The organism is Desulfuromonas soudanensis, assembly GCF_001278055.1.
Classification (GTDB): Bacteria; Desulfobacterota; Desulfuromonadia; order Desulfuromonadales; family WTL; genus Deferrimonas; species Deferrimonas soudanensis.
This window is the reverse complement of record NZ_CP010802.1, coordinates 2,854,143-2,911,813: the sequence shown is the minus strand read 5'-3', so window position 1 is coordinate 2,911,813 and position 57,671 is coordinate 2,854,143. Positions and strand designations below refer to the sequence as shown.

At 60.1% G+C, this 57,671-nt stretch carries 44 protein-coding genes and 1 tRNA gene (2 of these 45 cut by a window edge); 33 read left to right on the top strand and 12 right to left on the bottom strand.

Annotated features, from left to right (window positions below; genetic code table 11):
• From DSOUD_RS13045 to DSOUD_RS13025, 5 genes are all read left to right on the top strand, one after another.
• Positions 1 to 617, top strand: the 3' portion of a protein-coding gene (locus DSOUD_RS13045; protein ID WP_096335441.1) for an NAD(P)H-dependent flavin oxidoreductase. Its footprint begins 481 nt before the window's first position; 617 of the gene's 1,098 nt are visible here — the last part of the coding sequence; the start codon falls outside the window, past its left edge; its stop codon occupies positions 615 to 617.
• A 199-nt stretch (positions 618 to 816) separates the two neighbouring features.
• A complete protein-coding gene (locus DSOUD_RS13040; protein WP_053551423.1) occupies positions 817 to 1,929 on the top strand; it encodes a radical SAM/SPASM domain-containing protein in 1,113 nt (370 codons plus the stop codon).
• A gap of 167 nt (positions 1,930 to 2,096) precedes the next feature.
• On the top strand, positions 2,097 to 3,134 hold the full coding sequence (gene hemE / locus DSOUD_RS13035; RefSeq protein WP_053551422.1) for a uroporphyrinogen decarboxylase: 1,038 nt from the start codon (positions 2,097 to 2,099) through the stop codon (positions 3,132 to 3,134).
• A gap of 151 nt (positions 3,135 to 3,285) precedes the next feature.
• Entirely contained in the window at positions 3,286 to 4,272 is a 987-nt protein-coding gene (gene hemH / locus DSOUD_RS13030; RefSeq protein WP_053551421.1) for a ferrochelatase, read from the top strand.
• On the top strand, positions 4,259 to 4,441 hold the full coding sequence (locus DSOUD_RS13025; protein WP_053551420.1) for a hypothetical protein: 183 nt from the start codon (positions 4,259 to 4,261) through the stop codon (positions 4,439 to 4,441). The genes hemH and DSOUD_RS13025 overlap by 14 nt, the downstream gene beginning before the upstream one ends.
• A gap of 184 nt (positions 4,442 to 4,625) precedes the next feature.
• Here DSOUD_RS13025 and DSOUD_RS13020 read toward each other — a convergent pair whose 3' ends face one another.
• Positions 4,626 to 7,436, bottom strand: coding sequence for a sensor domain-containing diguanylate cyclase (locus tag DSOUD_RS13020; protein WP_053551419.1), 2,811 nt, complete (start codon positions 7,434 to 7,436; stop codon positions 4,626 to 4,628).
• Between the two features lie 131 nt (positions 7,437 to 7,567).
• Positions 7,568 to 8,455 (bottom strand): DnaJ C-terminal domain-containing protein, encoded by an 888-nt coding sequence (locus DSOUD_RS13015; protein WP_053551418.1) that lies wholly within the window; start codon positions 8,453 to 8,455, stop codon positions 7,568 to 7,570.
• Between the two features lie 154 nt (positions 8,456 to 8,609).
• Here DSOUD_RS13015 and DSOUD_RS13010 point away from each other — a divergent pair, with 154 nt between their 5' ends.
• Positions 8,610 to 9,038, top strand: a complete 429-nt coding sequence (locus tag DSOUD_RS13010; protein ID WP_053551417.1) for a MarR family winged helix-turn-helix transcriptional regulator — start codon at positions 8,610 to 8,612, stop codon at positions 9,036 to 9,038.
• A 59-nt stretch (positions 9,039 to 9,097) separates the two neighbouring features.
• On the top strand, positions 9,098 to 10,507 hold the full coding sequence (gene hemG / locus DSOUD_RS13005; RefSeq protein ID WP_053551416.1) for a protoporphyrinogen oxidase: 1,410 nt from the start codon (positions 9,098 to 9,100) through the stop codon (positions 10,505 to 10,507).
• Positions 10,508 to 10,599: 92 nt separating this feature from the next.
• On the opposite strand, the gene def is transcribed toward hemG, so the two are convergent.
• Both def and DSOUD_RS12995 read right to left on the bottom strand, forming a co-directional pair.
• On the bottom strand, positions 10,600 to 11,097 hold the full coding sequence (gene def / locus DSOUD_RS13000) for a peptide deformylase (protein ID WP_053551415.1): 498 nt from the start codon (positions 11,095 to 11,097) through the stop codon (positions 10,600 to 10,602).
• Between the two features lie 4 nt (positions 11,098 to 11,101).
• Positions 11,102 to 11,641: a glycine cleavage system transcriptional repressor gene (locus DSOUD_RS12995; protein WP_053551414.1), complete on the bottom strand. Its 540-nt coding sequence runs from the start codon at positions 11,639 to 11,641 to the stop codon at positions 11,102 to 11,104.
• Between the two features lie 127 nt (positions 11,642 to 11,768).
• On the opposite strand from DSOUD_RS12995, the gene DSOUD_RS12990 reads away from it, so the two are divergent.
• Together DSOUD_RS12990 and DSOUD_RS12985 are read left to right on the top strand one after the other, a co-directional pair.
• Positions 11,769 to 12,089 carry a peptide chain release factor family protein gene (locus DSOUD_RS12990; RefSeq protein ID WP_053551413.1) on the top strand — a complete coding sequence of 107 codons (321 nt, stop codon included), beginning with the start codon at positions 11,769 to 11,771 and terminating at the stop codon, positions 12,087 to 12,089.
• 74 nt (positions 12,090 to 12,163) lie between these two features.
• Positions 12,164 to 12,640 (top strand): hypothetical protein, encoded by a 477-nt coding sequence (locus tag DSOUD_RS12985; protein ID WP_053551412.1) that lies wholly within the window; start codon positions 12,164 to 12,166, stop codon positions 12,638 to 12,640.
• A gap of 118 nt (positions 12,641 to 12,758) precedes the next feature.
• On the opposite strand, the gene DSOUD_RS12980 is transcribed toward DSOUD_RS12985, so the two are convergent.
• Both DSOUD_RS12980 and DSOUD_RS12975 read right to left on the bottom strand, forming a co-directional pair.
• Positions 12,759 to 13,661 (bottom strand): sensor domain-containing diguanylate cyclase, encoded by a 903-nt coding sequence (locus DSOUD_RS12980; protein WP_053551411.1) that lies wholly within the window; start codon positions 13,659 to 13,661, stop codon positions 12,759 to 12,761.
• Positions 13,662 to 13,810: 149 nt separating this feature from the next.
• Positions 13,811 to 13,886, bottom strand: a tRNA-Thr gene (locus tag DSOUD_RS12975).
• Between the two features lie 582 nt (positions 13,887 to 14,468).
• On the opposite strand from DSOUD_RS12975, the gene DSOUD_RS12970 reads away from it, so the two are divergent.
• The 12 genes from DSOUD_RS12970 (at position 14,469) to DSOUD_RS17995 (ending at position 40,984) form a co-directional block, all read left to right on the top strand.
• Positions 14,469 to 15,896: a PfaD family polyunsaturated fatty acid/polyketide biosynthesis protein gene (locus DSOUD_RS12970; RefSeq protein ID WP_232426545.1), complete on the top strand. Its 1,428-nt coding sequence runs from the start codon at positions 14,469 to 14,471 to the stop codon at positions 15,894 to 15,896.
• Positions 15,893 to 22,984, top strand: a complete 7,092-nt coding sequence (locus tag DSOUD_RS12965; protein WP_053551409.1) for a type I polyketide synthase — start codon at positions 15,893 to 15,895, stop codon at positions 22,982 to 22,984. Before DSOUD_RS12970 ends, DSOUD_RS12965 begins: the two co-directional genes overlap by 4 nt.
• 2 nt (positions 22,985 to 22,986) lie before the next feature.
• Positions 22,987 to 30,126 carry a type I polyketide synthase gene (locus DSOUD_RS12960; RefSeq protein WP_053551408.1) on the top strand — a complete coding sequence of 2,380 codons (7,140 nt, stop codon included), beginning with the start codon at positions 22,987 to 22,989 and terminating at the stop codon, positions 30,124 to 30,126.
• A 656-nt stretch (positions 30,127 to 30,782) separates the two neighbouring features.
• On the top strand, positions 30,783 to 31,481 hold the full coding sequence (locus tag DSOUD_RS12955; protein WP_053551407.1) for a Bax inhibitor-1/YccA family protein: 699 nt from the start codon (positions 30,783 to 30,785) through the stop codon (positions 31,479 to 31,481).
• 212 nt (positions 31,482 to 31,693) lie between these two features.
• A complete protein-coding gene (locus DSOUD_RS12950; protein ID WP_053551406.1) occupies positions 31,694 to 32,737 on the top strand; it encodes a 3-oxoacyl-ACP synthase III in 1,044 nt (347 codons plus the stop codon).
• Entirely contained in the window at positions 32,737 to 33,627 is an 891-nt protein-coding gene (locus DSOUD_RS12945; protein ID WP_053551405.1) for an alpha/beta fold hydrolase, read from the top strand. The genes DSOUD_RS12950 and DSOUD_RS12945 overlap by 1 nt, the downstream gene beginning before the upstream one ends.
• A complete protein-coding gene (locus DSOUD_RS12940) occupies positions 33,624 to 35,288 on the top strand; it encodes a fatty acid CoA ligase family protein (RefSeq protein ID WP_053551404.1) in 1,665 nt (554 codons plus the stop codon). The genes DSOUD_RS12945 and DSOUD_RS12940 overlap by 4 nt, the downstream gene beginning before the upstream one ends.
• The gene (locus DSOUD_RS12935; RefSeq protein ID WP_053551403.1) at positions 35,285 to 36,274 is read left to right on the top strand and encodes an NAD-dependent epimerase/dehydratase family protein; all 990 of its coding nucleotides are present in this window, start codon (positions 35,285 to 35,287) and stop codon (positions 36,272 to 36,274) included. Before DSOUD_RS12940 ends, DSOUD_RS12935 begins: the two co-directional genes overlap by 4 nt.
• A 3-nt stretch (positions 36,275 to 36,277) precedes the next feature.
• A complete protein-coding gene (locus DSOUD_RS12930; RefSeq protein ID WP_053551402.1) occupies positions 36,278 to 36,988 on the top strand; it encodes a 4'-phosphopantetheinyl transferase family protein in 711 nt (236 codons plus the stop codon).
• A 141-nt stretch (positions 36,989 to 37,129) separates the two neighbouring features.
• Positions 37,130 to 37,471 (top strand): hypothetical protein, encoded by a 342-nt coding sequence (locus tag DSOUD_RS12925; RefSeq protein ID WP_082351274.1) that lies wholly within the window; start codon positions 37,130 to 37,132, stop codon positions 37,469 to 37,471.
• 562 nt (positions 37,472 to 38,033) lie between these two features.
• The gene (locus tag DSOUD_RS18000; RefSeq protein ID WP_082351273.1) at positions 38,034 to 39,101 is read left to right on the top strand and encodes a DNA cytosine methyltransferase; all 1,068 of its coding nucleotides are present in this window, start codon (positions 38,034 to 38,036) and stop codon (positions 39,099 to 39,101) included.
• Positions 39,098 to 40,984 (top strand): ATP-binding protein, encoded by a 1,887-nt coding sequence (locus tag DSOUD_RS17995; protein ID WP_082351272.1) that lies wholly within the window; start codon positions 39,098 to 39,100, stop codon positions 40,982 to 40,984. Before DSOUD_RS18000 ends, DSOUD_RS17995 begins: the two co-directional genes overlap by 4 nt.
• 455 nt (positions 40,985 to 41,439) lie before the next feature.
• Here the strand turns inward: DSOUD_RS17995 and DSOUD_RS12920 are convergent, their stop codons facing one another.
• Positions 41,440 to 42,435: an IS30 family transposase gene (locus DSOUD_RS12920; protein ID WP_053550906.1), complete on the bottom strand. Its 996-nt coding sequence runs from the start codon at positions 42,433 to 42,435 to the stop codon at positions 41,440 to 41,442.
• Positions 42,436 to 42,782: 347 nt separating this feature from the next.
• On the opposite strand from DSOUD_RS12920, the gene DSOUD_RS18540 reads away from it, so the two are divergent.
• On the top strand, positions 42,783 to 43,073 hold the full coding sequence (locus tag DSOUD_RS18540) for a hypothetical protein (protein WP_157671871.1): 291 nt from the start codon (positions 42,783 to 42,785) through the stop codon (positions 43,071 to 43,073).
• Between the two features lie 219 nt (positions 43,074 to 43,292).
• On the opposite strand, the gene msrA is transcribed toward DSOUD_RS18540, so the two are convergent.
• The gene (msrA, locus tag DSOUD_RS12915) at positions 43,293 to 43,883 is read right to left on the bottom strand and encodes a peptide-methionine (S)-S-oxide reductase MsrA (RefSeq protein WP_053551401.1); all 591 of its coding nucleotides are present in this window, start codon (positions 43,881 to 43,883) and stop codon (positions 43,293 to 43,295) included.
• A 254-nt stretch (positions 43,884 to 44,137) separates the two neighbouring features.
• On the opposite strand from msrA, the gene DSOUD_RS12910 reads away from it, so the two are divergent.
• The 8 genes from DSOUD_RS12910 (at position 44,138) to DSOUD_RS12875 (ending at position 51,795) form a co-directional block, all read left to right on the top strand.
• Positions 44,138 to 44,413 carry a type II toxin-antitoxin system Phd/YefM family antitoxin gene (locus tag DSOUD_RS12910; protein WP_053551400.1) on the top strand — a complete coding sequence of 92 codons (276 nt, stop codon included), beginning with the start codon at positions 44,138 to 44,140 and terminating at the stop codon, positions 44,411 to 44,413.
• Positions 44,413 to 44,739 carry a type II toxin-antitoxin system RelE/ParE family toxin gene (locus tag DSOUD_RS12905; protein ID WP_053551399.1) on the top strand — a complete coding sequence of 109 codons (327 nt, stop codon included), beginning with the start codon at positions 44,413 to 44,415 and terminating at the stop codon, positions 44,737 to 44,739. Before DSOUD_RS12910 ends, DSOUD_RS12905 begins: the two co-directional genes overlap by 1 nt.
• Positions 44,740 to 44,879: 140 nt before the next feature.
• The gene (locus DSOUD_RS12900; protein WP_053551398.1) at positions 44,880 to 45,101 is read left to right on the top strand and encodes a hypothetical protein; all 222 of its coding nucleotides are present in this window, start codon (positions 44,880 to 44,882) and stop codon (positions 45,099 to 45,101) included.
• 199 nt (positions 45,102 to 45,300) lie between these two features.
• On the top strand, positions 45,301 to 45,732 hold the full coding sequence (locus DSOUD_RS12895; RefSeq protein ID WP_232426446.1) for a pyridoxamine 5'-phosphate oxidase family protein: 432 nt from the start codon (positions 45,301 to 45,303) through the stop codon (positions 45,730 to 45,732).
• Positions 45,733 to 45,738: 6 nt separating this feature from the next.
• Positions 45,739 to 46,401, top strand: coding sequence for a flavodoxin family protein (locus DSOUD_RS12890; protein WP_232426445.1), 663 nt, complete (start codon positions 45,739 to 45,741; stop codon positions 46,399 to 46,401).
• A 1,136-nt stretch (positions 46,402 to 47,537) separates the two neighbouring features.
• Entirely contained in the window at positions 47,538 to 48,473 is a 936-nt protein-coding gene (secF, locus tag DSOUD_RS12885; protein ID WP_053551395.1) for a protein translocase subunit SecF, read from the top strand.
• A 54-nt stretch (positions 48,474 to 48,527) separates the two neighbouring features.
• Positions 48,528 to 49,253: a twin-arginine translocase subunit TatC gene (gene tatC / locus DSOUD_RS12880; RefSeq protein ID WP_053551394.1), complete on the top strand. Its 726-nt coding sequence runs from the start codon at positions 48,528 to 48,530 to the stop codon at positions 49,251 to 49,253.
• 703 nt (positions 49,254 to 49,956) lie between these two features.
• The gene (locus tag DSOUD_RS12875) at positions 49,957 to 51,795 is read left to right on the top strand and encodes a MopE-related protein (protein WP_053551393.1); all 1,839 of its coding nucleotides are present in this window, start codon (positions 49,957 to 49,959) and stop codon (positions 51,793 to 51,795) included.
• Positions 51,796 to 52,140: 345 nt separating this feature from the next.
• On the opposite strand, the gene DSOUD_RS12870 is transcribed toward DSOUD_RS12875, so the two are convergent.
• Positions 52,141 to 52,467 (bottom strand): LysM peptidoglycan-binding domain-containing protein, encoded by a 327-nt coding sequence (locus DSOUD_RS12870; RefSeq protein ID WP_053551392.1) that lies wholly within the window; start codon positions 52,465 to 52,467, stop codon positions 52,141 to 52,143.
• A 553-nt stretch (positions 52,468 to 53,020) separates the two neighbouring features.
• Here DSOUD_RS12870 and DSOUD_RS12865 point away from each other — a divergent pair.
• Positions 53,021 to 54,592, top strand: a complete 1,572-nt coding sequence (locus tag DSOUD_RS12865) for a NosD domain-containing protein (protein ID WP_053551391.1) — start codon at positions 53,021 to 53,023, stop codon at positions 54,590 to 54,592.
• Positions 54,593 to 55,055: 463 nt separating this feature from the next.
• On the opposite strand, the gene DSOUD_RS12860 is transcribed toward DSOUD_RS12865, so the two are convergent.
• Together DSOUD_RS12860 and DSOUD_RS12855 are read right to left on the bottom strand one after the other, a co-directional pair.
• On the bottom strand, positions 55,056 to 55,979 hold the full coding sequence (locus DSOUD_RS12860) for an HU family DNA-binding protein (protein ID WP_053551390.1): 924 nt from the start codon (positions 55,977 to 55,979) through the stop codon (positions 55,056 to 55,058).
• A complete protein-coding gene (locus DSOUD_RS12855; RefSeq protein WP_053551389.1) occupies positions 55,976 to 56,281 on the bottom strand; it encodes an HU family DNA-binding protein in 306 nt (101 codons plus the stop codon). The genes DSOUD_RS12860 and DSOUD_RS12855 overlap by 4 nt, the downstream gene beginning before the upstream one ends.
• A gap of 615 nt (positions 56,282 to 56,896) precedes the next feature.
• Between DSOUD_RS12855 and DSOUD_RS18725 the strand changes: the two genes are divergently transcribed.
• On the top strand, positions 56,897 to 57,259 hold the full coding sequence (locus DSOUD_RS18725; RefSeq protein WP_198300316.1) for a hypothetical protein: 363 nt from the start codon (positions 56,897 to 56,899) through the stop codon (positions 57,257 to 57,259).
• A 19-nt stretch (positions 57,260 to 57,278) separates the two neighbouring features.
• A complete protein-coding gene (locus tag DSOUD_RS17990; RefSeq protein ID WP_082351271.1) occupies positions 57,279 to 57,407 on the top strand; it encodes a DUF3096 domain-containing protein in 129 nt (42 codons plus the stop codon).
• Positions 57,408 to 57,535: 128 nt separating this feature from the next.
• On the opposite strand, the gene DSOUD_RS12840 is transcribed toward DSOUD_RS17990, so the two are convergent.
• Positions 57,536 to 57,671 carry the final stretch of a DUF4382 domain-containing protein gene (locus DSOUD_RS12840; RefSeq protein ID WP_053551387.1) on the bottom strand. Its footprint extends 1,022 nt past the window's final position, so only the last 136 of its 1,158 coding nucleotides appear in the window; its start codon lies beyond the right edge, outside the window — the gene reads right to left on this strand; its stop codon occupies positions 57,536 to 57,538.

Sequence of the window (57,671 nt, the reverse complement as noted above, 5' to 3'; positions counted from 1 at the left end):
TGGTGGAGGATCCCGACACCGCCGGCGGCCATCTCGGCGAGAAGCTCGAAAATATCGGTTCCGGAGAGTACGACCAGTACGCCACGGTGCGCGAAGTCAAAGCGTACTTCCGCGAAGAGTGGCAGGTGGAGATGCCGGTGATTGCCGCCGGCGGCATCTGGGACCGCGCCGACGTGCTGCACGCCCTTTCCGAGGGCGCCGACGGGGTGCAGATGGCCAGCCGCTTCGTCTGCACCGTCGAGTGCGACGCCTCCGACGCCTTCAAGAAGGCCTATCTCGACTGCAAGCCCGAGGACATCGGCCTGATCATGAGCCCTGCCGGGCTCCCCGGCCGCGCCCTGAAGGGGAACGTCGAGCGGATCCGCCAGCGCGACCTCGCACTCGGTCTCCGCTGTCCCTCCGGGTGCCTCAAGAAGTGCTCCTACAAGACGGGACAGGAACGCTTCTGCGTCGTCCACGCCCTCGACCGCGCCCAGCGGGGGGACGTCGAGACCGGCCTTGTCTTCTGCGGCACCAACGCCTGGAAGGCGAACAAGATCACCACCGTGCAGGCGATCTTCGACGAGCTCTTCGACCTGGTCGACGGCGTTCCGCGGCAGGAAACGGCCGGCGCCTGACCCTGGCCGCAAATGTTCCAGAGAAAAGGCGGACCCCGGAGGTTCGCCTTTTCTTTTTGCTCCGTCAACCTCGCCGCCGCCAAACAGCCGGGGGCGCCGACCGCCGGGCGCGGGAATTCTTGTCTTTTGGGGGCGTTTGATTTAAAGTGCGTCGGTAAGTTTTTTGCAACAAGGGGAGACCGTCCCCCAAGGAGTCGAAATGACAGCAAACAACGAAGATTTCATCCCCAAGTGGATCGCCTGGGAGAGCACCCAGCGCTGCAACCTCAACTGCGTTCACTGCCGCTGCTCATCGGACATGGACGCGGCGGCGGGCGATTTCAATACCGCCGAAGCCAAAAAGCTCATCGACGACATCTGCGAGGTCTCCAAGCCGGTGATGGTCCTCTCCGGCGGCGAACCGCTGCTGCGCGAGGACATCTTCGAGATCGCCCGCTACGGCACCGCCAAGGGGCTGCGCATGTGCATGGCGACCAACGGCACGCTGGTGACCGACCAAGTCTGCGCGCAGATGAAAGAGGCCGACATCAAGATGGTCTCCCTGTCGCTGGACGGCTCGACGGCGGCGATTCACGACGATTTCCGCTCCTGCGAGGGCGCCTTCGCCGGGGTGGTCCGCGCCGCCGAGACCCTCAAGCGCAACGGAATCAAATTCCTCATCAACTCCTCCTTCACCAAGCGCAACCAGCACGACATCGGCGCCACCTTCAAGGTCGCCAAGGAGCTCGGGGCCACCGCCTGGTACATGTTCATGATCGTTCCCACCGGCCGCGGCGAAGAGATCATGAACGAGCTGATCAGCGCCGAAGATTACGAGGAAATCCTCTCCTGGCACTACGAGCAGGAGAAGAACGAGAGCGACATCCTCATGCGCCCCACCTGCGCTCCCCACTACTACCGCATCGTCCCGCAGATGGCCAAGGCCGAAGGGGTCGATTTCCAGCGCCGCTCCCTGACCTTCTCCACCGGCGGCGGCAAGGGGTGCATCGCCGCGCAGACGATCTGCCTCATCGACTGCTTCGGCAATCTCAAGCCCTGCTCCTACTTCCACTCTTCGGTCGGCAACGTCAAGCAGATCCCCTTCAAGGAGCTGTGGTACAACTCCAAGGTCTTCAACGACCTGCGGGATTTCAAGAAGTACACCGGCAAGTGCGGCGAGTGCGAGTTCATCAACGTCTGCGGCGGCTGCCGCGCCCGCGCCGACGCCGTCTACGGCGATTACCTGGCCGAGGAGCCTTTCTGCAACTACATCCCCAACCGCACCCGCAAGCGGATGGAGAAGGAAGCGGCGGAGAACGCACCGAAAGCGTAAGTTCAATTCTGAATTCTGAATTCTGGATTTTGAATGGAGAATGAAATTCAAAATTCAAAATTCACCATTCAAAATTGTCAGTCTGAATTCTGGATTTTGAATGGAGAATGAAATTCAAAATTCAAAATTCGCAATTCAAAATTTGTCATACAGGAGGTTCCATCCCCATGTCCAAAGAATACCCCTTCATCAAGGCCTGTTGGGGCCAGCCGACCGATTACGTCCCCGTCTGGCTGATGCGTCAGGCCGGCCGTTACCTGCAGCAGTACAAGGATGTTCGCGCCCAGGGGGGCGGCACCTTTCTCGACCTGTGCAAGGATCCGGCCCGGGCCGCTGAGGTGACCATCCAGCCGATCGACCTCCTCAATGTCGACGCGGCAATCCTCTTCTCCGACATCCTCACACCCATCGAGCCGATGGGGATGGCTCTCGACTTCGTCCCCGGTCCGGTCTTCGAAAAACCGATCCGCACCGCCGCCGATGTCGATGCCCTCATCGTCCCCGACGATATGGCCCAGGCGGTTCCCTACGTTCCGGAAATCCTCAAACGACTGCGCGTCGCCTTCGAGGGACGCGTCCCCCTCATCGGCTTCGGCGGAGCACCCTTCACCCTCGCCTGCTACATGGTCGAAGGGCACGGCAGCAAGGACTTTGCCGCCCTCAAGCAGATGATGTACGCCGACTTCCCCCTCTACGACGCGCTGATGAAGAAGATCACCGAGATGGACCGGCGTTACCTGAACATGCAGATCGAGGCCGGCGCCCAGGCGATCCAGATCTTCGACACCTGGGGCGGGCTCCTGGCCCCCCACGACTTCGAGCGCTATATCCTCCCCTACGTCAAGGAGCTGATCAACGGCCTCAACCGCGACGGCATCCCGGTGATCTATTTCGTCAAGAACGGCGGCACCATGCTCGAGCTGGTCAAGGAAGCGGGCGCCGACGTCGTCGGGCTCGACTGGCATGTCAATCTCGGCAAGGCCCGGGACATCCTCGGCCCGGAGGTGGCGGTGCAGGGGAACCTCGACCCGACCGTTCTCTATGCGCCGAAGCCCTACATCGAAAAAGAGGTCCAGCGCATTCTCGACGAAAACGCCGGGCGTCCCGGTTTCATCTTCAACCTCGGCCACGGCATCCTGCCGACGGTGCCGCCGGAAAACGCCATTCATATGGTCGAGTGCGTGCACCGACTCAGCCGGAAATAGTCCCTGTAAACTCATTCAATGAACCACCGAGGCACCGAGAACACAGAGAGACAAATAAGAAGACCTGCCCAAAGGGTTTTTAACCCGGTAACAGGTTGTGAAATTCAAGTTTTTCTCTGTGCCTCAGTGTCTCTGTGGTGGACTATCCCTCATGCCTGAACCGATACCGATAGGCCTAGTCCTCCTCAATATGGGGGGCCCCGATTCCCTCGAGGCCGTCGAGCCCTTTCTCTACAACCTCTTCTCCGACCGTCAACTGATCCAGCTCCCCCTGGGGAGCGTTCTCCAGCGCCCCTTCGCCAGGATTCTCAGCCATTTCCGGGCCCGGAAAGTGAGGGAGAACTACCGCGCCATCGGCGGCAAATCGCCGCAGCTGCGCTGGACGACCCTCCAGGCCGAGGGGATTGCCGCCGCTCTCGGTTCGCCCTTCAGGCCCTATGTCGCCATGCGCTACTGGGCGCCGCGGGCCGAAGAAACCCTGGAGCGGATGCGGGCCGACGGCGTGTCGCGGGCGGTCGTCCTCTCCATGTACCCGCACTACACGGGCGCGACCACCGGCAGCAGCATCGACGACTTTCGCCGCACCGCCGCCCGGGTCCACCCCGAGCTGCAGTTTTCCGTCATCGAGCAGTGGTTCGACTGGCCGGGCTATCTCGATGCCCTGGCCGGCCGCATCCGCGCCGCCCTCGAAGAGTACCACGAGCTGATGCGCGACGAGGTGCAGATCCTCTTTTCCGCCCACGCCCTGCCGCAGCGCTTCATCGACCGCGGCGATCCCTACCTCGAACAGGTCCTGGCGACGGTCAAGGGGACGATGCAGCGCCTCGGCGAGCGCCCCTGGCGCCTCGGTTTTCAAAGCCGCAGCGGTCCGGTTGCCTGGATGGAGCCGGACACCCTGACCGTCCTCGACGGGCTGGCCGACGAAGGGTACCAGGCGGTGCTCATGGTGCCGATCTCCTTCGTCTCCGACCATATCGAGACCCTCCACGAGATCGATATCGAGTACAGCGAGCACGCCCGAAAGCAAGGGATCCGCCGCTTTAGCCGAACCCCGTCCCTCAACGACCACCCCGATTTCATTGCCGCCATGGCGGATCTGGTTAAATTCCACCTGGAGGGGACAGATGCGCCCCTGTAGGCTCTGCGGCAGGACCTTCGACCCGGCAGCGCCACCGTCCACCCCCGCCGAGGAGGCCGGCTCGATCCTCGCCCGGGAACTCTACGACGACGCCGGAGAACTCTGCCCCCTCTGCCTGGACAACCGCGGCCGCCTAGCCATGATGTACGGCACGGAATTTCACGGCTGACGCCGTCCCGTGAATTTTTCTCAACGCCCAGAAAAAAAGAGGTCCCCCGTCGAGGGGACCTCTTTTTTTATAGGAGAACAAAACTCAAAAGTAAGGTCGTTGCCACCAAGGCACGGAGACACCAAGGAAATCCAGGGTGCAGGATATGCAATTCTTGGTGCCTTGGTGCTTTGGTGGCAAATATTCAAAGATTGGGATATTCCCGTTCCTCCTCCTGGTAGAAGGCAAAGCCATTGCGCCCCTGTTTTTTGGCCCGGTACATGGCGATATCGGCTTTTTTCATCAGCTCGGAGGTGTCCCCCCCGTCGTCGGGAGAGAGGGCGATGCCGATGCTGGCCGAGATCCTCCCTTGACCGGCGGGGAGGTCGAAGGGTTGCTCCAGTTTCTGCAGGATCTGCTGCGCCACGCCCTCGAGGTCTTCCCGCGAGTGGAAATCCCCCAGGATCACGGTGAACTCGTCTCCTCCCATCCGGGCGACGGTGTCGCTTTTGCGCAGTGTTCCGGCAAGGCGATGGGCGACCTGCTGCAGGAGGACGTCGCCGGCTCCGTGGCCCAGGGAGTCGTTGATCTCCTTGAAACGGTCGAGGTCGATGAACATCAGCGCCAGCGGCTTCCCATCCCGTTTCGAGCGGTTGATCGCCTGCTGCAGGCGATCCTGAAAGAGGGAGCGGTTGGGGAGACCGGTCAGGGGGTCGAAGTTCGCCTGGTGCCAGATCCGCTCCTGGAGCTGCTTGCGTTCGGTAATGTCCCGCAGCACCGTCTGCACGGCCCATTGGCTGCCGTAAAAGACCGGGGAGGAACCGGCCTCGACATCGACCGCCGTCCCGTCGAGGCGCAGGATCTTTTCTTCGATGTAGGATGCTTCGCTGTGGTCAATTTCGGTGGCGGTGATGCGTTTTTGCACGGCCTCACGGTTGTCCGGGTGGACGAGGTCGACGATCTTTTGGCCGCGGAGCTGTTCGGCCTTTTCGGCACCGAAGAGACGGGTCGCCACCGGATTGCCGAAGATGACTTCCCCCTTGCGGTGCACGAGGATGGCATCGGGAGAGCGTTCGATGAGTGAGCGGTTGCTCGCCTCGCTCTCCGTCAGGGCAATCTCGGCGTGCTTGCTGGCGGTGAGATCATGCAGGGTTTCGATGGCGGCGACGAGTCGCCCTTTCCGGTCGCGAATCGGCGCCGCCTCGAAGAAGAGGTAGCGGGACCGGCCGCAGATATCCGGAAACCAGTCCTCGGCCTGCAGTCCTTCGGGGATCAGCAGCGAATTGGCGAAACGGCTATAGAGATCGAGGGTCCCTTCGAGATTTCCGTCGATGATCAGATCGGCCAGACAGGGGCGGCGGTGGTCGTAAAAGGCCTGCCAGTGGCGGTCGGTGCCGACCACATCCTCGGCCCGGATTCCCGTCAGCTCTTCGCAGGCGCGGGTCCAGAGGATCACCCGGTGGTCGGTGTCGAGGACGAAGCAGGGGACAGCCGAGTTCTCCAGGAGATTTTCGGAAAAGTCCTTGGCGTCGGCGAGGGCGGTTTCCGCCGCCTTGCGCGGCGTGATATCGATCATCGACCCCACGAGGCCGGCGGGAGCGCCGTTTTCATCGTGGAAAACGGCCTTGTAGAAGAGGACCTCGTGCCGGCGGCCGTCGGCGAAGGTCATCGGCTGTTCGTAAATCTGGAACTCCCCGACCTCCTGGGCGTAGAGCTGCCGGTCGGCAGCGGCGATGAGTTCGGCCGCCTCGGGAGGGGCGATCTCCTCGACCGTCTTTCCGAAGAGCTCCCGGCGGGAGCGGCCGTAGACTTCCTCGAAGGCGAGGTTGCAGCCGAGGTAGCGCCCTTGCAGATCCTTATAATAGACGGGGTTGGGAATGGTGTCGATCACGGTCTGCAAGAATTGCAGGCGTTGGCGGCTCTGCTTCTTTTCTTTTTCGATCTCTTCCATCAGCCGGTTGTAGAGGACGGTGAGTTGGCCGACCTCGTCGTTGTTGCGCACCGGCAGCGGATCTCGCTTTCCGCTCTCTTCAATGTTGTGCTTGAGGTCGGCGCAGAGATGCTGCAGCGGTCCGGTCAGGTAGCGCATGAAGAGCCAGACGCACAGAGTGCAGGCCGCCAGCACCAGAATCAGCCCGATGATCATGAACTTTTTTATGCGCAGGATCGGCGCCATCGCCTCGGCTGCCGGGTAATTGGCCGCCAGGATCCAGTCGGTCTCGCGCAGGTGTTTGAAGGTTGCGATGACCTTCAATCCCCGGGAATTGACCGTATCCCCAGTCCCTTCGAAGCCGTCAATGGCCCGGTCGAAGAGGAGATTGGCCCCCACCGGGACGTCGTGCTGCATGATCCGGGTTGGATCGGGGTGCAGGATCATCAGCCGCCCGGGATTGTAGAGGAAAAAATAGCCTTTCTCGCCGATGCGGGTTCGTGTCAGGCGCCCGAGAAAGTTGTCGCCCAGCAGGTCGATGCTACCGCTGAGGACGGCGACGATCTCTCCGGACCGATTTTTGACCGGTGCCGTAAAGTTGACCGCCGGATGGCCGTGCTTCTTGCTGGAAATATAGGGATCGGAAATCGTCGGCGCCTTTGCGGCGAGGGTTTTTCGGAAATAGTCCCGCCAGGAATAGTCCTTGCCGCGGCGTCCCTCGATGTAGGGGGACTCGGCGAGCAGAATCCCCTCTGCGGAAAAGACAAAGACGCCGTTGTCGAAGATATGGCGGGTGCCGAGCCCGAGGCGGGTGTCGAGAAAGCGTTGCAGGGCCTCCGTGTCCCCGAGTATTTCAAGGGGGACGGTGGCGGCGGTCTGAACCATGATTTCCCGGGCCCGGGTCAGGTCGCCGTCGACTTTTTCGCTGATCTCCCTGATCAGGGTCATCTGCTGCCGGGCGATCCCCTCCCTGTGCCCCTTCTCCAGGTGATGCAGCGCCAGGAGCCCGAAGACCGACAGGGTGCCGAGGATCAGCACGAAGACCGTCAGGGCCATTTTGATTTTCAGGCTGATATAGCGTTTCAAGGAGGTTCTCCGGAAATGGGTCAGAAAATCGTCGCGAAGGCCGACCCTCCGGATTAATGCAAGAATCCAGCCTGCCTTGAGGGAGGCTGGATTTGTAGGAATTCATCTGGATAGAAGGAGGGGGGGGGCTCCTAGAGGCCGGAGTCGCGAAGTTTTTCGAGGAGTTTGCGCTGTTCGTCGCTGAGTTGCTGGGGAACGGTCACTTCGATGACGGCGTAGAGATCGCCGTGGGATTTGCCGCCGCGAACCGGGGCGCCGAACCCCTTGAGACGGATGCGTCCGCCGCTGCTCATGCCGGCGGGAACCTTGACCCGCTTGCCTTCTCCGAGGGTCGGAACGTCGACGGTTGTGCCGAGGCAGGCGCCGGAAAAGGGGATCTGCACCTTGACGAAGAGGTCCTCTCCTTCGCGGGTGAAGAGGGGGTCGGGTTCGATGCGGATCTCGAGAAAGAGGTCGCCGGGAGGACCCCCCATGGGACTGGGACCCCCCTTGCCGGCGACCCGCAGCTTCTGCCCCGACTCGATCCCCGGGGGGATCCGCACCTGGAGGTGCTCCGCCTGTCCCTGGGCCCGGAAATCGACGCGCCGCTCGCCGCCGAGGAGCGCCTGGCGCAGGGGGATGGCGATCTGCATCGAGTAGTCCTGTCCCTTGATCACCTGGCGACTGCCGCCACCCTGGGGGCGCCCCCGGCCGCCGCCGAAGAGGTGGCCGAAGATATCGTCGGTGCCGAAGCCGAACTCGCGGAAGATGTCGCCGACGTCGAAGTTGCGGTAGATGTCTTCCTGTGAATAGCGCTGGTGAAAGCCGCTCTCGCCGAACTGATCGTACTGGCGACGTTTTTCGGCGTCGGAGAGGACCGCGTAGGCCTCGGTGATCTCCTTGAATTTTTCCTCGGCCTTTTTGTCGCCGGGGTTCTTGTCGGGATGGAATTTGAGAGCCAGCTTGCGATAGGCTTTTTTGATCTCGTCGGCGGGGGCGGTCTTCTGAACGCCGAGAACGGCGTAATAGTCTTTTGCCATGGGAACTCCTGGAGGGCGGGGTGCCCTGACAATATAATGAGGCGGCGCCCTATCGTCAAGGGAAGATGGGAAAACCGCTCCGTCTCTTTCCCCCTTGACCTCGATTGTTTTGTCGTCTAATATTTAGCTATCCGAAATGTTAGGAAGGCAACGAATGGAACGGATCGAAAGAATGGCCCGGATCTACCCCCAGCTCATGGGACGGATGGGGCGGATGCGCACCCTGGTTCATGACGGGATGGACCTGACCTACAACCAGTACAAGACGCTGCTGACCATTGCCGACCGGGAGGACTGTTCCCTCGGGGATCTGGCCCGGGAACTGGGTGTGGCGATGAGCAGCGCCAGCCAGATGGTCGAGCGCCTGGTGGGGCAGGGGGTGGTGCACCGCGAACAGGACGCCGGCAACCGTCGTCAGCTGGTCATTCGTCTCACCCCGGCCGGGGAGGCGCTGGTGGCGGAGCTGCAGCGCGGAATTCTTGCCGGCTATGCGCGCATCCTCGAGCGCCTCGGTGACGAAGAGCAGGAACTGCTGGTGCAGTCCTTCGAGAACATCGCCCGGATTCTCGGCAAACTGACCTGAAAAACGATCCCGGGTGGGTTTTTCGCACCCGGCCAACTCACAGCAGCGGAGAGCTATCCATGATCAGAATTGCAGTCATTGGCGCCGGGATTTCCGGCCTGTCCACCGCCCATGCCGTACAGCGCCTGGCCGCAGAGGCCGGACTGGAGGTGGAAACGACGGTCCTGGAAAAAAAGGAGCGGCTGGGGGGGAAGATCCTCAGCGTCAAGGAGGAGGGGTATCTCTGCGAATGGGGACCCAACGGCTTTCTCGACAACAAGCCGATGACCCTTGAGCTCTGCGACCGCCTCGGCATCAGGGAGCGTCTGCTGCGCTCCAACGACAACGCCCGCAAGCGCTTCATCTACTCGGAAAAGAAGCTGCACCGTCTGCCGGAGAACGGCCCCTCCTTTCTCAAGTCGGACCTGATCTCCTGGCCCGGCAAGCTGCGCCTCGCCTGTGAGATGCTGGTGCCCCCCTACCGCGGCAGCGCCGACGAAACCCTGGCCGACTTCGGAAGGCGCCGTCTCGGGGCCGAGGCCCTCGACAAGCTGATTGCGCCGATGGTCGCCGGGATCTTCGCCGGCGATCCGGAAACGATGAGTCTCAAGAGCTGCTTTCCCCGCATCTACCAGCTGGAGCGGGAGTACGGCGGGCTGATCAAGGCGATGGCGCGCCTGGCGAAAAAGAAGCGCTCCGAGGTCAAGGCCGGCAAGGTGGTGGCCAGCGCCGCCGGTCCCGGTGGGACCCTCACCTCCTTTTCCGCCGGGATCCAGGAGCTCTCCGACGCCACCGCCGCGGCGATATCGGGGACCCTCCGCACCGGATGCGCCGTGGTGGCGATCCTCCCCAGGAAGGAGGGGTTCGAACTGCACCTGGAAAACGGCGGGGTTCTCGATGCCGAACTGGTGATCAGCGCCGCCCCGGCCCACGCCCTGGCGGGGATGCTCGAGGAAACCAGCGCCGCCATGGCCGACATCCTTAAAGAGATCCCCTACGCGCCGATGAACGTCGTCTGCTTCGGCTACCAGCGGCAGAAGATCGCCCGCGACCTGGACGGTTTCGGCTACCTGATTCCGAAAAAAGAAGGGAAGAACATCCTCGGCACCCTCTGGGACTCGAGCATCTTCCCTCACCGCGCCCCCGAGGGGCACGTCCTGCTGCGCTCGATGATGGGGGGAGCGACCAACCCCGGAGCGATTGCTCTCGGCGAGGAGGAGGTCAGGTCCCGGGTCAAGGCCGATCTCAAGGAAATCATGGGGATCGACGCCGAGCCCGATTTCGTCCGCGTCTTCCGCCATGACAAGGCGATCCCCCAGTATGTCTCCGGCCACGGCAAAAAGCTGCTGGCTCTCGACGAGCAGCTGGAAAAGACCCCCGGACTCTTCCTCACCGGAAACGCCTTTTTCGGCGTCGGTCTCAACGACTGCGTCAACGCCTCGAACCAGATCGCCGAGCGTGTCGTCGCCTTTCTCCGCCAGCGGCAATAGCCGCCGCGGTGCGCTGAAAAATCCGCTCAAAAAAAGGCCGGGCAGACTGCCCGGCCTTTTGCCGTCTGTGACGGTGCCGATGGAGGTCGAGGTTACTTGCGCCGGAAGACGTCGGTCTTGAGGCTCGAAACCCGGTCGAGAAAGAGGATGCCGTCGAGGTGGTCGATCTCGTGCTGGATCGCCACCGCCTCGAAGCCGGAGGCCTTGATGACCCGCTCGGTCCCGGCGCGGTCGAGAAACTGGAGGACGATCTCCGTGGCCCGGATGACGTTGCCGGTGTAGTCCGGCACGCTCATGCACCCCTCGCGCATCGTTTCGCTCCCCTGCCGCTCGAGGATTTCGGGATTGATGAGCACCAGCTGGCCATGGTTGTTGTTGCGGCCGAGTTTGCTGCCGGAGACGTCGACCACCACCACCCGGGAGGAGACGCCGATCTGCGGCGCCGCCACCCCCACCGAATGGCCGGAGTCGATCATGGTGTCGAGGAGGTCCTGCACCAGGGCGTCGGAGGCGGCGTCGATGTGCGGGACCGCGGCGCAGACCGTCTTGAGGATCGGGTCGGGATAGAGAATGATATCGCGGACGGCCATGGGGCTAGAGCTCCACCGGCGTGATGGAGCGCACGGAGATGTCGACCTGCAGCTCCTCCCTGAGAGCGCCGATCATCCCGTCGATCTCCTCCACCGTGGTTCCCTCGGGGAGGACCGCCTCGATCATCATCACGTAGACCGGCCGCGCCGCGCTCCCCACCAGCTTGGTGTTGAGGTCGGTGATGTTCACCCGGCGGTCGCCGAGTTCTTTGGCGACGCGGTAGACGATCCCCGGCTTGTCGGCGCCGTAGACGGAGATCATGCAGATTTCCCCCCGATCGATGCAGTGGATCTCCCCGCCGGGCTTGAGGGTGCGGAGAAAGACCGAAAGACCCGTCTCCTCGAGGGGGGCAAACGCCTCGCCGAAACCCTCCCGGTCGTGGTACTCGGGGTGGGAGAGGATGAGGATCATGGCGAACTGGCCGCCGAGGATGGTGCAGGTCGAGTCGGCGATGTTGCAGCCGATGCGGTAGAGGATTTCGGTCACCTGGGAAACGATGCCGGGGCGGTCCCGGCCGATGATGGTCAGGGCAAAATGGGTCATGGCGGCGGCACTCCGTGGGAAAGAATTGAAGGGTTGGGGGATCGGGGACCTTGCCCCGACGCCCTTTTCCTTCTAACATGGATGAAGAGAAAATTCCAGCAGTTAGCCGGCAGAGAGAGGAAAGACCTTGGAGATCAGCGACAAAGACCTGGTGGTGACCTTTTACCGGGCCTCCGGGCCGGGGGGGCAGAAAAAGAACAAGACCGAGTCGGCGGTGCGCATCAAGCACCTGCCGACGGGGATTCTCGTCACCGCCACCGAATCCCGTTCCCAGCATGAAAACCGCGAACGGGCACTGGAGCGGCTGCGCGAGCGCCTCGCCGCCCTGAACCGCCGGCAGAAAAAGCGGGTCCCCACCAAGCCGGGACGGGGTGCAAGGGAGCGGCGCCTCGGCGAGAAGAAGCAGCGTTCCGAGGTGAAGCGGGGACGGGGGAAGGTGGAGGACTAGGCTCCCAGAGGTTCGTTGACACCCTCGTCCCCTCTGCTAATGTTGAAGGGAATGGCCGGAGGAGGGAGGGTTTCATGAAGCTCGACCCGCGACACAAGACCGAACGGCTCGGCGAACATATCCCCGGCTTCCAGGGATATCGGTCGGTTCGCCGCGGCCAAACCGATCTCCTGCTGCGCCGGTACCTGGCGGCCGAACTCGAGAAGGTGCGGGATCGTCTGGCCGACTTCATCTTCGGCCGTGAAACCGGCGGGGAACTGCACGGCAAGCTGGCGGCCACCCTGAAGACCCTCGCTTTTCTCAAGGCGGAGATATCCACCGGCGACGACGATACGGGGAGCAGTGCCGAACTCTCGCCCGAAGGAGAAGAGCGCATTCTGGATTTCGATCTGGTCCTTCTGGAAAAGATCGCCGGCCTTCATACCCCCCTCGAGGAGATGGAATGGGCCAGGGCCCCTGCGGCGATCGAGCGGAACCTCGATCTCCTCGATGAAGGGGTGGCGGAGATCGATGAACTCTATCGCCAGCGGCGCTCCCTTCTCAGGGGGTAGGGGCCGGCGGGACAGGGGCGACTTTTGCGGCTGCTGGCCTGGCGCGAAAAAAAGCGGCTTCCGGAGGGATCTCCGGAAGCCGCTTCTGCTCATTTGTCTCTCTCCGGGCGCCGGGGGGCTAACCGAAGGTGACGCGGTTGCGTCCCCCCTCCTTGCTCAGGTACATGAGGCGGTCGACGCGTTGCAGGCCCGAGGAGGGGGTGTCCTCGTCGGTGAGGAGGGTGGCGCCGAAGGAGGCGGTGACCGACAGCGCCTCCCCCTGCCAGGGGACGCTCGAGGTGGCGATCAGGGTACGGAACTTCTCGGCCGCATGCCGCAGGGCGTCGCCGTCGATATTGCGCAGCACGCCGATGAATTCCTCCCCCCCCCAGCGGCCGAAGACGTCGAAGGCACGACCGTTGCCGCTCAGGGTGCGGGCCACGGTTTTCAGGACCAGGTCGCCGCAGTCGTGTCCGTAGCGGTCGTTGAACTGCTTGAAGTGGTCGATGTCGAGAAAGACCAGGCCGATCGAGAGTTTGTACCGGTCGATTTCCTTGATCTGCTGTTCCAGGTGATCTTCAAGAAAACGGCGATTGGCGAGGCGGGTGAGGGGGTCGAGAAGGGCCAGGTCTTCGAGCTCGCGGATCCGTTCGTTGTACGAATGCCGGAAGGAGTTGTCGTTAAAAAGTTCCACCGCCCCGGTGATCACCCCGGCGGCGTTGCGCACCGGCGTCACGCGCACATGAACGGGGACCCGGTGACCATCCTTGTGATGGAGAAAGACCTCAGCCTCCCGGGACTGGCCGTCCTCGATGGTTTTCTGCAGGGGGCACCCGTCCTGGCAAAGAAAAGTGCCGTTGCCGTCCACGTGCCTGAGGAGGTTGTCATGGCAGAAGTGATTCATCACTTCGTTTCGCCCGAACCCGGTGAGCCGCTCCACGCCGCGGTTCCAGAAGAGGATGCGCCGTTCGGTGTCGACGAAGTAGACCCCGTCGTGAATCTGTTCGAGAAGCTCCCTGTAGAGGTCGTGGGAATTTATCACCGGCCGGGTCCCCTTTCCTGTGCAATGTTCACTATGTCAAAGTATATTAAAACACAGAATGCGCAGGATTGCACCTCTCCCGCAGGGGAGGGGGAGGGGGGGAACGCAACAGGGGTTCATGTCCTGCGACATGAACCCCTGCGGTTGTCTGGAGCCGCTAATCCGATTTGAACGGACGACCTGCTCATTACGAGTGAGCTGCTCTACCAGCTGAGCTATAGCGGCATTTTTGCTTTGAGGCCCATGTATTTAACTGAATTGGCTGGGGTTGTCAATCCCTTTTCCCGGTCGGCACCCCCTGCCGTTCCTCCGTAAAGGTTTCGGGTGCAGGGTGTAAGTGCTTGTGGCGGCGGGAACCCAATGATCCCGGAAGGGTAGGAGGGTGTGCATAAACCCTTTGCCATTGCCGGTGCAAAATGAAATAATACACGATTTGTAGCCGAGGAGTTGGTGGCTGCCGTCGCTTCGCAGGCTTCGGGGTCCCTCGGGGAGGAACCGTCCTTCCTGCCGCCTGTCGGGCCCCAGCTCTTCTTTGGCCGACCCGCCTCTTGCCGGGTCAAAAGAGTGACACCTGCCCAAGGAGTTTTGTTCTTGGATCGTCAACCGTTGAACCATCGCCAACCCCTGGGGCTCTTTTACCCTCTGCTGTCATCCGGGTCCGCCGTCGGCGCCGCCTTGCTGGAGGCCCTGCGCCGTCTGGATTCTCCGCTCTTTCTCACCGCGGCCGCCTCGGGAGTCGAGCTCCGCTCCGGGTTCGTATCCCCCCAGGCCACCGCGGGAGACGCCGAACTCCTCCCCTTTGTGGGGATGATCCCGGCCTGTCCCCTCGAGAGCCTCGGCGATCCCGGTTTCTGCCGGGACCACGGCCTGCGCTACCCCTACATCGGCGGTTCCATGGCCAAGGGGATCAGCTCCGTCGCCATGGTCCGCGCCCTTGGGGATGCGGGGATGCTCGGCTTTTTCGGCGCCGCCGGCCTCCCCCTCGAGGAAGTCGAGGACGCCCTTGCCGAGCTGCAGTCGGGTCCGGAGGCGATCCCCTTCGGGGTCAACCTGATTCACAGCCCCAACGAGCCGCAGCTCGAGGAGGCCCTGGTCGATCTCTACCTGCGCCGCGGCATTGCTCTCATCGAGGCCTCCGCCTTTCTCGACCTCACCCTGCCGGTGGTGCGTTTTCGCACCCACGGCATCTACCGCGATCCGTCGGGGGAGATCGTCACCCCCAACCGGGTCATCGCCAAGATCTCCCGGGAAGAGGTCGCCGCCAAGTTCTTCGCTCCGCCGCCGGAGCGCTTTTTGCAGGCACTCGTTGCTGCGGGGGATTTGTCGAAAGAGCAGGCCGAGCTGGCCGCCTCCATCCCCATGGCCCAGGACGTGACGGTGGAAGCGGATTCCGGCGGTCACACCGACAACCGCCCGGCCATCTCCCTCTTTCCGTCGATTCGCGCTCTCCGGCAGGAGTTCCAGGACCGCCACGGCTATCGGCAGCGGCTGCGAATCGGCCTCGGCGGCGGGATTTCCACCCCGGCCTCGGCGGCCGCCGCCTTCGTCATGGGGGCCGCCTACCTGGTCACCGGTTCGGTCAACCAGGCCTGTGTCGAGTCGGGAACCTGTGACGAAGTGCGGCAGCTTCTGGCAGAAACCCGTCAGGCCGACATCACCATGGCGCCCTCGGGAGACATGTTCGAGATGGGGGTCAACGTTCAGGTGCTCAAGCGCGGCACCATGTTCTCCATGCGCGCCGCCCGGCTCTACGAACTCTACCGGCTCCATGGCAGCATCGACGAGCTCCCGGCCCTCGAGCGGCAGAAGCTGGAGAAGACCGTCTTTCGCCTGCCGCTGGAGACCGTCTGGGACCAGACGCGCACTTTTTTTTCCCGGCGCGACCCGCGCCAGCTGGAGAAGGCCGAGCGCGACCCCAAATACCGCATGGCCCTGGTCTTTCGCTGGTATCTCGGCCAGTCGCCGGTCTGGGCCAACCGCGGCGAGTCGTCGCGGCGCATCGACTATCAGATCTGGTGCGGTCCGGCCATGGGTGCCTTTAACGAATGGGCCCGGGGCTCCTTTCTTGAGGAACCGTCCCGGCGCCAGGTCGTCACCGTGGCCCTGAATCTTCTCTTCGGCGCCGCGGTGATTTTTCGCGCCAATCAGCTTTCCCTTCAGGGGATGGAACTCCCCTCCGATTCCGAATTGCTTGCCCCCCTGGAAACGGCAAGGATCAAGGAGTATCTGAGTTGAAAAAAAACCACGAAAAATACAGCGGCGACAGCGCCGGATCCATCCCCCTGGCGATCGTCGGTCTCGGCTGCCTCTTTCCGAAAGCCAACGACCCCCAGGCCTACTGGGCCAACATCAAAAACGGCGTCGACGCCATCACCGAGGTGCCGCCGAGCCACTGGAAGACCGAGGACTATTTCAATCCCGACCCCAAGTCCCCCGACCGGGTCTACGCCAGGCACGGCGGCTTCCTCTCCCCCGTCGATTTCAATCCGATGGAGTACGGAGTCCTCCCCAACGCCCTGGAGGCGATCGACACCTCCCAGCTCCTCGGCCTGCTCATCGTCGATCAGGCCTTAAAGGACGCCGGATACGGTGCCGAGCGGGACTTTGACCGCGAAAAGGTCAGCGTCATTCTCGGGGTCACCGGCACCCTGGAACTCGTCATCCCCCTGGCCTCCCGCCTCGGCCATCCCCAGTGGCGCCAGGCCCTCAAGGACGCCGGGGTCGAGGAGGGTGTCGCCGCCGACGTCATGGCGCGCATCTCCGACGCCTACGTCCCCTGGCAGGAAAACTCCTTTCCCGGACTCCTCGGCAACGTGGTCGCCGGACGGATCAGCAAGCACTTCAATTTCGGCGGCACCAACTGCGTCTGCGACGCCGCCTGCGGCAGCTCCCTCTCCGCCCTCAACCTCGCCGCCCTCGAGCTGGCCACCGGCAAGGCCGACATGGTGGTCACCGGCGGGATCGACACCTTCAACGACATCTTCATGTACACCTGCTTCAGCAAGACCCCGGCCCTCTCCCCCTCGGGACACGCCCGTCCCTTCGATGCCGACGGCGACGGCACCACCCTCGGCGAAGGGCTGGGGATCCTGGTCCTCAAGCGCCTCGCCGACGCCGAGCGCGACGGCGACCGGATCTATGCCGTCCTCAAGGGGCTCGGTTCCTCCAGCGACGGCCGGGGCTCGGCCATTTACGAGCCGAGCGCCGCCGGGCAGACCAAGGCCCTCAAGCGCGCCTATGCGCAGGGGGACGTCGATCCTGCGACCATCGAGCTGATCGAAGCCCACGGCACCGGCACCCGGGTCGGCGACGCCGTGGAAGTCAACGCCCTGCGGGAGGTCTTCGGCGAGGGGGATTCCCCCTGGTGCGCCCTCGGGTCCGTCAAGAGCCAGATCGGCCATACCAAGGCCGCCTCCGGTGCGGCGGGGCTCATCAAGGCCGCCCTCTCCCTTTATCACAAAACCCTCCCCCCCACCATCAAGGTCAAAACGCCCCAGGAGGCGGTGACCAGGGGGAGGACCCCCTTCTACGTCAATGCCGAGGCGCGCCCCTGGATCCCCCGGGGCAACCATCCGCGCCGGGCCGGAGTCAGCGCCCTCGGTTTCGGCGGCGCCAACTTCCACTGCCTCCTCGAGGAATACAGCCCCGTCAAAGCCGGCTCGGACTGGAAGGGGGATGTGCAGCTCGTCCCCTTTTCCGCCGCCGACCGCACCGCTCTGAAGGCGGCCCTGCTGGCCTTTCCCGCCGCGGGGACGTGGCATGAGGTGCGCCTGGCCGCCGCCCGTTGCCGCAGCGCCTTCGATCCGGCCCTGTCCTGCCGCCTCTCTTTGGTTCTCGAAGAAGGACTGAGCGATCCGGCGCTCCAGATCGCCAGCGCCCTGACCCTGCTGGAGAAGAATGCCGGAAACGAAGGGTGGAGCGCTCCCGACGGCACCGTCTTTTTTGCCGGAGACGCCGCCGGTCCGCTGGGGATCCTCTTCCCCGGCCAGGGAGCCCAGTACCCGGGGATGCTCAAGGATCTGGCAATCCAGTTCCCCCCCTTTCTCGAAACCCTCCGCGAGGCCGACGAAGCCTTTGCCGTTTCCGGCGGCGCTGCGTCCCTCTCCGGGAGGATCTATCCCCACCCGGCCTTCGATGCGGCGACCCGCACCGCCGACGAGGTCGCCCTGCGCGCCACCGAGATCGCCCAGCCGGCTCTCGGCGCCGTCAGCCTCGGTGCCCTGCGCGTCCTCGGTTCCTTCGGCGTCGCCGCCGAGGCTTTTGCCGGCCACAGCTACGGCGAACTCACCGCTCTGGCCGCCGCCGGCTCTTTCGACAGCGCCTCTCTGCACGCCCTCTCCCGCCTCCGCGGCGAGCTGATGGCGGCCGGGGAGGGGGACCGCGGCTCGATGCTGGCGGTCTCCGCCCCCCTCGGGGAGATCGAGGCGTTCCTCGGCGAGACCGCCCTCAATCTGGTCCTCGCCAACCGCAACACCCCCGACCAGGGGGTCCTCTCCGGGGCCAGCAGCGAAATCGCCCGGGCGGCCGCTCTCCTGTCCGAGCGGGGTCTGCGCTGCACGCCGCTCTCCGTCGCCGCAGCCTTTCACAGCGCCCTGGTCGCCGAGGCCTCCGGCCCCTTCGCCGCACGCCTGCAGGAGATCCCCTTCCAGAAATCCGCTGCCGCCGTCTATTCCAACACCAGCGGCCACCCCTATCCCGCCTCGGCGAAAAAGGCCCGGGACCTTCTGGCGTCCCAGCTTGCCAGCCCCGTCGATTTCGTCGCCGAGATCGAAAACATGTATCAATCCGGCATCCGCACCTTCCTCGAAGTCGGTCCCGGCGCCCGTCTCACCGGCATGGTCAAGGCGATCCTCGGCAAGCGTCCCCATCGGGCGATCGCCATCGACGCCTCCGGCGGCAAGCGCTCGGGGATCAACGACCTGGCCCGCGTTCTCGGGGAGCTCTCCGTCCTCGGCTACCCCCTCGACCTCTCCCTCTGGGATGAAGGGTATGCCGCGGCCTGCGATTCGGCCCCGGCGAAAAAGAAGGGGATGACCGTCCCCCTCTGCGGCGCCAACTATTTCAAGGCGCCCCCCCGCCGTCCGGCGGTGGCCCCCAGGGTCCTGAGGGCCGACTCGCCGGCGCCGGCAGCGCCGCCTTCACCCGCCGTACCCGCTGCGCCCGCGGCTCCGGTCCGCTCCGCCGCCGCAGCGCCCCCGGCCGCTCTGCAGGAGGCGCTGAGCCTCACCCGGCAGAGCCTGCAGGCGTTACAGAGCCTGCAGGAACAGACCTCCCGCCTCCACCGGCAGTTCCTCGAAGGGCAGGAGTCGGCCACCCGCACCTTCCAGGCCCTGGTCGAGCAGCAGCGCCAGCTCTTCTCCGGGGCCCCCGTCCCGGCGCCCACCTTCCGCGGGGCGGCCGTGGAACCGGTCCCCGCACCGGTCGCCGCACCGGCTCCCGCCAGGGGGACCGCGCCAGTAGCCGTCGCTCCGCCGGTCGTTTTGGCTCCTGCCGCGCCGGTTGCCGCCGTTCCCCCGGCCCCGGCCGTCGACGGCGGCCGGGTCGCCGCAGTCCTCCTCTCGGTCATCGCCGAGAAGACCGGCTATCCGGCGGAGATGCTCGAGCTGGAGATGAGTCTCGACGCCGATCTCGGCATCGACTCCATCAAGCGGGTGGAGATCCTCTCGGCCCTGCAGGAGCGCCTCCCCGGCGCCCCGGCGGTGCGTCCCGAGGATCTCGGCACCCTGCAGACCCTGGGGCAGATCGTCGCCCACCTCGGCGCCGGGATGGCGCCTGGTGCATCGGCGCCCGTCGCTCCTGCCGTCGATAACGGCCGGGTCGCCGAGGTTCTGCTGGCGGTCATCGCCGAGAAGACCGGGTACCCGGCAGAGATGCTCGAGCTGGAGATGAGTCTCGACGCCGATCTCGGCATCGACTCCATCAAGCGGGTGGAGATCCTCTCGGCCCTGCAGGAGCGCCTCCCCGGCGCTCCCGCGGTGCGTCCCGAGGATCTCGGTACCCTGCAGACCCTGGGGCAGATCGTCGCCCACCTCGGCGCCGGGATGGCGCCTGGTGCATCGGCTCCCGTCGCTCCTGCCGTCGACGGCGGCCGGGTCGCCGCAGTCCTCCTCTCGGTCATCGCCGAGAAGACCGGCTATCCGGCGGAGATGCTCGAGCTGGAGATGAGTCTCGACGCCGATCTCGGCATCGACTCCATCAAGCGGGTGGAGATCCTCTCGGCCCTGCAGGAGCGCCTCCCCGGCGCCCCGGCGGTGCGTCCCGAGGATCTCGGCACCCTGCAGACCCTGGGGCAGATCGTCGCCCACCTCGGCGCCGGGATGGCGCCTGCCGCATCGGCTCCCAGCGCTTCTGCCGCCCCGGCTCCCGTCGCTCCTGCCGTCGATAACGGCCGGGTCGCCGAAGTCCTCCTTGCGGTCATCGCCGAGAAGACCGGCTATCCGGCGGAGATGCTCGAGCTGGAGATGAGTCTCGACGCCGATCTCGGCATCGACTCCATCAAGCGGGTGGAGATCCTCTCGGCCCTGCAGGAGCGCCTCCCCGACGCTCCGGCGGTGCGTCCCGAAGATCTCGGCACCCTTCAGACCCTGGGGCAGATCGTCGATCATCTCAGTGCCGCACCCCGTCCCGCCGCCGCGCCTCCCTCCCCCCGGGAAGAGGGTCTCGACCGGGAGCGGGTCTCGGCGACCCTGTTGGGTGTCATCGCCGAGAAGACCGGCTACCCGGTGGAGATGCTCGAGCTGGAGATGGCTCTCGACAGCGATCTCGGCATTGACTCCATCAAGCGGGTGGAAATCCTCTCGACCCTGCAGGAGCGTCTTCCCGGCGCTCCGGCCATTCGCCCCGAGCATCTCGGGACGCTGCAGACCGTGGGGCAGATCGTCGATTTTCTCGCCAGTGTCTCCGGTGCTCCCAGCGCTCCGGCGACTCCTCCCCCTTCGTCGATCCTCGGCGAAGCCGGTTTCGGGATTGAGCGCAAGGTGCTCAAGGTCGTCCCCCTCAAGCCGAAGGCCGGCCGCGCCGCGGTCCCCCTGGCTCCGGGAGCCCGGATCTGGGTCAGCGACGACGGTTCCCAACTCTGCCGGCGCCTCTGCCAGAATCTCTCCGCGCTGCACTTCCACCCCGAGGCGATCGATCTGAGAGCTCTGGAAACCCTGACGCCTCCGGCCAGACTGGGCGCTTTGATCCTGCTCGCCCCGAGCGGCGGCACCGACGACCGTTTCCTCGCCGATGCCTTCGGCCTGGTGCAACTCTGCGGCCCGGCCCTGTTCGCCGCCGCCGCGGAGGGGGGGGCTCTTCTCTCCACCGTCTCGCGCCTCAACGGCTCCTTCGGCCTTCCTCCCGGCGGCCCGTCGGTCGACCCCCTCTCCGGAGGACTGGCCGGTCTGGCCAAGACCGCCGCTCACGAGTGGCCGCAGGTCGCCTGCAAGGCCATCGATCTTGCCGTCGATCTATCCGATCCCGCGGCGATGCTCGTCGAGGAAATCCTCGCCGTCGGCCCCGAGGAAGTGGGGATTACCGCCAAGGGGCTGCAAACCCTCAAACTCACCGACCTCTCCCTCCCCCCCGTATCCTCCCCTTCGCCCCTCTCCCCGGGGGATGTGGTGGTGATCAGCGGCGGCGCCCGCGGGGTGACCGCCGAGATTGCCGTCGCCCTGGCCGCCTCCTCCCAGGCGACTCTCCTTCTCCTCGGACGCAGCGCCCTCCCGACGTCCGAACCGGCCTGGCTTGCCGGACTCTCGGCGGAAGCTGAGATCAAGAAGGCGCTGATCGGCAACGCCGCCACCCCGCTCAAGCCGAAGGACGTCGAGGCCCAGTACCAGACTGTTCTTTGCAACCGGGAGATCCGGTCCACCCTCAGCCGCATCGCCGGCGCGGGGGGGGTGCCCCTCTACCGGTCCGTCGATCTGCGGGACGCCGCGGCCGTCGGCGCCGCGATCGCCGAGGTCCGCGCCGAATACGGCCCGATCCGCGGCATGATCCACGGCGCCGGGGTCCTGGCCGACCGGCTGATCGCCGACAAGACCGCCGAGCAGTTCGCCTCCGTCTACTCGACCAAGGTCGGCGGCCTGCGCTCCCTACTCGGCGCTCTGGACGACGACGATCTCTCCTTCATGGTGATGTTTTCCTCCTCCACCGGCCGCTTCGGCCGCACCGGGCAGATCGACTACGCCGTCGCCAACGAGGTTCTCAACAAGATCGCCCAGCAGCAGGCCCTCCTCCGCCCCTCCTGCCGGGTCCTCTCCCTCAACTGGGGCCCCTGGGACGGCGGCATGGTCACACCGGCGCTGAAGAAGGTCTTTGCCGAAGAGGGGATTGCCGTCATCGACCTCCGGGCCGGGGCCGAATATCTCCTCGAGGAGATCTCCACCCCCCCCGGCGGCCCGGTGGAACTGGTGATTCTCGGCGGCCGGGGCGAGTCCGCCGGGAGCGCCCCGTCGGCGGTCCATCAGAATATTTACGTCTCCAAGGCCTTCGATCTCGACCTCTCCATCGAGCAATTCCCCTTCCTGCGCTCCCATGTCATGGACCGGAGGGCGGTCCTCCCCATGGCGATGATCATCGAGTGGATGGCCCACGGCGCCATCCACAACAATCCCGGCTTGCGTTTTCACGGCTTCAACGACCTGCGGGTCCTCAAAGGGGTGACCCTGGAACCGGGAACGAGCCATACACTGCAGGTGATGACCGGCAAGGCGATCAAGAGCGGCGGCTTTCACATGGTCCCCGTCGAGCTCTCCGGCACCGATGTCACGGGGCAGCAGTTTGTTCACAGCCGGGCGCGCATGGTTCTGGCCGCCCGCCTGCCGGAAGGGAAGGCGCCGGTCGAGAGGCTCGAGCTCCCCCCCTACGCCCACCCCATGGCGGAGGTCTACCGTCCGGAGCGCCTCTTTCACGGCATCGATTTCCAGGGGATTCGCGAGATGATCGGCTGCTCCGCCGACGGCATCGGCTCCCTGGTACGCCCGGCGCCGCTCCCCTCCAAGTGGATCAACCAGCCGCTGCGCAACGCCTGGCTCGCCGACCCGCTGGCCCTCGACTGCAGCTTCCAGATGATGATCCTCTGGAGCTTCGAGCGCTACCGGGCCGCGTCGCTGCCGGTCTTCGCCGGGCGATACCGCCAGTACTGCGAGACGTTCCCGGAGAGCGGCGCCGAGATCCGCATCCGCATCACCAGCCAGAGCGCCCGCAAGGCGGTGGCGGAGATCGAATTCGTCGACCCGACCAGCGGCATACTCCTCGCCCGGATGGAGGATTACGAGTGCGTCATCGACGCCTCGCTCAACGCCAGCTTTTTGCGCAATAAACTGCAGGGAGCCGCCTGAGGATGAAGCACGGTAAGTCTGTGGCGATCGTCGGCATCGGCGGGGTCTTCCCCTCCTCGCCGACCCTGGAGCGTTTCTGGGAAAATATCAGCTCCGGCGTCGACACCTCCCGGTGCCCCCCCGAGGGGCGCTGGCTTCTCAAACCGCAGGACGTTTATGACCCGGCGGTCGGAGCACCGGACAAGGTCTCTTCAAAAAAAGGGTGCTTCATCGACGAGGAGGGGATGGGGGCGCTCCCTGCGGGAATGGCCATCTCCCCGGCGCTTCTGGCGTCCCTCGATCCGATGGTGCGCCTGCTCCTCGTCGCCGGCGGACGGGCCTGGGACGACGGCGCCACCGCCGCCGTCGACAGGGCCCGGGTCGGCGTCATTCTCGGCAATCTCGCTCTTCCCAGCGAGAAGTCGTCGGATCTGGCCCGGGAGCTTCTCGGTTTCTCCTTCGAAGAGGCCCTCCTCGGCAAGGCTCTGGAGCCGGAACGGCCGGCCACCGATCCCCTCAACCGCTACGTCGCCGGTCTGCCGGCGGGGATTCTCGCCAAGGCCCTCGGTCTCGGCGGCACCTGCTTCACCCTCGACGCCGCCTGCGCCTCCTCCCTCTACGCCATCAAGCTCGCCGTCGACGAACTCGCCGCTGGGCGGGCCGACGCCATGCTCGCCGGCGGCCTCTCCCGCCCCGATCCCCTCTACACCCAGATGGGTTTTTCCCAGCTCCACGCCGTCTCTCCCTCCGGGACCTGTTCCCCCTTCGACGAGAAGGGGGACGGGCTGGTGGTCGGCGAGGGGTGCGGGATGTTCCTCCTCAAGCGCACCGAAGACGCGGTGCGCGACGGCGATTCCATCTACGGCGTCATCCGCGGCATCGGCCTCTCCAACGACCTCGGCGGCTCCCTGCTCGCCCCGGCCTCGGAAGGGCAGCTGCGGGCCATGCGCTCGGCCTACCAGCAGGCCGGATGGTCGCCGACGGATGTCGATCTGATCGAATGCCACGCCACCGGAACCCCGGTGGGGGATGCCGTCGAATTCGCCAGCATGAAGACGCTGTGGGGGGAGACGGGGTGGCGCCGCGGCCAGGCCGTTCTCGGCTCGGTGAAGTCGAACATTGGCCACCTCCTCACCGCCGCCGGCTCGGCGGCCCTGATGAAAACCCTCCTCGCTCTGAGGGAGGAGACGTTGCCGCCGACGGCCAATTTTTCCGTCCCGGCCCGGGGGGTCGCTCTCGAGGGGAGCCCCTTTAAGGTTCTCGGCGCGCCGACCCCCTGGCAACCCCGGAAAAAAGGGGAGCCGCGGCGGGCGGCGGTGAGCGCCTTCGGTTTCGGCGGCATCAACGCCCACCTCCTGGTGGAAGAGTGGATCCCGAAAAAACCGTCCCGCAGCACCGTCGCCTTTCCCCCCTCCTTCCGCCGCAAGAGCCAGGCGGTGGCTATCGTCGGCCTCGGCGCCCACTTCGGCCCCTGGGATTCGCTGCAGGCCTTCGAAGAGCGGGTCCTCGGCGGGTCCCGCGGGGTGGCACCGACCCCGGCCGAGGGGTGGTGGGGCGCCCCGGAGAGCCGCTGGTTTCAGGAGGCGGGGCTTTCGGCGACCCCCTTTGCCGGGCATTTCGTCCCCGAGGTCACCTCCACCCCCGGCGAATTCCGCATCCCGCCGAAGGAGATCGGCGAGATGCTCCCCCGGCAGCTCCTCATGCTCCAGGTCGCCGACCGGGCGCTGCAGGATGCCGGTCTCAAGAACGAGGATCTCCTCTTCACCGGCGTCTATGTCGGCACCGGACTCGATCTCGCCGCCACCGGCTTCAGCTTCCGCTGGTCGATCCAGAAACGGGCCCGCGCCTGGGCGGCCGCCCTCGGTCTCGATCTCACGGAGGAGGCCTATGACGCCTGGGTCGCCTCTCTTCGGGAGGCCGCCGGGCCGCCGCTGACCGCCAACCGGGTGATGGGGGCTCTGGGGAGTATCGTCGCCAGCCGCATCGCCAAGGAATTCCGCATCGGCGGGCCGAGTTTCACCCTCTCCAGCGAGGAGAACTCGGGGCTGCGCGCCCTCGAGGTGGCGGTGCACGCCCTGCAGGAAGGATCGATCAACCGGGCCCTGGTCGGCGCCGCCGACATGAACGGCGACCTGCGCTCGGTCCTCGCCCAGCACGCTCTCCGTCCCTTCTCGGCCTCGGGAGTCGCCCGTCCCTTCGACAGCGCCGCCGACGGCACGGTCATCGGCGAGGGGGCCGCGGCCCTGGTCCTCAAGCGTCTCGAGGATGCCCAGCGCGACGGCGACCGGATCTACGCCGTCATCAAGGGGATCGGCACCGCCGTCGGCGGCGCCGCCGACAACCCCCTGCCGGAGAAGGGCGTCTATTCCCTGGCCCTCGAGCGTCTCTGCCGGGAAGCCAACGTCTCTCCCGAAAGCGTCTCCTATCTCGAAACCCACGGCAGCGGCCTCCCCGCCGAAGACGCCCTCGAGGCCGAGGCCCTCGGCGCCTGTTTCTCGGCGGTCGCGACGGAGAACCCCTGCTACGTGGGAAGCGTCAAGGCCGACATCGGCCATGCCGGCGCCGCCGCGGGGCTGGCGTCCGTCATCAAGGCGACCCTCTGCCTCTATCGCCAGATCATTCCGCCGCTGCGCAATCTGCGCCAGGCGCGCTACGAATGGATTCGCGGCAAGCGCTCCTTCATCCTGCCGACGGCTCCCCAGTACTGGCTCCGCAACCGCGCCGAAGGGAACCGCCGGGCCCTGGTCAGCGCCTTCGGCGTCGACGGCACCTGCTCCCACGCCCTCCTCGAAGGGGTCGAGGAGAAGGTACGCCCCGGGCGCCCCCTCGTCTCCTCCCGCCCCCTGGGTCCCCTTCCCGAGGGGCTCTTCGCTCTTGAGGGGAACACCCCGGCGGAACTCCTGGAGAAGCTCTCCGACCTCGAATCCTTCGTCGGCTCGGCGCCGCAGAGGGAAGCGGACGGGATGGACGAGCTCGCCGCGGCCTGGCTGCAGCGCTCCCCCCTCGAGGCCGCCCGCTCCCGCTGCGTCGCCCTCGTCGCCGCCTGTTCCGGCGATCTTCTCGCCCAGCTTGCGGAAGCCCGCGCCGCCCTGCAGCAGCGCCCCGAGCAGGGGATCGGCGCCGGCTCCGGTTCTTTCTCCGCGTCCCTGCGCGACCGCCTCTTCTACGCCCCGGCCCCCCTGGCACCGAAAGGGAAGGTCGCCTTCATCTTCCCCGGCTCCGGCAACCACTTCGCCGGCATGGGGCGCGAACTCTCCGCCCGCTGGCCCGAGATCTACCGCCACCAGGACGGCGAAAGCCGCTATCTCGCCCGCCAGTACCTCCCCCAGCATTTCTGGCGGGAGACCCTCGCCGAGACGATCCACGACGACCACAACGCCCTGGTGATCGCCCAGGTCGCCCTCGGGACGGCGGTGAGCGATCTGGTGCGCTCCTTCGGCATCGAGCCCCAGGCGGTCTCCGGCTACAGCCTCGGCGAATCGGCCGGGCTCTTCTCCTTCGGCGCCTGGAAGGACCGCGACGGCATGGCGCGGCGCCTCGGCGAATCGACCCTCTTCACCCAGGAACTCGCCGGTCCCTGCACCTCGGCCCGCAAGGTCTGGGGGCTCAAGGGGAACCGCCCCGTCGACTGGGTGCTGGGGATCGTCGCCGCCCCGGCCTCTCAGGTACAGGAGGCGATTGGCGCCTCCTCCCGGGTCTATCTCCTGATCATCAACACCTTTCAGGAGTGCGTCATCGGCGGCGACCGCCGGCAGGTCGAGGAGGTCGTTGCCCGCCTCGGCGCTCACTTCTTCTTGCTGCGGGGAGTCACCACCGTCCACTGCGAAGTCGCCGTACCCTCGCAGGAGGCCTACCGGGAGCTCCACCGCTTCGAGACCACCCCCCCTGCCGATGTCGCCTTCTACAGCTGCGCCCTCGGCCGCACCTATCCCCTCGAGAAGGAGGCGATCGCCGACGTCATCCTCGGGCAGGCCCTGGGGACGATCGATTACACGAAGGTCATCGAGCAGGCCTACGCCGACGGCGTTCGCATCTTTTTTGAAATGGGACCGGGGAACTCCTGCACCCGGATGATCGGGAGGATTCTCGGCGACCGTCCCCATCTCGCCCGCGCCGCCTGTTTCCCCGGGCAGGAGCCGACCTCGCTCATTCTCCGCCTCCTCGCCAACGCCCTCGCCGAGCGGGTTCCCGTCGATCTCGCGGCTCTCTATCCGGCTCCCGCCTTCGGAAACGCCGCTTCCGGAGCCGCCAGGGGAGGGCTCATCCGCCTCCCCATCGGCAGCGGTCCCTTCGCCCCGGGGCGACCCGAACCCGCCCCGGCGTCCCCGGCGACCGTCGCTCCCCTCTCCCCTCCGCGACCCTCACCCCTTCCCGCTCCGCCCCCTGCCGCGCCTTCTTCTGTTCCTACGGCCGCCGGCGAAGACAATCCCCTGGTGCGGCAGATGCAGGAGGCCGCGGCCTGCGCCGCCGAGTCCCACGGCGCTTATTTGCGTTTTTCCGCCACCCTCGGCGAGGCCCTCTCCGGCAATCTCGCCCTGCAGCTGAGCCTCCTCGAGCAGCTGGCGGCGCAGGGGATCTTGCCGGAGGCAGGGGATCGCCCCTCCCCTCCGACCTCGGCAGGGGCGACCCCTTCCGCCGTTCCTCCGGCCTTCGACCGGGGGATGTGCCTGGAGTTCGCCGTCGGCTCCATCGCCGCCATGCTCGGGCCGGAGTTTGCCGAGGTCGATTCCTTCCCGACCCGGGTGCGCCTCCCCGACGAGCCGCTGATGCTCGTCGACCGCATCCTTTCCGTGGAGGGGGAGCCGCGCTCCATGACAAGCGGCCGGGTGATCACCGAGCACGACGTCACTCCTGATCGCTGGTACCTCGACGGCGGACGGATTCCCACCTGCGTCGCCGTCGAGGCCGGGCAGGCCGACCTCTTTCTCTCCGGCTACCTCGGGATCGACTTCATCACCCGCGGCAAGGCGGTCTACCGCCTCCTCGACGCCGTGGTGACCTTCCACCGCGGGCTCCCCGTCGTCGGCGAGACGATCCGCTACGACATCAAAATCGAGCGCTTCTTCCGCCAGGACCAGACCTACCTCTTCCGCTTCAACTTCGAGGGGACGGTGAACGGCGAGCCCCTCCTCTCCATGAAAGACGGCTGCGCCGGCTTCTTCTCCGAGGGCGAGCTCGCCGCCGGCAAGGGGATCGTCCACACCAAACTCGATCTCCTTCCGGTGCCGGGGAAACGTCCGGCCGACTGGCGGGATCTGGCGCCGATGGCGGTGGAATCCTACGACGACGCGCAGATTGCCGCCCTCTATGCCGGCGACCTTGCCGCCTGCTTCGGGCCCCGCTTTGCCCCCCTCGGTTTCAAGCGCCCCTACACCCTCCCCGGCGGCAAGCTCAAGCTCGTCGACCGGGTGGTCGAACTCGATCCTGCCGGGGGGCGCTACGGCCTCGGGATGATCCGCGCCGAGATGGACATCCAGCCCGACGCCTGGTTCCTCACCTGCCACTTCGTCGACGACAGGGTCATGCCGGGGACGCTCATGTACGAGTGCTGCATGCACACCCTGCGCATCTACCTGCTGCGCCTGGGATGGGTCGGCGAAGAGGGGACGACCTGGTGCGAGCCGATCCCCGGCATCGATTCCGGCCTCAAGTGCCGCGGCCAGGTCACCGAGACGACGCGTACCGTCACCTACCGGGTGAGCATCAAGGAGCTCGGCTACGGACCCGAGCCCTTCGCCATCGTCGACGCCCTGATGTACGCCGACGGCAAGGCGATCGTCGAGATCCCCGACATGTCCGTGCGCCTCTGCGGCCTCGACCGCCCCCGGGTCGAGCGGCTCTGGCAGGGACTGTCCCCAGCCCTATCGGGGACTGTCCCCGGTTTTAAGGGTTCTAAGGGACTGTCCCCAGCCCTACCGGGGACTGTCCCCGGTTTTACGGCGATCTCTGACGACCAAGGGGGACAGTCCCCGGTGAAGCTGGGGACAGTCCCTGACGACCAAAGGGGACAGTCCCCGGTGAAGCTGGGGACAGTCCCTGACGACCAAAGGGGACAGTCCCCGGTGAAGCTGGGGACAGTCCCTCTCTACGACTACGAGAAGATCCTTGCTTTTTCCGTCGGCAACCCCTCCGATGCCTTCGGCGAGCCTTACAGGGTTTTCGACAGCGAGCGCAGGATCGCCCGCCTCCCCGGCCCTCCGTTTCAGTTTCTCGACCGCATCGTCGCCATCGACGGCGCTCCGTGGAAACTCGTGGCCGGGGTGACCATCGAGGCCGAGTACGACGTCCCTCCCGACGCCTGGTACTTCGAGGCCGGCGGGCAGAAGGAGATGCCCTTCGCCATTCTGCTGGAAACGGGGCTGCAGCCCTGCGGCTGGCTCGCCGCCTATCTTGGGAGCGCCCTGACCAGTCCCGTCGACCTGCGCTTCCGCAACCTCGACGGCAACGCCGTTCAGCACCGTCCGGTCACTCCCGAATCCGGAACCCTGACGACAAAGGTGAAGATTACCCGCGTCTCGGCAAGCGGCGGCATGATCATCCAGGGGTACGATTTCGAGATCCGCGATTGCGCAGGTCCCGTCTACACGGGCGACACGGTCTTCGGCTTCTTCTCCGCCGAGTCCCTGGCCCAGCAGGTCGGGGTGCGGGGAGCCACCCCCTGGCAGATGAGCGCCGAAGAGGCCGGGCGCGCCCTCTCCTTCCCCTATCCCGAAGGGGCCCCCTATCCGAAGAAAAAGCTGCGCATGGTCGATGCCATCGACGCCTTCGTCAAGGATGGCGGCGCTTTCGGCCTCGGCTTCATCCGCGGCACCAAGGGGGTCGACCCCGACGAGTGGTTCTTCAAGGCCCACTTCTACCAGGACCCGGTGATCCCCGGCTCCCTCGGTCTCGAGTCGCTGCTGCAGCTTCTCAAGGTCCTCGCCGTCGAGCGCTGGGGGGGGGATGCAGACACCGTTCTCGAGGCGATCGCTCACGGCGAGCGCCACAGCTGGAACTATCGCGGTCAGGTCATCCCGGCAAATCGTGAGGTGACCGTCGAGGCCACCGTCACCGCCATTGATGATGAGGGGAAACTTCTCAAGGCCAACGGTTTTCTCTCCGCTGATGGGCGGGTGATCTATCAGATGACCGATTTTACGGTGCGGTTGCGTCAGCTTGGCTGAGAAGAAGCCTAAACAAGTTCAGGAACAGAACCCGGGGGTCTCGGCCCCCGACGCCGACCTACTCTTTTGTAAAGCGACTAAAGAGTAGGCAGAAAAGCGCTTGACCTGCGGTCGGCATGGGTCGTAACGGATCGGGAAGCAATCTCCCTTTGATGCAGAGACGTCCGGCGCGGCGGCTCAACCACCGGGTGGTCCTGCCAAGGGCAGTGCGATCACCTTCGTTGCCGCCAGCATTTTGTTGAGGGGCTGCTGGTTGAAAAGCAGAACCGGGAAAACAAGGGCGAGTCCTCGGTGGCCGTGCCGTAGATTCTGCCTTTGCTCCTGGCTTTTCAAACCAGAAGCCCTTTAACAAAATGTTCGCTGAAACCCCTGCAAACGGAAGACCGGCGACCTGGAATCGAAGCTGAGGTACAAGACAACACCGACCGCCTCTGAGCACCTCAGCAATTAACCGAACCAACCCTCCAAGCCATGCCCACCGCAGGTGACAGGCACTTTTTGCTTACTTTTTTGTTGCCGTCTGGACAAAAAGTAAGGCGCCTGTCGGGGCGCGACCCGACGGTTTTACCCTGGCAACGGACGATCAATGCTGATCTAACATCAATTCGATAACGAGTGACCGCAGCTTTTTCCCCACAATCAAAGGAGACTCCCCGATGGACAGAGACACCGTTTACACCCATAACCCGGCGGTTGTCGCCACAAGCAGCTTCTTCCCCCGGGTCTACGGCTGGATGACCGCCGGCCTTGGCGTGACGGCGTTGGCGGCGATCTTCACCCTCTCGAGCCCGGCGCTGCTGCAGGCCATCTTCGGCAACCGCCTGGTCTTTTACGCCCTGATCATCGCCGAGCTCGGCCTGGTGATCGGCCTCTCGGCGGCCATCAACCGCATCAGCGCCGGCACAGCGAAGATGATGTTCCTCCTCTACTCGGCCCTCTCCGGGGTGACCTTCTCCGCCATCTTCCTCGTCTACACCGAGAGCTCCATCGCCAGCACCTTTTTCGTCGCCGCCGGCACCTTCGGCGCCATGAGCCTCTACGGCATGGTCACCCGGCGCGACCTCACCGGCTGGGGGAGTTTCCTCTTCATGGGGCTCATCGGCATCATCATTGCCTCGGTGGTCAATATCTTCCTGCAGAGTGCCATGATCACCTGGGTGGTGAGCTGCATCGGGGTCCTGGTCTTCGTCGGCCTCACCGCCTACGACACCCAGAAGCTCAAGCGCATGGCCGCGGCGGGCTTTGCCGACGACGAGGCCCGGCAGAAGGCGACCATCCTCGGCGCCCTGACCCTCTATCTCGACTTCATCAACCTCTTTCTCATGATGCTGCGCCTCATGGGAAACCGGCGCTGAGCAGGACACGGAACCGTCACCACCGCCACGGGGGGACGGGGCCTTTTACGGCCTCGCTCCCCCTTTTTACTTTTTTTCCTCCTCCGCCCTGTGTTACAAACCTTCTCCGGCCGACGGCCTCCCCGGAGCTAATCCTTGCCTAAATCGGCCATAAAAGGTAGGATGGAGCGTTTTTTAACCAGGCCATCGACCACGCAAACCCAATGGTGTTTATGAGATATTCCCGAGTTTATATCGAGTCGGTCGGTTACGAACTGGCTCCCATCGTCGTCACCTCGACCGAACTGGAGAACCGGCTCAAGCCGATGTACGATGCCCTGCACATCGCTCCGGGCCAGCTCGAGGCCCTCACCGGCATCCGCGAACGGCGCTGGTGGAAGCCGAACACCCCGGTCTCCCAGGGGGCGATTGCGGCGGCGAAAAAGGCGATCCAGGAAAAGAACATCGCCCCGCAGGACATCGGCGCCCTGGTCTATGCCGGGGTTTGCCGCGAGCACTTCGAGCCGGCCACCGCCTGCCAGGTTGCCGCCGCCCTCGGCATCCAGGGGAACGCCGCCGTCTACGACCTCTCCAACGCCTGCCTCGGCGTTCTCAACGGCGTTCTCGATATCGCCAACCGCATCGAGCTCGGCCAGATCCGCGCCGGCCTGGTGGTGGCCTGCGAGTCGTCCCGGGAAATCAACGAGATCATGATTCAGCGGATGCTCGACAACCCGAGCATGGCCCTCTTCACCACCTCCCTGGCGACGCTCACCGGCGGCTCCGGCGCCGTGGCGGTCCTCCTCACCGACGGCTCCTTTTCCCCCTCCCGGCGCCCCCGGCTCCTCGGCGGCGTCAATGTCGCCGCACCCCAGTTCCACGCCCTCTGCCGCTGGGGGATCCGTTCCGACAACCCGGCGCACCCCGTCCCCTACATGGAGACCGACGCGGTGGCGGTGATGAAGCACGGCGTCGAGCTGGGGAAGAAGACCTGGGAGCTCTTCCTCTCCGAGATGGAGCTGACCACCGAGCGGATCGGCAAGGTCATCTGCCACCAGGTCGGGGAGGCCCATCAGCGCCTGATCCTGCAGACCATCGGCATCGCTCCGGAGAAGGACTTCACCACCTTCGAATTTCTCGGCAACATGGGGACCGTCTCCCTGCCGGTAACCGCCGCCATCGCCAAGGAGCGCGACGCCCTCCTCCCCGGCGATCTCGTCGCCTTTCTGGGGATCGGCAGCGGCCTCAACTGTCTGATGCTCGGGATCCAGTGGTAATGGAGTCTCTCTATCCCTTCTCCAGCCACTATCTCGAACTCGGAGACCTGAACTACCACTACCTCGACGAGGGGACCGGGGATCCGGTGGTGATGGTCCACGGCAACCCCTCCTGGTCCTTCTACTACCGCAACCTGGTGCTCTCGCTTCGCTCCGACTACCGGGTGGTGGTTCCCGACCACATCGGCTGCGGATTTTCGAGCAAGCCGGACGACAGCGCCTACCCCTATACCCTGCAACAGCGGGTGGACGATCTCGACGCGCTCCTCGAGAGCCTGGAAATCCGCGAGCGCATCACCTTGGTCCTGCACGACTGGGGGGGGATGATCGGCATGGCCTACGCCTGCCGCCATCCCGAGCGCATCGCCCGTTTGGTGATTCTCAACACCGCCGCCTTCCACCTCCCCGCCGGCAAGACCTTCCCCCTCGGGCTGAAGATCTGCCGCGACACCTTTCTCGGCACTCTCCTCGTCCGCGGGTTCAACGCCTTCGCCCGCGGCGCGGCCCGGGTCGGCTGCAAGCGCAACCCGATGACCAGGGAGCTGCGCGACGCCTACTGCTCCCCCTACGATTCGTGGAAGAACCGCATCGCCACCCTGCGATTCGTTCAGGACATTCCCCTTGAGCCCGAGGATCCCGGTTATGACCTGATCACCGAGGTCGAGCAGGGGCTGGCGCGCTTTATCAACCGGCCGATGGTCATCTGCTGGGGAGAGATGGATTTCGTCTTCGACAGCCAATTCCTCACCGAGTGGACGCGCCGCTTCCCCGAGGCCGAGGTCCACGCCTTTGCCGACTGCGGCCACTACATCCTCGAAGACGCCAAAGACGAGGTCATCCCCATCATCCGCGACTTCCTCGCCGCCCACCCCCTCGCTCCCAGGCCATGAGCGCCCCCTTCGCCAACATCGCCGCCCACCTCCCGGAGATGGCCCGCCTCCAGCCCCACACCCCGGCGGTCTTTTTCCCCGCCGGGCGCGATGCCAGCGGACGCCCCTGTTACACACACTTCACCTACCAGCAGCTCGAAGCCGAGAGCAACCGCATCGCCTGCGCCCTCGAAGGGTTCGGTATCGGCCGCGGCGTGCGCACGGCCCTCATGGTCTCCCCCGGTCTCGAATTTTTCGCCCTGACCTTTGCCCTCTTCAAGGTCGGCGCCGTCCCGGTCCTCATCGATCCGGGGATGGGGGTGAAAAACCTCAAGGCCTGCATTAAAGAGGCCGCCCCCGAAGCCTTCATCGGCATCCCCAAGGCCCACGTCGCCCGCCTCGTCCTCGGCTGGGGGAAGGGGTCGCTGACAAGGCTCCTGACCGTCGGCAAAAAGTTCGGCTGGGGCGGCAAGACCCTCGCCGGGATCTGCGCCTCCGTCCCTCCGGGGACCCCCTACACTCTGGCCCGGACCGACGGCGAAGAGACGGCGGCGATCCTCTTTACCAGCGGCAGCACCGGCCTCCCCAAGGGGGCGGTCTACTCCCACGGCAACTTCGCAGCCCAAATCGAGGCGCTGCGCAGCCTCTACGACATCCGCCCCGGCGAGATCGACCTCCCGACCTTTCCCCTCTTCGCCCTCTTTGCTCCCGCCCTGGGGATGACCTCGGTCATTCCCGAGATGGATTTCACTCGCCCGGCAAGCGTCGACCCCTTGAAGATCATCGAAGCGATCGAGAACTTCGGCGTCAGCAACATGTTCGGCTCCCCGGCCCTCATCAACCGCGTCGGCCTTTACGGCCAGAAGCACGGCACGAAACTCCCGTCTTTAAAAAGAGTCATCTCCGCCGGCGCCCCGGTCCCGGCGACGGTCCTCGAGCGCTACTGCGCCATGCTTGAGCCGGGGACGCAGATCTTCACCCCCTACGGCGCCACCGAATCGCTCCCCGTCTGCTCCATCGGCAGCACCGAGATTTTGGGCGAGACCCGCACCCTCACCGAACAGGGGAGGGGGGTCTGCATCGGCAGGCCGGTTCCCGGGATCGAACTGGAGATCATCGCCGTCAGCGACGAGGCGATCGGAAGCTGGAACGACACCCTGCGCGTTGCAGAAGGGGCGATCGGCGAGATCGTCGTCAAGGGGCCCCAGGTCACTCGCAGCTATTATAATCGCCCCGAGTCGACGGCCCTGGCCAAGATCGACGGCGGCGAGAAGGGGGGCTTCTATCACCGCATGGGAGACCTCGGCTACCGGGATGCCGTCGGGCGCATCTGGTTCTGCGGCCGCAAGAGCCACCGGGTGAAGACCGCCAAAGGCGATCTCTACACCATCCCCTGCGAGGCGATCTACAACACCCACCCGGCCGTCTTCCGCAGCGCCCTCGTCGGCCTCGGCGCAGCCGGGAGCCAGACGCCGGTCATCTGCATCGAGCTCGAAAGGGGCGTCGATAAGTCCCGGCACGGGGCGATCCGCGAGGAGCTCCTCGCCCTCGGGGCGGGAAACGAGTTGACCGCCGGGATCAAGACCCTCCTCTTCCATCCGGCTTTCCCCGTCGACATCCGCCACAACGCCAAGATCTTCCGCGAGAAGCTCGCCCTCTGGGCGGCAAAGGAGCTGCGATGAAGGCGCTGGTCACCGGCGGCGGGGGCTTCCTCGGCAAGGCGATCGTCAAGATGCTCATCGAGCGCGGCGACACCGTCCGCTCCTTCTCCCGCACCCCCCATCCGGAATTGACTGACCTCGGAGTCGAGCACGCCTGCGGCGCCCTCGAAGACGCAGTAGCGGTTTCCGCAGCCGCCAAAGGGTGCGACATCGTCTTCCACGTCGCCGCCAAGGCCGGGGTCTGGGGCGCTTTCGAGGACTTCTACCGCACCAACGTTACAGGGACCGCCAACGTCATCGCCGCCTGCCGTGAACAGTCCATCGGCCGCCTCGTCTACACCAGCTCGCCGAGCGTCGTCTTCGACGGCTCCGACATGGAAGGGGTCGACGAGTCGGTCCCCTATCCCGAACACTTCGAGGCTTTCTACCCCCGGACCAAGGCCGAGGCGGAAAAACTCGTCCTCGCCGCCAACGATGCATCCCTGGCCACCGTCGCCCTTCGCCCGCACCTGATCTGGGGGCCGGGGGACAACCACCTGGTGCCGCGGATCCTCGAGCGCGGCAAAAAAGGGGCCCTGCGCAAAATCGGCTCGAAAGAGTGCCTGGTCGACACCATCTACGTCGACAACGCCGCCAGGGCCCACCTGCAGGCCGCCGACCACCTCGCCGTCGGCTCCCCTGTCGCCGGCAAGGCCTACTTCCTCTCCCAGGGGGAACCGTTGCCGGTCTGGGAGGTCGTCAACCGCATCCTCGCCGCCGGAGGCCTCCCCCCCGTCAGGCGCACCATCTCGCCGCGGATCGCCTATGCCGCCGGTGCCCTGCTCGAAACGATCTACCGCACCTTCTCCCTGCCGGGGGAGCCGCGCATGACCCGCTTTCTGGCCCGCGAGCTCTCCACCGCCCACTGGTTCGATCTCAGCGCCGCCCGGCGCGATTTCGGCTTCGATCCCCAAGTCTCCTTCGACGAGGGGATGGATCGACTCAAGAGGTCACTCACGAAGGGATAAGCGATGCCGCCGATCATCTCCCCATGGACGGCTCCGCCGGAGACCATCGCCCTTGCGGCGGGGGAGGTTCATCTTTGGCGCGCCTGTCTTGATGTCCCCGATTCCACCTTCGCTTCTCTCCAGACCCTTCTCGACCCCTCTGAGGCGGCTCGCGCCGCCCGCCTGCTTGACCCCGTGAAAGCCCGGCGCTTTACTGTCGGCCGCGCCCTGCTGCGTCAGATCCTCTCCCTTTACCTCGATGCTGATCCTGCCGGCCTGGTCTTTGGGTCTGGTATCAACGGCAAGCCGTTTTTGGCCGGGGAGGGCGGGAGGGCCCTCTCCTTCAATCTTTCCCATTCCGGGCCCTGGGCTTTGTTTGCCGTGACCTGTGGGATGGAGGTTGGCGTCGACATTGAAGAGATCGATCCCGCCCTCGATTTCGAGCGGCTGGCGGCGCAGTTCTTTACTCCGGGGGAGAATGCATTGCTTGGGGAGGTTTCGCCGGCGCGCAGGCGGCGGGCTTTTTATCGGATGTGGACTCGGAAGGAGGCATGGCTTAAGGGGATGGGGTGGGGGTTTTCTGTTCCGTCGAGGGATGTTGGGCTGCTGGAGCGGGCTTCGGGAGAGGATGCGGCTTGGCGGGTACGGAGTTTTCCGGTGGGGCGTGGTTATCTTGGGGCTTTGGCGGTGGGGGGGGAGGTTGGGGTTGTGCGGCGGTGGGAGTGGCCCCTCTAAGACGATTGCCCAAGTCATCTTATTCCCTTCACAATAATAATTAAGAGGCTTGAGGCTGGTAGGCTGATGGCGTAACATAAACCCCCGTTCAGGTTTGCCTGGGGGGATTTGGCAAGGCGAAAGCAATTGTACGGAGGGGCGATGGACGCTGCTGAGAAGAAGGAGTTCGAAGCGATGTTCAGGCATCACATGGGGGAACTGGCCGAGAAGTTCGGGAACAAGGTCGATGCTGCGGCTGAAAACTTCAAAGTCCATCTCGGGATTTTCAGCAAGGGTTTCCAGCAGAAACTGGACATCGTCGTCGAGGGGCATCAGATGCTCGGCGACAAGATTGACCGGATTGATGGCAGGATGGAGGGACTTGAAAACCGAACGGGCGGGATGGAGGTTAAGCTCGATGCCGTCGTTAGCGATATGGCCGCCCACCGCAAGGATGGCGCGGCGCATGGGGTGGTGTGGAGGGTGAAGGAGGACGGGGAGTAGAAGTTTGTCCCGTGTCAAGGGTTGCCCCCTATCAGGTCTCGGAGACAGAAAAAAATTATAACCCTGTTTTTGGGGGCGAAAATCGAGCCATAAGGCCAAAAAACGTACATTTTTGGGATGTTTCCTGTTGAAAAACGGTGACTTGGCTTGGTCCGACCCCGAGACTCCGTCAGGATGGAGGGACTTGAAAACCGAACGGGCGGGATGGAGGTTAAGCTCGATGCCGTCGTTAGCGATATGGCCGCCCACCGCAAGGATGGCGCGGCGCATGGGGTGGTGTGGAGGGTGAAGGAGGACGGGGAGTAGAAGTTTGTCCCGTGTCAAGGGTTGCCCCCTATCAGGTCTCGGAGACAGAAAAAAATTATAACCCTGTTTTTGGGGGCGAAAATCGAGCCATAAGGCCAAAAAACGTACATTTTTGGGATGTTTCCTGTTGAAAAACGGTGACTTGGCTTGGTCCGACCCCGAGACTCCGTATGGCTTTTTTAGTTCACCAGATTCTCCTTTCACATACCTGCTGAAGAAAAACTAAACACGACAGGATTATAACCCAAGGATTATTATGGCTAGACCGATTGAGGTTAATAAAAAAGTTGAGGCAATAGATTTGTTTTGCGGCATAGGCGGGCTCACCTATGGAATGCAAAAAGCGGGAATCGTAATTTTAGCTGGTTTGGACTTCGATAAATCCTGTAAATATGCGTACGAAGAAAATAATGATACAGAGTTTATTGATGCTGATATTTCAACATATCCATCAGAAAAACTTATCATAAAGTATTCAAAAAAAGCTATCAAAGTCTTGGTAGGGTGTGCCCCATGTCAAACGTTTTCAAAGCACACTCAAAAAAACAAAGATAGATCTTTAGATAAAAAATGGAACCTTCTTTATTCATTCTCAGATAAAATTACTGAAATAAAACCTGACATTATTTCAATGGAAAACGTACCAGGTCTAACTAAGTACAGCGTATTTACAGACTTCATTAGCCACCTTGTTGGCCTTGGTTACCATGTTAGTCACAAAATTGTTAAGTGTGAAGAATATGGTGTACCACAATTCAGAAGGCGACTTGTCTTGCTGGCCTCTAGGCTTGGCGAAATAAACCTAATACCTGAAACACATAAAGCAAAAATCAAACAAAAAACGGTAAGAGATGTAATTGGACAACTACCACCACTAGATGCGGGGACAACAGACCCAAAGGACAGGATTCATAGATCGGCTTTTCTTTCAAATCTGAACCTAAAACGCATTAAACAATCTATGCCTGACGGAACATGGCGAGACTGGGACACTTCCTTGTTGCCGGATTGCTACACCAAAGCATCGGGTCAATCATATTCCAGTGTTTATGGTCGACTAAATTGGAATAGGCCTTCGGTAACAATGACTACCCAATTTTTTTCATATGGAACCGGTCGTTTTGGACATCCGTCGCAAAACCGTGCTTTATCTTTACGCGAGGGCGCAATACTGCAAACCTTCCCTAGAAACTATAAATTCGTAAATCCAAAAGAAGAATTTAGTTTTAAAATTATTGGTAGGCATATCGGAAATGCCGTACCTGTTCGACTTGGGGAGATAATCGGGAGGTCAATCTTGAAGCATATTAAGGATGTGTCATGACACTACCAGAACAACGTACCTATAAAATCAACATTGACCCAAGAATTCTTGAATTACTTGGACCTAGCCTTTATACGAACATCTATTACGTATTAGCTGAATTGGTTGCTAATGCCTATGACGCTGATGCTTCAAATGTTTACATAATTGAAGAGGAAGGTTCAATAATCGTTGAAGATGACGGTACAGGAATGTCTTACAGTGAAGGTGACATTGAACGCTATCTTAATGTCGCAGTGGAAACACGCACTGCTACCGATAACATTTACAGTGCAAGTGGGCGCCGAAAGAGGATGGGGCGAAAAGGCGTTGGGAAATTAGCGGCCTTGTCTGTTTCAGAAAATGTCCACGTATTGACATCCAAAAACAACGAAAAATCAGGATTTGTGCTAGCCCGTCATGTTGGAGCTGATCACCAACTTTCATCATTGCCTGATGAGGATATTAAATTTCGCAAAATTGAGGGCGACGGTACCGCGATTGTAATGACAAGCCCTCAGTACGGTCTTCACAAAACTCCGAATGCTATCAAAAAAAATCTTCTCAAAATTTTTCCACTTGTAGATGATAGTTTTAAGATCCATATTTTCAGGCAAGGTAAATCAATTGTTGTTGAAAACTTCGACAAGGAAATGATTAAAGAACTAGGTGGTCTGATTATTTTAGGCGAGAGGTTCTATTACCTGAAGGACTATTTCAATAGTTTACTTCCAGAAAATAACAACAAACGAATGATCTACCTCAAGCCAAAAATCTCTAATAAAATAAATTTGGCAAAAAAAACTGGTGGAAGATCTGATTATGATTTAGAAATTGAAGGCTGGATTGGGGTATATAGAACAACTAGGGGAAGAAAAAACGATCCAGAGGATTTCCCTGACAACTTTATTTCCCTTCTTTCTAATAAAAAACTCGGTGAATTCAACATTCTTCCTAATGTTGGAAGAAATAGATTGAATGAAGTTTATATTGTTGGTCAATTACATGTTGATCTATTTGAAGAACCAGAATTGCCTGACATGGCGTTAAGTAACCGTCAAGGTTATAAAAGTGATGACAAACGTTACACAGAAGTTATCTCTTATGTGCAGGGAAAATTACTCCCCAGTATTGTAGATTTACGTGCCGTTTATGCCACTTTGAAAAAAAGCGAAGCAAATAAACAAAAACAAGAAAAACAAAAACAACAAGAAATTGATTTTGCGAAAAGAATCGACTCTTACAAAGACACTGCGTCAAGCAGTGCTGCTATCGACATAGCTGCAAAAGTGTCTGGCGCAAATATCGATGAAATAAAAAGTATTATTCACAATAAAATAAACGAAATATTACCAATAGTTGGCATAAAAAGAAAATTAGATTCACAAAAAAGAAAACTATTAATTAGCCACGCAAGGGTTGACAAAAGTCTTGCGGATCTATTATATCAAATGCTTATTTTTAATAACATTAATGAGGTTGATATTATATATGCAAGTAGCGACAATGGAGAAAGCAGGATACCTGAAGACACAAGTGTATTTGATTATTTGAGAAATTTTTTCGTTGAAAGTTATTCTGATGAAAAAATATATGTTGTTTATGTTACCAGTAAAGTGATGTCGGAGTCATGGTTCACTGTTTCCGAGGTTGGTGCTGGCTGGATAACTCAAAGCAAACATAAAATATTTAATATTAATGGTCATATTCCTCAAAGACCACTAAACACTGAACAATTATGGCACAATAGTTCAGTTGATAATGACTCAATTCATATGACCTCTGTTGGTTTTGATGATTTCATAGTTAAAATAAGGGATGTTTGTTCTAAAATAAACATTACCCCAAAAAGCAAAGAAGCAAACATTGCCGAGCTATCAAGATATGTTTCTATTAGAGGCTAATCGTCAACCAATCACCAATTTTAACGAAAAACCCAAAGTAAGGGACTACCATCTGAATTAGCAGGTGGCGAACGCCCCATGGCCTGTTTTAAAAGGCTTTCAATCCCGAATGCCGAACGGGGTAAGGCTTCCAAGTTTATAAGATTGCGAGTTGAGTTGACATCTTGGAAGCCTTATCCTAGAACTTTGGTGTTTTCGCCTGAAGGTGAAAAACACATCCGCTTGAAAGAGCTTCAATCCTTTATCGGGTCAAGGATCAAATTAATATTGGGGGACGCTGCTTGCTATTTTTCTATTTATTCATTTTGTCGAACTGTTCCATTCCACCCATGCCACGTTTAGCCAGACAGGACATTCCCGTGTTGAGGGCCGATCCAGCCATGTTAAAGCAGGTAATGGCAAAAATAGAAAAATAGCAAGCAGCGTCCCTCGGCATTTGTAGTATCATGGCAGATTCACATTGCAAGTGCACCACTTTGGGCTTCCGCGAAAACTTCCTGGGGAGTCCGGTAGCCAAGGCACTTTCTTGGCCTGTTGTTGAGCCGATCTACGGCCTTTTGCAAAGCCGTTGCTGATATGCGTTTAAAGTTAGTTCCCTTGGGGAAGTAGAAGCGTAGCAATCCATTGGTATTCTCGTTTGTCCCTCTCTGCCAAGCTGCGTAGGGGTCGGCAAAATAGACCGAGAGCCCTGTCTTGGTCTCCAGATCTTTGAACTGACTGAACTCCTTGCCGTTATCCAGCGTCAGCGTCCGGCATAGGTGCTTCGGCAAATCTTGATAGACTGGAATTGCCGCTGCGTTGAACGTGTCGGCTTTGCGATCCGCCAAGAGAGTGGCTATGAGATACCGACTCTTGCGCTCGACATGGGTGGCGATAGCCCCGATCCCTTTTCGGCCGAGAACCAAATCGCCTTCCCAATCGCCAAACCGACAACGTTGGGCAACCTCCTCGGAACGTTCCTCGATGCCGACTCGGCCAGGGATGAAGCGACGTCCGGCCCCGTAGCGTTTCTGCCGCCGGCGATACTTGCGTCTGCGACGCAGGTGCTGATACAGGCTTCCGCCCTGACCCGCATCTTGAGACACCCAGCGGTAAATTGTTTCGTGGCTCACCCGCATCCTTTCGTCATGCGGATGGTCGGCACGCACCCGGTCTGCGATCACCTCGGGGGGCCAGTCGCTTCGTAGCTTGTCCTCAACATATTTGACGAGGGGCGCATGATTCTGGCGCCGGTAGCTTCTGGCTTTGTGCCGTTTTTTCTCGACCATTGGGTCGATGACGTAATACCAGTAGACCCCACCTGGGTAGGTAGGCCCGTTGCGCTTGATCTCCCTGCTGATGGTCGTGTGGTTTCGGCCCAGCCTGCGGGCGATTTCCCGGAGGCTGTATTTTGCTACCTTCAAATGACTGATGACATACCGTTCCTGAGGAGTAAGATGCGTGTAGGGCATGGTGGGATCCTTTCTGGTGGGATGGTTGCTCGCACTTCCAACACTACCAGAAACCCCATCATGTCCTGCTTTTTAGCCAGCCTCGCGGGTGGTGCACTTACGAGTTGAATCTACCCATTCTCCCAATTTAGCCCATGGGGAGTTTGGTGCAAAATATAAAATTGTTGATTAATCAACGAATTAATAATGTCTGTTCGCAGTTACAGTCTGAGTACACGGGTTAAAATCCCGTCCGGGATATTCTCAAATTCGCCTCCGTAATTCAATGGGGTTGGCTTGTTCCGTCCCCATTATCCTTGTCAAATAGAAAGATTGCCACCATACCGTTCAAAGGGAGAAAAAAGAAAATGAATAACAATTCAATTAGGTTTTTAAGTTTTCTTATCGTTATTACCGTTTTAACTTTTACCGGTTGTGCGAGAAAGACACATCTCCAAAAAGCAAAAGAAAATATTACACCCTATGGACATGATATGTATGCCGTTTCTTATGGAGGTATAAATGTTGGAGAAGTTCGTTCTATTGTCAGATTGGCAGCAAATCAATATTGTCAAGACCAAGGAAAATACATGTTACCTATTGAAGAAAACAGATCTGGTCTTTCAATTGATCTAAAATTTAAATGTGATAACAAATAAAAAAACAGGATGGTCCGAGAGCGGTCTGGTCTCGGGGGCCGCTGCTTCTCGGGGGCCGCTGCTTGTTATTTTTCTATTGATTCTTTTTGTCGATGAAAGGATATGGGGAGGCGCGACTTGAGTTCGGGGGACACCATACTTAATTCTGAGGAAGGTGAGGGAGAAGATAAGTATTCTGCTCCCGAGATCCAGCCAGATTTCAATTTTAAATCCCCTGGCTCAATGCGTCGCCTTATCCCCCCAAATTTCCTTCAACCGTTGATCCCGCCCACAATTCCAGCGATACACCTTGTAGCGAACGGGGCTCTTCTTGTAAAAATCCTGATGGTAGCTTTCGTTACCCTTGATCGGATAGAAGGTTGACGCATCCAGGATGGGGGTGACCACCTTTTTCCCCGGGAACATCGCCTCAACCCTCCTTTTGGACTCCTCGGCAATCTTCCTTTCTGCTTCATTGGCGACAAAAATGGCACTCAGGTAGCTGTGGCCCCTGTCACAGAACTGCCCGCCGGCATCAAAGGGATCGATGTTCACCCAGTAATGGTCGAGCAACTGCTGGTAACTCACCCGCTTCGGGTCGTAGGCGATTTCCACCGCTTCATAGTGCCCCGCATGATTGCCGTTGTAGGTCGGATTTTCCAGCGTGCCGCCGGTAAATCCCGAAACCACGTCGGTGACGCCATCGAGTTTTTCAAAGTCCGACTCCATGCACCAGAAACATCCACCGGCCAATACCGTTTTATCTGCCAAGGCATTCGTGGCAAAAAGGAGCAGGGGGATTGTCAGGGTAAGGATCAGTTTGCTTTTCATAAGACCTCCCGGAATGCTGAGGTTGACAAGCGGCTGGCCACCCGGCCATTGAACCGGGTGGCCGTTATTCGTCCATCACTTGAACAGCTTCAGGCAACCCTTGGGGACGTTGTTTAATTGTTGAAATCATATGGGGACCCTTGTGGAGGGAGGTTTTGCGTTGACACAATTTTTTGCAGAACTCGCGACTTCCCCCACCATTGACCACGACCCGTTCATGGTCTATATTTGGTCCATCCATAAAGGGGGACCGAATGAAACTCTCCAGCCAGATCAAACCGATCAGTTACCTCAAAGCCCATGCCGCAGAAATCGTTCGCAACCTCGGTGAACAGCGGGAGCCGTTGATCATCACCCAGAACGGGGAAGCCAAGGTCGTCATACAGAACATCGAAAGCTACGAGCAGACCCAGGAAACGATGGCACTGCTGAAAATCCTGGCCCTCGGCAACCGGCAGATCGAGGAAGGGAAGGTGGTGTCCGCCGAGGCGGTCTTTAAACGGATGCGGGACCGGAAGGAACCTTGCTGATGGCCTTCGCGGTTTTTTTGACCGATGCCGCGGCGCATGATCTCGAGGATCTTTACCACTATATTGCCCAATACGACCTGCCGGAAAAAGCGGATCACGTTTTGGCGCAGATCGAAAGAGCTCTCACGAGTCTCTCCGAGTACCCCGATCGCGGGACCTATCCCAAAGAATTGCTGACGCTGGGGATTCGCGAATACCGGGAAGTTTTCTTCAAGCCCTATCGGATGATTTACCGTGTGAGCGAGAATCGCGTTTATATCCTTCTGGTCGTCGACGGGCGGCGGGATATGCAGACGCTGCTGCAGAGGCGCTTGCTGGAAAGCTGACGGTAAACCTAGCGGGAGGGGAACTTGGTGGTTTGACTTTCTGACATTCACTTCTCCTCGTGCCTTCTTACCCGTTGACCTCCGGGGCCATCTCGCCTATGCTTCCGGAAGCATTCACCACGGGTACAGAGGAGGGGAACATGGAAAAGGACCACCTGGAGATGCTGCTTGAAGACATCCGCGGAAAGTTCGAACTCGTTCTCGAGGGGCACGACGCTCTGCGGACCGAATTGCAAGAGTTCCGCCGGGAATCGAACGAAAAGCACGACCAAACCACCTTTCTGCTCAAGAAGATAGCCGGCGACCTCGTTGCTCATCGCGCCGACACCGAAGCCCATCCGGCCTATAAGGTGCGCGAATAGCTGGCCATCCCCCTGCACCGCCACTCCTCCCTAACGAAAAGCCCGCCAAGCGGTACAGGTCGTGCCATGAAACAAATGTGTCATCGCCAGACCTGTCCCCAAATCCCTCAAGCATGGTTGTCATGGGGGCGTCATCAGTCCCGAAAAATCGTAGACAAGTCTCTCAGCGATGAATGAACTCCGCAGAAAAGACCGTGCAATGCCGGCCAGCAATGCCGAAGACCTGCTCGTCCGGGGTGAATACGGGGTGCTGTCGACCGTCGGCGCAGACGGGCAGCCGTACGGGGTGCCGTTGAACTATGTCTACCAGAATGGCTGTATCTATTTTCACTCTGCCCTTGAAGGGCACAAGCTCGACAATATGGCGGAAAACCCGAAGGTCTCGTTCTGCGTCGTCGGCAGGACGCGGATTCTGCCCGACCGGTTCGCCACCGACTACGAAAGCGTCGTGGCCTTCGGGGTCGCTTCGGAGGTCTGGGAAGGGGAGCGGCAGAGTGCCCTGCTGGGGCTTCTGGAGAAATATTCCCCGGCTTATATCGAGGAGGGGAAGAGGTATATCGACCAGAAGGAGAAGGTCACCCGAGTCATGAAGATCGAGATCGACCATATCAGCGGCAAGGCTCGAAGTTAGCTGGCCATGCGTCATCGCAAGCCCCAACTCCCTTCCGAAACACAGGAAACAGCGAGAGAGACCATTATGACGAGAAAAATAGTGGCGATTGTCGGCAGTTACCGCAAGGGTGGGATCATCGATTCAGCGATCGACGAAATACTGTCCGGCGCCATGGCTTCTGGAGGGGAGACGGAGAAGATCTACCTGATCGATCAGCAGATTGAATCCTGCAGGAATTGCCGGATCTGTACCCAGGAAGCCGAGGCGAGACGAGGCCTATGCGTTATTCAGGACGACGTTGACATGATTCTGAATAAAATCGAATCCGCCGATGTCATTGTGCTGGGATCCCCGATAAATTTTGGCACCGTCACCGCCGTCATGAAGAAATTCATGGAGCGGTTGATCTGCTATGCCTATTGGCCCTGGGGGACCGGTGCCCCCAAAGTCCGCAGTCAGCTCCGCACCAAGCAGGCCGTGGTGGTTACCTCTTCGGCGGCCCCGGAGATTGTGGCACGGTTCTCCAGCAACATTGTCAAGCTGCTCAAACAGGCGGCTGGTCTGCTCGGGGCGAAAAAGACCGAGGTCCTGTATATCGGTCTGGCAGCGATGGAGCCGAAGCCGGCAATCTCAAATAGGATTCGGAAAAAGGCGACGCGGTTGGGAGGCAAGCTGGCCAGAGAATAGGGGAAGGTCCAGGGGGACGTTGTTTAATTGTTGAAATTATCTGGGGACGGTCCAGGGGGACGTTGTTTAATTGTTGAAATTATGTGAATCCGAGGGGACGTTCTTGTCCGAGGGGACGTTCTTGAAATTTCAACATTCGATGCTCCTGTCATCGGTCATGGAAAAATTCCCCCCTGTGGCCAATGAAATCCCCCCCCTCACAACCGGGTACAACCGGGTCGGACCTGCCCAAGGGATTGAATGCAGGTCGAAAAACATTGAATTGATGCACTGTTTTGGACCTTAAAGGGCCCATTTTGGCTATAAAATGACGTGTTTAAGGGAATGCCGCGCGCATCCGAGGAGACAATCTTGTATCTGCCATCTTGCGATATTTGAATATGGTTATTGGGGGAATGAAGTCGGCAGGTTATGTACCTCTGCTCCTCGGGTGTCAGACTTGCGGCAGCGCAGGGGGAGAAGATTTTGAGGGCTGATTCAGCCAGATTGAGGGAGGTAATGGCAAAATAGAAAAATAGCAAGCAGCGTCCCTCGAGCCCGGAATTACCATCTGGACTTCTCTGCGGCATTAATCTATGCTGATCACAGCATTCTAGTTTTTGAGCAATCTTATAAAAAAGGCCACCCCAGGGACGGTATGTCAGGCTTCTGTTGTCGCCCGCAATTGGCATTGTCCCGGACACGAAAGTGCTGGGTTTGGCTTTTCATCGGAATCTTTTTTTCCCTGGGGGCTGGCTTTTTTCTTAAGCCGGCAGTGGAAGTTCCACTTTCACTCTCGCTGAGTGCTCCTGTCCCTACACTGGAGCAGACGACACTTCCTGCCCAGAAGCTTCAGTGCTGCAACCTACTTTTTGATTTCCTACCCTCCGAACTCCCTGAGCCGCTTTCGGCTGCCATCCCTGATCCGCCGTGCAATTCCCCGTCGTTTAACAATCTTCTGACTTCCCGTATTCTCGAAGGCCAGCCGCAGTTTTTGCCGCGCCCCCCGCCGATCTGCTGATCCACACTCTCCTTTAAAAACATTAGATCCGCATGACGTTCATTCGCACCCTTCCCGGACTGACTTGACGGGTGCGGCGCTTTTGCGTGCGTTCGTCTATGCAAGTGGATATCTGCCCCTTCCTTTCGGAGATTGTATGGAAATAATCAGGCCCCAAACCAATATCGATTTTGTTGGAAAAAACCGCATCGCGGTAATCATCTCACTGGTGGTGATCGCCGCCGGACTTCTGTCGTTGCTGATTCAAGGTGGTCCCAAGTATGGAGTGGATTTCGCCGGGGGCACGCTGATTCAGGTCCGTTTTGTCGCGAAGACCCAGGCCGGAGACATCAAGGATGCGTTGGTCGGGCTTGGGCTGACAAGTTTAACCGTGCAGCAATTCGGGGATAGCGCCGAGGAATTCCTGATCCGCACGCCGGAGGCTGGGGGGAGCACAGCCCAACTCTCCCAGAAGTTCAAACAGGCGCTTGAAGCAAAATATGGCACGAGCAAACTGGAGATTTTGCGCTCTGAAATGGTCGGCCCTCAAGTCGGCAAGGATCTCCGTCAGAAAGGACTCCTTGCGGTGGTCTACGCATTGCTGGGGACCCTGATCTACGTTGCCTGGCGTTTCGAATTCCGTTTCGGCGTCGCCGCGATCGTCGCCCTGGCACACGATGTTCTTGTCACTTTAGGGTTTTTCTCCCTCTTCGGCAAGGAGATCGACCTGCCGATCATTGCAGCGTTCCTGGCGATCATCGGCTACTCCCTAAATGATACGATCATCATCTACGACCGTATCCGCGAGGAGATCGCTAAATCCGACGGGGAGGGGCTTGCCGTTATCGTCAACCGCAGCATCAATCAAACCCTGTCGCGGACCATCCTGACTTCGGGGACCACTTTATTGGTTGTTGTCTCCCTTTTTATCTTCGGCGGTGGGGTGATCCATGACTTTGCCTTCGCCATGCTGGTGGGGATTATCGCGGGCACCTATTCCAGCATCTTCGTGGCAAGCGCGCTGCTCCTGTTTTGGGAAAAACGCCTCCCCAGAAAGGCAGGGGGGAACATTTCCGCTAGCAATAGTCAATAAGGCCTTGCTTGGAGATCGGCTGTGCAGTTTTAACGCCATGGAGAGTTTGAAATTATGCTAGAAGGCCAGAAGCCACTGACAGATCATCTGGAAGATCTGCGCAAAAAGCTGATGATTGCCGGTGGTTGCTGGCTGGTCTGTTTTTTACTTCTGCTCAACATGTCCGCAAGGCTCTTCCATTGGCTTTCAGCGCCGTTACAGGAGGCCTTGCCGCCAGGGAGTTCACTCGTTTTCCTGTCCGCCACCGAACCCGTTTTTACCCACCTCACGGTAGCGGCCACCGCAGCCCTGATTATTTCTCTGCCGGTGATCCTCTGGCAGTTCTGGGCATTTCTCGCCTCGGCTCTACACTGGCAGAAAGGAAGACTCGGGGCGGCGTTCGTCATGACCAGTTACCTTTGTTTCCTTTCCGGTGCCTGGCTGGGCTTCAATTACATCTTCCCAGTCATTTTCAAGGTTCTGATTCGCATGGGGAGTGGCTCCGGTGAACTCGATGCCATGCTCTCCATGGGGTCCTATCTGTCATTGGCATTAAAGATGGTGCTGGCTTTCGGAATGGTATGTGAATTGCCGGTGCTTATGATCCTTCTTGCCCGGCTGGGAACGGTGGATCGCTGCTGGTTCGTTGCCCAACGGAAGTATATGCTGATCGTCGGATTTACTTTTGGGGCACTCATCACGCCCGGTCCAGACGTCCTCTCCCAGTGCTCAATTGCCATTCCTTTCGTCATCCTCTATGAGGTCGGGATTTTGGGTTGCAGGATTTTTGGAAAAGAGTGAAGACAGCCGGAAACAGCGCAACCGCGTCGGACCTGGCCAAGCTTGCAGCAAAGCGGGGGGAAAAGATATTGAGGGCTGATCCAGCCAGATTAAGACACGTAATGGCAAAAATAGAAAAATAGCAAGCAGCGTCCCTCGAGCCTCGAGCTCAGCGTCCCTCGAGCCCTCGAGCCCGGCAAGGCCATTGAAAGTCATTCTCGGCGGCATGTAGCTGATTTCATTATAGGAAATCGCCTCCAGCAGATTGTACGGAAAGCGATTTTTAACACGTCACCCAACTGTGTCGGCCATTTGGCCTAATGCATTGACCCAGGAACGCCTACCCGATGGACCTGGCGTCCTCGCACGTCCCCCCTTCTCCATCCTCCTCCGAAACTTCAAACATCAAGAACGTTATCTGCTACTCAAGGAAATGATGTCCGGCAAATGGCGCTCTTGTGTCTAGGGTAATCGCAACAGGACCGCACGAAAAATGGTTTTTTGTATAATTGATTCGCGTTTTCGTATAGTTGGAAAATACGAATAAATAAAATGGCTTTGAGGCACGACAAATGCACAAATATGTTTATATAGCTTCTCTAATCCTTAACTGTTGAAAGGAGGTTTGTCTGAACCCCGGGTTCCCTTTTGATCGGTTGTGATCATAAGGCGGAATCTCGGGCCGAAGAAGGTAAAAAAACCAACATCAAGGAGGATTTAGAAAATGAAAAAGATTTTGGCTCTTCTGCTCATGGTCGGATTGACCGCCACCCTCGCCACTGCCACGGCTTGGGCGGGAAAACCGCTTCCGGTTGACCTCGACGGGGACGGTTTTACGAAAGACGTTGATTGCAACGACAACAATGCCGGCGTCTACCCCGGTGCCCCGGAACTCTGCGACGGAATCGACAACAACTGTGACGGCGTGGTCGATGAGGGGTGCGGTGGCGGTGGTGGAACACATGGGGGTATTACCGGGATCTTCGAGACTCCTGCACAGGTTACGGCCAAGTGTCTGGAATGTCATTCCCTGGAAGGCTCACATATCGCAAATGCTCTTCACGGTTTGAAGGCTATCGCGACGCCGAATGTTGTCAATAATCTCGATGACAGCAACAAATATGGCGAAATCAATACCTTCTGTTCCTATCCGAATCCCGGCCTAGCCGGCGCCGCCTGCCTGGGTTGCCATCCGACGCTGGGTAAATTCGAAAATCTTGGGGCCGCGGATATCGACTGCCTGCGTTGCCACAACGACCAGTACAAGCGCAAATTCACCGCTGAAACGGACCCCGCCAAATTCATCAATGTTACCGACTGGCAGGGAGCGGATAAAACCTATGTCCCGTCGGCTCAGGATGCCCTGGGCGACTTCATGATCGAATTCGACTGGGCAGCAATGTCCGGCCTGACCGCGGCTGACCTGATTGCCGGCGTTCACGTTCCCACAACCACGACCTGTCTGTCCTGCCATGCTAAAGCTGGCGGCGGTGACTGGACCAAACGTGGTGATATCGGCCTGAATTCTTCAATTGCAACTGCAGCTCAAGACGTTCACCTTGCCTCTGCCGCAAACGGCGGTGCTGGCCTGAGCTGCTCCAGCTGTCATGTTGCCCAGAATCATCAGATCCCCGGCCGGGGTATTGACCTTCGTCCGAGCGAAGGCGGCAGTGTAAAGGCCTGCGTCGCATGTCATGTCGGCATGGATTCGGGGAGTGGCCATGCTGCTGCCGGCGCCTCGAGAAGTGAAGGCGACCGTCATGTCGCCCGCGTCGCCTGTACGTCTTGCCATATCCCTGCTTATGCAAAAGGTGGAGACACCGAGATGCACAGGGACTGGACCGCTCCTACCTGGAATCCGGGCCTCTGCAATGGTCAGGGCGCATGGGCAGGGGAGGAAGTAAAACAGGGCAATGTTCAACCTGATCATGTTTTCTTCAACGGAACCTCCTATGTCTACAGCCTCGGGGAAACTGCAGATGTTGTCGATCCGATCAGCGGCTATGTCACGCTGGCGGATGCCCTGGGCGACATCAATGACGGGAAACTCGTTCCCATCAAGCGTCATCAGTCGAATATGCCTGTCATGGACAATACCGGCGAAATGATTCCGTTTGATGTTGTTAAGCAGTTCATGACCGGTGACTTTAACGGCGCTGCTGAAAGTGGAAAAGCCTATGCCGGCCTTTCCGGGACTCATAGCTGGCAGTGGGTAGAAGCCGAATTGGCTATCAATCATGGCGTAGCGCCCGCCACTGATGTTGCTGCCTGTACTTCTTGCCACGACGGTGCCAATTGGGGCCTCGGGTCCGACAGCAAGCTCGATAAGCTCGGCTACCGGCTCAAGGACACCAAGGCCCTGATCTGCTCCCAGTGCCACGCTGAGAAGAGCCTGCCCCGCGACCACGAGCGTATGCACGGCCACATCAACAAGGGCTCGGGCATCGACTGCTCCTTCTGTCACGACTTCAAGCGCCCCGAGCGCGGTCTGTGCGATCCCTGCGATCCGGGCTGCGTGAGCGAGTTCGTCGACACCAACCCCTATCCTCATACCTGTCCGTAATTCGTTACTGACAATCAACTCCAATGACATGGGGGATGCCTGAAAGGGCATCCCCTTTTTTCTTGGCGCTTTCCTGGTGCCCTGCAGCCCATAATCTTTCGCATAGTGCATGTTCTTTGCCGGGTCAGCTATGTTCCGATTTCAGCTGTTTAGCTACGGCCAGGGAACAGAAATCCCGCCTTGGTACCCCTGGCCTGTTTCCAAAGGCCTTCGATCCCGAATACGAAAGCCGCAATAAATAGCAAAACGCCTCCGGTCCACTTCTGGTCCGGAGGCGTTTTTTATTGGTGCGATGGGGTTGGAACAAGGGGAACGTTTATTTCCTCCGGCCCCTTTTCTGTTGTTCTATTTGTCAAACCCGCGAGCAGCCTCCGCTGCATACCCTGCGGCTCGTGGATTGCCGAGTTTCCGGTAATCGTCGGCGACGATCCGGTAGGCATCCTCTTTCAGTTGGAGGTCTGCGGCCGTGGGGCTCCTCACGCTACCAGCCAGAGCGGGTATCCGCAGTGTGATCCCGGTTTCGAGGAGGTCCGGGTTTTGAAGAGAGAGCTCCGGTCTGTTCTCCGCATAGATAACCGGCCACCAAAAAGGGTCACCCCATGTGGTGGCAGCAAGCGCCCACAGTGTGTCACCGGAGGACAGGGTAACCACTGTCCCGGTCGTCTTCGCCACCGGGGGGGACGGCTCTGCGGGAGCGGCGGCTGCGATATTTATATGTGGGCCTTTTCCTTTATCCAGACCTTAATGGTGGGGATTGTTGAAAAGGTTGAATCACGTTTGGGCCGTGACTCTGGGCCTAGTCAGTTTTGATGGCGTGATTTTGCCGTGATTTTAATGTGAAATGGCCGCAAAAATGGTCGGCATGGTGTCATGAGGCATAGGTAGCTGTTTCTTGGATGTATGTAAGTGGCCATGAAACAATAAGTTAATTAAATAATACTTTTATACCTTAATGATGGTACGAGGTTTGCATTTTAGGTTTGATCTTTTTTAAATAACTTTTACCAATCTTAGGAGGCAGATATTTCCTTCCCTCGGAATTGGGATTTTTCGAGTTTGGATGACTGAGTTTGAAGATGGCCGATGAAGGAGTGGTGTTATGGATACAAATCCATCGGTTACGACAAGGCGAGCAGTTTTTTCATTCCAGCAAGTTTATTGACTATGTGATTTCAGAAGGGTGGACATGGTGTTCGCCTGATTCATTGAAGTAACGGAGGAATAAATGAAAAACAGGTTGAGTTTGTTGTTGGCGCTTTGTTGTGCCCTGACGTTGGCGGCCTCGCCGGCGTTTGCCGTCAAGTCGGATGAAATTTTGTCTCATCATATCATGGAGGCCGATGGGACTACGGGTCAGGACACCAACAGTGGTAGTGGTGTTAAAACCGGGCATATCCAGGATGGTGCGGTCACTGATGCGAAGATTTCGGGGGTTATTTCAGGGACCAAGCTTGGCAGTCATGGTCATACCGGTGCGGAACTTACCGATGGTACCGTTTCAGGCAGTAAGCTTGCTGATGGTGCCGTCACCGATGCGAAGATTGCTGGCCTGATTTCCTCTAGCAAAATCGAACAACTTGGGCTGGACGCGGATACGGTCGACAATTTGCATGCGAATGACCTTGCTCTTGCTCAGCATGTGCATGAGCAGGGGGACGTACAAGGCCTGGATTCGGCACTGGCTGGAAAAGCAGCGGTCGAGCACATTCACGATGGTCTCTACCAAACAAAGATCGACAATGTCATCATCGTAGCCACCAGTGGCGGCGACTTCACATCGCTGCAGGACGCGGTTAATTCGGTGAGCTCCGATGCGGTCATCAAGGTCATGCCCGGTGTTTATGCCGGGGGGGTCTTGGTCTATGGTAAAAACAACATCGCCATCATCGGGGCAGGTGCGGATCAATCGATCCTGCAAGCGGAGGGGGCTGCTCACGTGCTGGAAGTGTCGCAGTCAAACGACATCACCATTACCGGCCTCGGCCTGTATGTCGATCCGGTGCTCGGCAGCTACCGGACCGCTATCCGCTTGCTCAGTAGCACCGGCGTTCTGGTCAAAGGGAACAAAATGGTCGGCGCCGGCACCGCCAATACCAATCTGTTCGGCATGGATATCCGCCCTGGTGCGCTGATCGATCTGCGGCTCGACATTCTCGATAATGCAATACTTGGCTTTGATGGCGGGATGTACCTGGAAAGCTATATCCCGAGTGAGGCATCGAGTACAGCGGCCACCATTGTTCGCGGCAATCGGATCGTCGGTCATGGGGAATTTTGCGCCGGTCAATCAGGCGGAATTCGTTTGTCGGGTCATATTCCGAATCTCCGCATTCTCGAGAATGACATTTCCAATAATTGGCAAGGGGACATTACCCTTGCTGGCGGTCCGAACTATACGAAGCGGGTCATTGTGGACAACAACCGCCTTTTTTCTCGAAATGTCGGTCTGAACATCAGCGGCACGCCGGTCGCCATTACCAACAATGTGATCTACAGCGGCGGCCTTGGGATCATGATTTATGGTTCATACAGCGCTGATCCGGCGGGCAACAGTCTCGGCTCGGTGATTTCCGGCAATCTGGTCATTAACTCTTCGCGGGGGCTCTATGTAAGCGACTACCCGGTGACGGTCGTTCATAACGTTTTTGAGGGGTCTTCGGATATCTACATTGCCAACCCGCAGGCGAAAACATTGCTCAGTCATAATGTCTATCGGGCAATCTTGCTGGCAACTGGAACAACGGTCGTCGGCAAATTCAACTCCGATTTCGAGGGGAATCTAATAGCCCCTCAATAGGTTCTGTCACTTAGTACAGAAGAGCGTCAGAAAAGGCATAGAAAAAGGGCCGGCGGAATTACGCTGGCTCTTTTGTTTTATGGATGTTCGGGGTAGGACCTAGGCAGGGGTCTGAATTGAATGCGAAAAGCTTCATTTTTGACCCCAAAAATAAGCTTATAGAATCATAGGTCGTTATCACTCTGGGGTAGGGGCTTCCGTCCAGGCTCGGGGGACGTTCCTTTCTATTTAAGCTATGACGGACCTTGGGATCTCGGAATGGGGTAAGCCGGGTCCGCCATCGGAATGCGCAGATGGCGAACGCCCCCTGGCCCGTTTCAAAAGGCGTTCGATCCCGAATACGAAAGCCGCAATAAATAGCAAAACGCCTCCGGTCCACTTCTGGTCCGGAGGCGTTTTTTATTGGTGCGATGGGGTTGGAACAAGGGGAACGTTTATTTCCTCCGGTCCCCTATTGGTTGACCTATTTGTCAAACCCGCGAGCAGCCTCCGCTGCATACCCTGCGGCTCGTGGATTGCCGAGTTTCCGGTAATCGTCGGCGACGATTCGGTAGGCATCCTCTTTCAGTCGGAAGTCTGCGTCCGTGGGGCTGTTCACGCTGCCAGCCAGGGCGGGTATCCGCAGTGTGATTCCGGTTTCGAGGAGGTCCGGGTTATGAAGAGAGAGCTCCGGCCTGTTCTCCGCATAGATCACCGGCCACCAAAAAGGGTCGCCCCAGGTGGTGGCAGCAAGCGCCCACAGGGTGTCGCCGGAGGAGAGGGTAACCACTGTCCCGGTCGTCTTTGTCACTGGGGGGGACGGCTCGGCGGGAGCGGCGGCTGCGATCGCGGGCGCAGGGACGGTTTGCTCTTCTGTCGGGGCGGTCTTTACAGGTTCGGGCGCAGGGGCGGCTGCAACGAGAGGTGGTTCGACGTTACTCGAGACCTTCTCCAGTGGCGCCACGGACGCATTTTGAGTGGATATCAGTTTTGTTATGCCGATACCCAGTAGAATCAGCAATACTACAAGTAACGCCAGTAAGATCAGGGCGCCGGGTCTTTTGCGCCATGCGGTTTTGTCCTCATTGAGTTCTTTTATTTGCAACCGACGGAAGGGCGCATTGACAGCGAAACGAAGTGCGCTGTAGGCGCGAAAGTGGACACGCGTGTGCTCGGGGATGGTTAACGGCTCACCCGTGTTGGGATCGCTCCCCATCTGTTCCCCGACATGGGTCGTATGGAAACGGCCGAAGTGATAGAGATGAATGTCACTATTATTCTCCAAACCTTCACCCATGATCTTGGCGAGCTGATGGATATAGGCGTCTGCCTCGACCCTGCTCGTCCCGGCCCGCTTGGCCACCAGTTCTGTAAATGAGTGAAACGTGATCTTATTATCATCGCTCATGTCGGTGTCCCATCCTCGTCCGATTCGGTATTGTATACATCTTCACGGAGCGATGTTCCTGCGCGAAATACGGGGACACGTCGCTTTGGGAAAAGTGCAAAATCTTTGCTGTTCGGACGATAACCGCGGTGTTCCTCGTAAGTCGCCGTATCGAAGGTCCCCAGTTGCGGCAGGGTGACCGCTTGTCCAACTTTGAGCAGGTCCCGAATCTCCCGCAGCGTCGCTTTCAGCAATCGTTGCGATTGAGTGTTTGAGATGTCCAGATCCTTTGCAACCAGTTCAATAAGCTCCGTTTGGTCCATGAGTTCTCCGTAGTAGGTGAGGTGAAAAATTCATAACGATATTGGCAAATGGCGCAGTGTAACATCGCGACAATTCACCTTGAAAAAATGGTTCAATAGGTTAATGCATCAAGGTCATCTTCTCTTGTTGAATAAGTGGAGGTGTATTTTCAGATAGCATCGGGGCACAGGTGCTGATTCTAAATAATTACAAATAGCATGCCGGAGATTCAAACAAGAGACAGAAGCTGTAACCTTTTGATAATAAAGCTTAAAAATTGAAAATGGCCGATGGCTAAAGAATAAACTGCCACCAGAAACCGTCACAAATGACATAAGTGCCATATATGACGGGCCGGGATGGCTCCTTCCTCCGATTGTCCCGAGGTTGAGCCGGTCGGTCGGAAGGCCTGCTTTTGGAATCAAGGAAGACGATTTTTTTTGGCGGGGCACCTTGACTGGACCGGGCTGCCGGATCGGCTAAAATGATATGGATTCCGCAGCCCATGGGCGGGGAAGTGTCGGCCGCGTCGATCCCCTTCGACCGCGGCGCATCAAGAGGGAGAAGTGACATGATGAATTCAGCATTGAACACCATCTGTCTGTGGTACAATGACGGGGCTGAGGACGCCGCGGTTGAAGTTCCAATCTGAAAGGGGATCATTGCGCTCCTTTGCTCCCTGCACTCTTTTTACCTTAGCGCCAAAAGGGCCGCAGAAACCTGACCATCGAAGGAAGATCGGTACAATTTTGTACAAAAAATCAACCCTTAGCCTGTTTTTGGCGAAGGCATCTTCCGAAAAGAAAGGAAAGATCATGAAAGCATTCATTTCTCTGCTCCTCGTTGTCCTTGCTGTCAGTTTCACCCTGACGCTTACCGCCTGCGAGAAAAAAGGGCCCGCCGAAAAGGCCGGAGAAAAGATCGACCATGCCGTGGAGAAAACGACGGATACGGTGAAGGACGCCGCGAAAAAAGCCGAAGAAGGCCTGAAACAATAACCTCAGCAGGAGTCCTTAAATGTATATACAATTGCAACCTGTCCTGTCGATTCTGGCCGGCATCCTGATTCTGGTTATGCCCAAAATGTTGAATTATATCGTCGCCGTCTATCTGATTTTGATCGGCGTCTCCGGCTTGATGCACTAAGATTTCATCTCCTCGCCGGGGAGGCGGCAGCGGCAACCGACCTGCAGTCTACGTGCGAGATGCGATATAAACGACGAAGGGCGACCCCACCGGGTCGCCCTTCGTCGTTCCTGTGCTGCGTTTAAATCTTAAATGGCGATGTCCAAAACCAGGGATCCACCCGAGACGATGGTCACCGGTTCCGTCCGGGTGGCGCCGTTTAGACTCGAGGTGACAACCTGATAGTCTCCTGCCGGCAGATCCACCGAGTAGGCGCCGCCATGG

What these genes read in the sequence shown, in the direction of transcription:
- DSOUD_RS12855 (WP_053551389.1), bottom strand. Translation starts at nt 56,281, where the DNA reads ATGGACCAAACGGAGCTTATTGAACTGGTTGCAAAGGATCTGGACATC.
- DSOUD_RS12920 (WP_053550906.1), bottom strand. Translation starts at nt 42,435, where the DNA reads ATGCCCTACACGCATCTTACTCCTCAGGAACGGTATGTCATCAGTCAT.
- DSOUD_RS12860 (WP_053551390.1), bottom strand. Translation starts at nt 55,979, where the DNA reads ATGAGCGATGATAATAAGATCACGTTTCACTCATTTACAGAACTGGTG.
- DSOUD_RS12950 (WP_053551406.1), top strand. Translation starts at nt 31,694, where the DNA reads ATGAGATATTCCCGAGTTTATATCGAGTCGGTCGGTTACGAACTGGCT.
- DSOUD_RS12895 (WP_232426446.1), top strand. Translation starts at nt 45,301, where the DNA reads ATGCCGGCCAGCAATGCCGAAGACCTGCTCGTCCGGGGTGAATACGGG.
- hemG (WP_053551416.1), top strand. Translation starts at nt 9,098, where the DNA reads ATGATCAGAATTGCAGTCATTGGCGCCGGGATTTCCGGCCTGTCCACC.
- DSOUD_RS18540 (WP_157671871.1), top strand. Translation starts at nt 42,783, where the DNA reads ATGAATAACAATTCAATTAGGTTTTTAAGTTTTCTTATCGTTATTACC.
- DSOUD_RS12890 (WP_232426445.1), top strand. Translation starts at nt 45,739, where the DNA reads ATGCGTCATCGCAAGCCCCAACTCCCTTCCGAAACACAGGAAACAGCG.
- def (WP_053551415.1), bottom strand. Translation starts at nt 11,097, where the DNA reads ATGGCCGTCCGCGATATCATTCTCTATCCCGACCCGATCCTCAAGACG.
- DSOUD_RS17995 (WP_082351272.1), top strand. Translation starts at nt 39,098, where the DNA reads ATGACACTACCAGAACAACGTACCTATAAAATCAACATTGACCCAAGA.
- DSOUD_RS12960 (WP_053551408.1), top strand. Translation starts at nt 22,987, where the DNA reads ATGAAGCACGGTAAGTCTGTGGCGATCGTCGGCATCGGCGGGGTCTTC.
- DSOUD_RS12970 (WP_232426545.1), top strand. Translation starts at nt 14,469, where the DNA reads ATGATCCCGGCCTGTCCCCTCGAGAGCCTCGGCGATCCCGGTTTCTGC.
- DSOUD_RS12900 (WP_053551398.1), top strand. Translation starts at nt 44,880, where the DNA reads ATGGAAAAGGACCACCTGGAGATGCTGCTTGAAGACATCCGCGGAAAG.
- hemE (WP_053551422.1), top strand. Translation starts at nt 2,097, where the DNA reads ATGTCCAAAGAATACCCCTTCATCAAGGCCTGTTGGGGCCAGCCGACC.
- DSOUD_RS13025 (WP_053551420.1), top strand. Translation starts at nt 4,259, where the DNA reads ATGCGCCCCTGTAGGCTCTGCGGCAGGACCTTCGACCCGGCAGCGCCA.
- secF (WP_053551395.1), top strand. Translation starts at nt 47,538, where the DNA reads ATGGAAATAATCAGGCCCCAAACCAATATCGATTTTGTTGGAAAAAAC.
- DSOUD_RS12940 (WP_053551404.1), top strand. Translation starts at nt 33,624, where the DNA reads ATGAGCGCCCCCTTCGCCAACATCGCCGCCCACCTCCCGGAGATGGCC.
- DSOUD_RS12905 (WP_053551399.1), top strand. Translation starts at nt 44,413, where the DNA reads ATGGCCTTCGCGGTTTTTTTGACCGATGCCGCGGCGCATGATCTCGAG.
- tatC (WP_053551394.1), top strand. Translation starts at nt 48,528, where the DNA reads ATGCTAGAAGGCCAGAAGCCACTGACAGATCATCTGGAAGATCTGCGC.
- DSOUD_RS12910 (WP_053551400.1), top strand. Translation starts at nt 44,138, where the DNA reads ATGAAACTCTCCAGCCAGATCAAACCGATCAGTTACCTCAAAGCCCAT.
- DSOUD_RS12985 (WP_053551412.1), top strand. Translation starts at nt 12,164, where the DNA reads ATGAAGCTCGACCCGCGACACAAGACCGAACGGCTCGGCGAACATATC.
- DSOUD_RS12925 (WP_082351274.1), top strand. Translation starts at nt 37,130, where the DNA reads ATGGACGCTGCTGAGAAGAAGGAGTTCGAAGCGATGTTCAGGCATCAC.
- DSOUD_RS12955 (WP_053551407.1), top strand. Translation starts at nt 30,783, where the DNA reads ATGGACAGAGACACCGTTTACACCCATAACCCGGCGGTTGTCGCCACA.
- DSOUD_RS13040 (WP_053551423.1), top strand. Translation starts at nt 817, where the DNA reads ATGACAGCAAACAACGAAGATTTCATCCCCAAGTGGATCGCCTGGGAG.
- DSOUD_RS12935 (WP_053551403.1), top strand. Translation starts at nt 35,285, where the DNA reads ATGAAGGCGCTGGTCACCGGCGGCGGGGGCTTCCTCGGCAAGGCGATC.
- DSOUD_RS12875 (WP_053551393.1), top strand. Translation starts at nt 49,957, where the DNA reads ATGAAAAAGATTTTGGCTCTTCTGCTCATGGTCGGATTGACCGCCACC.
- DSOUD_RS13010 (WP_053551417.1), top strand. Translation starts at nt 8,610, where the DNA reads ATGGAACGGATCGAAAGAATGGCCCGGATCTACCCCCAGCTCATGGGA.
- DSOUD_RS18000 (WP_082351273.1), top strand. Translation starts at nt 38,034, where the DNA reads ATGGCTAGACCGATTGAGGTTAATAAAAAAGTTGAGGCAATAGATTTG.
- DSOUD_RS12995 (WP_053551414.1), bottom strand. Translation starts at nt 11,641, where the DNA reads ATGACCCATTTTGCCCTGACCATCATCGGCCGGGACCGCCCCGGCATC.
- msrA (WP_053551401.1), bottom strand. Translation starts at nt 43,883, where the DNA reads ATGAAAAGCAAACTGATCCTTACCCTGACAATCCCCCTGCTCCTTTTT.
- DSOUD_RS17990 (WP_082351271.1), top strand. Translation starts at nt 57,279, where the DNA reads ATGTATATACAATTGCAACCTGTCCTGTCGATTCTGGCCGGCATCCTG.
- DSOUD_RS12930 (WP_053551402.1), top strand. Translation starts at nt 36,278, where the DNA reads ATGCCGCCGATCATCTCCCCATGGACGGCTCCGCCGGAGACCATCGCC.
- hemH (WP_053551421.1), top strand. Translation starts at nt 3,286, where the DNA reads ATGCCTGAACCGATACCGATAGGCCTAGTCCTCCTCAATATGGGGGGC.
- DSOUD_RS13015 (WP_053551418.1), bottom strand. Translation starts at nt 8,455, where the DNA reads ATGGCAAAAGACTATTACGCCGTTCTCGGCGTTCAGAAGACCGCCCCC.
- DSOUD_RS12945 (WP_053551405.1), top strand. Translation starts at nt 32,737, where the DNA reads ATGGAGTCTCTCTATCCCTTCTCCAGCCACTATCTCGAACTCGGAGAC.
- DSOUD_RS12865 (WP_053551391.1), top strand. Translation starts at nt 53,021, where the DNA reads ATGAAAAACAGGTTGAGTTTGTTGTTGGCGCTTTGTTGTGCCCTGACG.